This window comes from Agromyces sp. NPDC058484, assembly GCF_042720415.1.
In the GTDB taxonomy this organism is placed as follows: domain Bacteria; phylum Actinomycetota; class Actinomycetes; order Actinomycetales; family Microbacteriaceae; genus Agromyces.
Map to the genome: position 1 here is coordinate 133985 of NZ_JBHXMP010000002.1, position 56379 is coordinate 190363.

The window sequence follows — 56379 nt, forward strand, 5'->3', positions numbered from 1 at the left end:
CACCTACCGGCTCGGTCCGCACACGACCGCCGACGACCCCAAGCGGTATCGCACCGACACCGAGCTCGCAGAGTGGCGCGAGCGCGACCCGATCACGCGCGTGCTCGCCCTGCTCGAGGGCATGGGCGTCGACGTCGCCGGTCTCGAGCGAGAGGTCGCCGCCGAGGCCGATACGGCCGCCGCCGAGATGCGCGCCGCGATCACGACGATCACCGATCCCGAGCCGATGAGCGTGTTCGACCACGTGTACGCCGAGCGCAACAGCCACCTCGAACGGCAGCGCGAACGCTACGCACGGTACCTCGCGATGTTCGACGAGGCCGACGGTTCGACCGCAGGCACCGGCGCTGCGGCATCCGACCCCGACGGAGGCGCACGATGACCACGCTCACCCTCGCGAAGGCCCTGAACGCCGGACTCCGCCGTGCGCTCGCCGCCGACGACAAGGTCGTGCTCATGGGCGAGGACATCGGCTCGCTCGGCGGCGTGTTCCGCGTCACCGACGGACTCAAGGCCGAGTTCGGCGCGCACCGCGTGGTCGACACGCCCCTCTCCGAGTCCGGCATCGTCGGCACCGCGGTCGGGCTCGCCTACCGCGGGTTCCGGCCCGTCATCGAGATCCAGTTCGACGGATTCGTCTACCCGGCGTTCGACCAGATCGTCGCCCAGGTGGCGAAGCTCCACTACCGCTCCCGCGGCAACGTGCGGATGCCGATCACGATCCGCCTGCCGTTCGGTGGCGGCATCGGCGCGGCCGAGCACCACTCCGAGTCGCCCGAGGCGTACTTCGCGCACACCGCGGGCCTGCGTGTCGTCGCCTGCTCGAACCCGGCCGATGCCTACGTGATGGTCCAGCAGGCGATCGCGAGCGACGACCCGGTGCTCTTCCTCGAGCCGAAGCGCCGCTACCACGTGAAGGGCGACGTCGATGAGACCGGCAACCTCGCCGACGCGAAGCCGATGGGCCTCGCGACGTTCGTCGCCCCGGGCGACGACGTCACGCTCGTCACGTACGGCGCGCTCGTGCAGACGGCCCGCGACGCGGCCATCGCCGCCGCGGAGGACGGCATCTCGATCGAGGTCATCGACCTGCGATCGCTCGCGCCCGTGGACTACGAGTCGGTCGCGGCATCCGTGCGCCGCACCGGCCGGCTGGTCGTGGCGCACGAGGCGGGCGAGCAGGGCGGCGTGGGCGCCGAGATCGTCGCGGCCGTCACCGAGCGATGCTTCGAATACCTCGAGGCCGCCCCCGTGCGGATCACGGGACACGACATCCCGTACCCGCCGGCCAAGCTGGAACGGCACCACCTGCCCGACCTCGACCGCATCCTCGACGGGGTCGATCGTGCACTCGGCCGGCCGAACTCCCTGAGCGGCGTGGAGGCGTGAACCCGATGATCAAGGACTTCCCGCTCCCCGATCTCGGCGAGGGCCTCACCGAATCCGAGATCGTCGCCTGGCGCGTCGCGGTCGGCGATCGCGTCGAACTCAACCAGATCATCGCCGACGTCGAGACGGCGAAGGCCGTCGTCGAGCTGCCGTCGCCGTACACCGGCGTCATCACCGCGCTGTACGCGCAGGAGGGCGAGACGGTGAACGTCGGGGAGCCGCTCTTCTCGTGCGACACCGGCGACGGTGCCGCGGGTGCTCCGGGCGGCGCGGCGCCGGCAGCCGAAGCTCCTGCCGAAGCTCCGGTTGCGGCTCCGGCCACAGCTCCCGCTGCGAGCGGAGCGGACGCCGCGCCCGAACGTGATGCCGCGCCCGGCCCGAACCTCGTGGGATACGGCGCGCGAGACGAGGGTGGCCCGAAGCGGCGCGTCCGCCGTGCGGCGCTCGTCGCCGACCTCGTGCCGACCGCGCCGGATGCCGATCTGCCTGCCCCCGATTCGGCACCTGCGCGAACGTCCGTGGATCTCTCCACCGATGCGCCCGAGCGTCCGAGGTCCACCCCGCCCGTGCGCAAGCTCGCGCGCGACCTCGGCATCGACTTGGCAGGCGTCGAGGGCACGGGTGAGCGCGGGCTCATCACCCGCGCCGACGTGGAGGCGGCGGCATCCGCTTCCACGTCTCCTGGGCTCGTCGAAGGGAACGTCGCCGCCCTCGCTTCGGCGGGCTCGGCGACCGAGGGCCCGGCCGAGACCCGCATCCCCATCAGGGGCGTGCGCAAGCACACCGCCGCGGCCATGGTGCGGAGCGCGTTCACTGCGCCGCACGTCACCGAGTTCCTCACGGTCGACGTGACCGCGACGATGGAGCTCCTCCGGGGCATCCGTGAGAATCGGAGCTTCGCCGGACACAAGGTGACGCCTCTCACCGTCGCCGCGAAGGCGGTGTGCATTGCGTCCCGGCGCACCCCCGAGGTGAACTCGCGCTGGGACGAAGACGCGCAGGAGATCGTGCAGTTCGGCGGCGTCAACCTCGGCATCGCCGCGGCCACCGGTCGCGGCCTCGTGGTGCCGAACGTGAAGGGCGCCGAACGGATGACGCTCCTCGAGCTCGCCGACGCGATCGCCGCGCTCGCCGAGACCGCGCGCGCCGGCCGCACGCCGCCCGCCGACCTCGCCGGCGGCACGATCTCGATCACGAACATCGGCGTCTTCGGCATCGACGCCGGCACGCCGATCCTGAATCCCGGGGAGGCGGCGATCCTCGCCATGGGTGCCGTGCGCCGCCAGCCGTGGGAGCACCGAGGCGAGATCGCGCTCCGCGAGGTCATGACGCTGAGCCTGTCGTTCGACCACCGGCTCGTCGACGGCGAGCAGGGGTCCAGGTTCCTCGCCGACATCGGCGCGATCCTTCGCGAGCCGGGACTCGCGCTCACCATGGCGTGACGCGACGATCGGCGAGAAGATGGAGGGCATGGACGAACCCAGCATCCTCTCGCCGGCGGACTCCGAAGCCGAGCTCGAGGGCACGGCGTTCCGGCACGCCCAAGACCACCTCCACGCTGTCTACACGACTGAGGACTTCCGCAGCGCGGTGCGTCTGCTCGATGCCGTCGCGGTGATCGCCGACGAGCTGAACCATCACCCCGATGTGCGCCTCGGGTGGGGACGCATCGAGTTCGCGCTGAGATCGCACGATGCCGGAGGTGTCACGTCGCGCGACCTCGACCTGGCGCGGCGCATCGGCGTGGTGGCAGCGGAGCTGGGCGCCGAGCCGGGAGCACATCCCGGCGAGTGAGCCTAGTCGAGCAGGTAGATCCGCTCCTCGACCTCCGAGCCCCGGGCGTTCGCGAAGCTCACCTCGCTGCCCACAGGCCGGAAGCCGAGCTTCTCGAGCACCGCGATCGAGCCCGAGTTGTCGACGGCGACGCGAGCGCGCACGGGGCGCTCGTGGAGCACGTCGAGGAGCAGTCGCACCGCGCGCGTGGCGATGCCCTCGCCCCAGCGCGCCGGATCGATCCAGCAGGTGACCTCGGCCGTGTCGTCTTCGAACCAGCGCACGACGCTGCCCACGACGGCGCCATCGGCGCGGATCGTGCGGGTCTCGATGCGCGGATCGTCGAGAATGCGCCGCCAGTGCGCGTCGAACATCGCTCGGTCCGACGGATCGGGCGCGGTGAACGCGGCCATGCGCACCGCCTCCTCCTGCTGCCCGAACGTGAAGAGTGCGTCGAGATCGCCGGCGCGGGTCGCGCGCAGGGTCACGACATGAGGCTCGCCCATGTCATCTCCTCCAGGATGCCGCGGATGGTGCCGTCGGCCGGTCGGCGCCCGGGGATGCGGGCGCTGTGCGGAGTGGAGTTCAGGAGTCCGAAGGCGGCGTGTGCCCGGAACCTGAGCTCCGTCTCGGCCCGATCGGGCCGGAGTCGGGAGAGGGTGTCGACCCAGTGCTCGACGTAGCGCCGCTGCAGGAGGCGCACCTGGTGTCGTGCGTCGCGGTCGAGCCGTTCGAGCTCGCGATCCTGCACGGCGATGACGTCGGCGTCGCCGAGGGCGAACTCGACGTGGAACCTGATGAGCGAGCGCAGGGCGGATGCCGCGTCGGGCGCCTCGCCCAGCACGCGCTCGGCGCCGTCGAGGAGGGCTCGGCTCGCGCCCTCGAGGATCGCCGCGAGCACGGCGGACTTGCCGGAGAAGTGCCGGTACACGGCCGGCCCGCTCACTCCCACGGCGGCGCCCAGGTCTTCGATCGTGACCCCCGCGTAGCCGTGCTCGGCGAAGAGCGTCGCGGCCGCGGCGAGGATGGCGGCGCGGCGGTCGGCCTTCTGCCGGCCGCGTTCGGTGCGGGCGAGGCCTCGTGCGTCGACGACCGCGTCGTCGGTGTGGAGGGTGCTTGCCATTGCCGTGGGTGCTCGCTAACATCGGAAATCGAGTTAGTGAACACTAACCGAAATGGCGTGGCATCCACAAGGGGGCGCGCCGTCGATGGAGACAGGCGGAGCGGATGACCACCCTCACGACGGGTATCGACCTCGCGAGCGACTCGTCGCGGCGCAACGCCGAGGAGCACGCCGGACTCGTGCGGGAGCTCCGCGAGAAGCTCGCCGCCGCGGCGCTCGGCGGCCCCGAGAGCTCGCGCGACCGCCACGTCGCCCGCGGCAAGCTGCTCCCACGCGACCGCGTCGACAGGCTCCTCGACGAGGGCAGTCCGTTCCTCGAGCTCTCACCGCTCGCCGCCGACGGCCTCTACGGCGGCGACTCCCCGGGCGCCGGCATCATCACGGGCATCGGTCTCGTACACGGGCGGCCGGTGATGGTCGTCTGCAACGACGCCACCGTGAAGGGCGGCACGTACTACCCGATGACCGTGAAGAAGCACCTGCGCGCGCAGGAGGTCGCCCGCGAGCTGCGCCTCCCGTGCGTCTACCTGGTCGATTCGGGCGGCGCGTTCCTCCCGAAGCAGGACGAGGTGTTCCCCGACCGCGACCACTTCGGCCGCATCTTCTACAACCAGGCCCAGCTCTCCTCGATGCGCATCCCGCAGCTCGCGGCGGTGCTCGGGTCGTGCACCGCCGGCGGCGCCTACGTGCCCGCGATGAGCGACGAGTCCGTGATCGTGCGCGGCCAGGGCACGATCTTCCTCGGCGGGCCGCCCCTCGTGAAGGCGGCGATCGGCGAAGTCGTCACGCCCGAGGAACTCGGCGGCGGCGACCTGCACTCGCGCGTCTCGGGCGTCACCGACCACCTCGCCGACGACGATGAGCACGCCCTCGAACTCGTGCGCGACATGGTCGCGACCCTCGCACCGCCCGCGCCCCGCGCGTGGGCGGTACGGGAGTCCCGCCCACCCGCGGTCGACCCGGCGGGCCTTACCGCGGCCGTTCCCGTCGACGTGCAGCAGCCCTACGATGTGCGCGAGGTCATCGCGCGGCTCGTCGACGGCAGCGAGTTCTCCGAGTTCAAGCCCGAATACGGCGACACGCTGGTCACCGGGTTCGCGCACCTCGACGGGCATCCGATCGGCATCGTCGCGAACAACGGCGTGCTCTTCAGCGAGTCGGCGATGAAGGGCGCGCACTTCATCGAGCTCTGCGACCAGCGCGGCATCCCGCTGCTGTTCCTGCAGAACATCTCGGGTTTCATGGTCGGTCGCGACGCCGAGGCGGGCGGCATCGCGAAGCACGGCGCGAAGATGGTGACCGCCGTCGCCACCACTCGCGTGCCGAAGTTCACGGTCGTGATCGGCGGGTCGTTCGGCGCCGGCAACTACTCCATGTGCGGGCGGGCGTACTCGCCGCGGTTCCTCTGGATGTGGCCGAACGCACGCATCTCCGTCATGGGCGGTGAGCAGGCGGCATCCGTGCTCTCGACCGTGAAGCGCGACCAGCTCGCGGTGAAGGGCGAAGAGTGGCCGGATGCCGCGGAGCAGGCGTTCAAGGCGCCGATCCGCGAGCAGTATGAATCGCAGGGCAGCCCGTACCACTCGACGGCCCGACTCTGGGACGACGGCATCATCGATCCCGACGACACCCGCACGGTGCTCGCCCTCGCGCTCGAGCTCGCGAGCCGCACCCCGCTGTCCGAGCCGGCGTTCGGCCTGTTCCGGATGTAGCGCAGCCCGCAGCGGCCCGTCGGTCGCGTTGTCCGGCCGCGCCCGCGTTCTCGTTCGCCCGTGCCCGCGTCCCCGTTCGCCCGTGCCCGCGTTCCCGTTCGCCCGTGCCCGCGTTGTCCGGCCGTGCCCGCGTTCCCGTTCGCCCGCGCCCGTTCGCCTGTTCCTGTTCACCTGACCCCGCAAACCTGAGGAGATCTGCGATTGCGAGGGTGGGCGAGGTCTGCGGGCTCAACTGGTCAGCGCAACACCTTCACGTCAGAGGGGGTTGCGATGTCGAGGTTGGGTGCGCCGAGGTCTGTGCGTCGGCGGTTCCGGCGGGGGATCACGGCTGGCTTGTCGACGGTGGATGCGGATGCCGCGGCCGCGCGCTCGACGGCGCGTACGGCCTCGTCGACGCCGCGGTTCCACGGCGTGCCATGACCCGGCAGCACCCAGGTGACGCCGAGCCCGTCGAGTCGGCGGAGCGATGCGAGCGCCCCGGCGGGGTCGTCGGTGAACGGCGCGGGTTGCGGGCCGGTCTCGCCGGTGAGCACGTGCCGGGTGGTCAGGGCGTCGCCGACGAAGACGGCGTCGGCGATGGGCACATGGATCGCGATGCTGCCGGGCGAGTGACCCGGCATGCCGATCACGCGCGGAGCGCCGGGAAGGTCGAGGACGTCGCCGTCGCGCACCGTGACGACCTCGGTGAGCGGTGTGGTCTTCAGGCCGTTCTTCGTGAGGGCGTACCAGAGGAACCGGGCGGTGGCGCCGACGCTCACGCGACCCCACGCGGGCTTCGTGGCGACCTCGCCGCGTGCGCGGGCCCCGTCGGCCTCGTGCACGTACACCGGCACTCCGTGCTCGCGCCGCAGTCGCTCGGCGAACCCGATGTGGTCGGTATCGCCGTGCGTCAGCACGACGCCCTGCACGTCGGCGAGCGAACGCCCCATGGCGGCGAGCTCTCGTGTGAACTCGCGCCATTGGCCGGCGAGTCCGGCGTCGATCACGGTCACGCCATCGGGCGTGTCGACGAGGTAGACGGCGACGAGATCGTTGCCGATGCGGTGGAGGGAGTGGCCGAGTCTCATGGGGTCGCCTCACTTGGATGGGTGGATTGGAGTCGGTTGTGATGGCTATGATAAGTAGCTATCATGGCTAATGTCAATAGCTGAACCGCCCCGACGGATGGAGCCCCGATGCCGACCCCAGATCGCACGTCGCTCCCCGAGATCGTGGCGGCCGGGCGCGCGCTCCTCGAGTCCGAGGGGCTTGCGGGCCTCACGATGCAGGCGGTCGCAGCGCGCGTCGGCGTGCGGGCGCCATCGCTCTACAAGCGGGTGCGCAACCGCCGCGAGCTCGTCGCGCTCATCGCCGACGCGACCGTGCGCGACCTCGGCGACCGGCTCGACGCCGCGGCCGCACGCGGATCCGACCCGCGGCAGGTGCTCGCAGCGCTCGCACGGGCGGCGCGCTCCTTCGCGCGCGAGCGGCCGGTCGCGTTCGGGCTCGTGTTCGCTCCCGGCTCCGAGGTCGCCCTCGATCGCGAGTCGCTCGCCCGGGCGAGCGCGGCCGTCCTTCGGGTCTCGGCAGGGCTTGCGGGCGAGCCGCACGCGCTCGAGGCGGCGCGCACGCTGACCGCCTGGCTGAACGGGTTCGTTGCCATGGAGCTCTCGGGGGCCTTCCGCCTCGACGGCGACCTCGAGCGGGCGTTCGAGTTCGGCATCGACCGCATCGCGGACGCGCTCGGCCGGACGCGATGATGCTCGTGCTGCGCCGCGGGGTGGCGGCTCGTTGCGCGCGGCGAGCCGCTTGCCATTTCAGTTAGCGGCCACTAACATCAATTCAGTTAGTGCGCGCTAACTGTGAGCGCGCGGGCAACGTCGCAGAGAGGCGCGCATGGTCACGTTCATGAGCTCGCCCCATGGCGCATCGGAACGGATGCCGCTCACCGCCGCGCCCCTGGCGGCGCGCCCCTTCGAGCGAGTCCTCGTCGCCAACCGCGGCGAGATCGCCGTGCGCGTCATCCGCACCCTGCGTCGTCTCGGCATCCGCTCGATCGCCGTGTACTCCGACGCCGATGCGGATGCCCCGCACGTGCGTCTCGCCGACGAGGCCGTGCATATCGGGCCCGCGCCGGCCGCGCAGAGCTACCTCGACCCCGATCGCATCGTCGCGGCGGCGAGGGCCACGGGCGCGCAGGCCGTGCATCCCGGCTACGGATTCCTCTCCGAGCACGCGGGCTTCGCGCGTGCCTGTCGCGACGCGGGGATCGTGTTCATCGGCCCCGGCGACGAGGCGCTCGAGGTCATGGGCGACAAGATCCGGGCGAAGCTGCACGTCGCGGCATCCGGCGTCCCGATCGTGCCGGGCGTCGCCGACCCCGCCCTCGACGACGCGGCGCTCCTCGTCGCCGGTGAGGCCGTGGGATTCCCGCTGCTCGTGAAGCCGTCGGCCGGCGGCGGCGGCAAGGGAATGCAGGTCGCACGCGACGCAGCCGAGCTCGCGGCGGCCGTTCCGGCGGCCCGCCGGGTCGCGTCCGCCGCGTTCGGCGACGACACGCTGCTGCTCGAACGTCTCATCGAGCGCCCCCGGCACATCGAGGTGCAGGTGCTGGCGGATGCCTCGGGAGCCGTGATCCACCTCGGCGAGCGCGAGTGCTCGCTGCAGCGCCGCCACCAGAAGGTCATCGAGGAGGCGCCGTCGGCACTGCTCGACGATGCGACCCGCGCGCGCATCGGCGCCGCCGCCTGCGATGCGGCGCGCAGCGTCGGCTACCTCGGCGCCGGCACCGTCGAGTTCCTGGTGTCGGATGCCGCACCCGACGAGTTCTTCTTCATCGAGATGAACACCCGGCTGCAAGTGGAGCACCCGGTGACCGAGCTCGTGACGGGCGTCGACCTCGTCGAGCAGCAGCTGAGGATCGCGGCGGGGGAGCCGCTCGCGCTCGAGCAGGCCGACGTGCACCTCACCGGGCACGCGATCGAGGCGAGGCTCTACGCCGAGTCGCCGCACCGCGGCTTCCTCCCGTCGACGGGCGAGGTGCTCGCCTGGCGGGAGCCCGCGGGCGACGGCGTCCGCGTCGACGCCGGCGTGCACGAGGGCCTGGAGGTCACGGCGCACTACGACCCGATGCTCGCCAAGGTCATCGCGTACGGCGACGACCGCGCTCAGGCGATCGAACGGCTCGACCGGGCGCTCGCCGAGACGGTGGTGCTCGGCGTCGACACGAACATCGCCTTCCTCCGTCGGTTGCTCGCCGAACCCGCCGTGCAGGGCGGCCACCTCGACACGGGCCTCATCGACCGCATGCCCGAGACGAGCGTCGCCGACCCCTCGCCGGTGCTCCTCGACGCGGCCGCCCGCCGCCTCGCAGTCGACGAGACGCACGAACGGGTCGCAGCGGATGCCGCGGGCCCCACGGCGTGGCACGCCGCCACGGGTTGGCGCCCGGGCGTCGTGCGTCCGCCGGTCGTGCTGCTCGCCCCGCGCGATCACCCGCGCGACATCCGGCCGGTGGAGGCCCCGAGCCTCGTCGAGGACATCGACCCGCAGGCCGTCGTGCGCGTGGGTGACGACGGCGCCGTCTGGGTGCACCGCGGCGGCGAGGCCGCCGCGTTCGTTCACGTCGACCGGCGCGCGCACGCCGAGCTCCGGCGCGCGGCCGTCGAGCGCGGCGGGCTCGCGGCCGACCCCGATCTCCGCGCGCCGATGCCCGGCACCGTGACCGCCCTCTTCATCGACGACGGCCACCCCGTGGAAGCCGGCGACGCCGTGCTCGCGATCGAGGCGATGAAGATGGAGCACCGCGTCCTCGCGACGCTCGACGGCACCGTGCGCCTCACCGTGGTGATGGGCGACCTCGTCGCTCGCGACCAGGTCGTCGCGCGCATCGAACCGAGTACATCCCACCAGGAATGAGGAGCACCATGCAGCACGACCTGAGCCCCGAGGAGCGGGAGCTCTACGACATGGTCTGCGACTTCGCGGACACAGTGGTCGCCCCCCAGTCGTATGATGCCGACCGCACGCACGAATTGTCGATGGACGTCGTCGCGCAGATGGGCGAAGTGGGTCTGTTCGGCCTGCCGTTCCCCGAGGAGTTCGGCGGGCAGGGCGGCGACTACATGGCGCTGTGCCTCGCCATCGAGGCCCTCGCGCGGGTCGACCAGTCGATCGCGATCACCCTCGAGGCCGCCGTCGGACTCGGCGCGATGCCGATCTACCGGCACGGCACCGACGAGCACAAGGCGGAGTACCTGCCGGACCTCGTGGCGGGACGCGCGCTGGCCGGATTCGGACTCACCGAGTCCGAGGCGGGCTCCGACGCGGGCGCCACGCGCACGACGGCCGTGCTCGACGGCGACGAGTGGGTCATCAACGGCTCGAAGCAGTTCATCACGAACTCGGGCACGCCGATCACCCGGTTCGTCACGGCCACGGCGGTGACGGGTGAGCGCACTCGTGCCGACGGCGCTGTCGACAAGGAGCTGTCGACGATCATCGTGCCCAACGGCACAGCCGGGTTCACCGTCGGGCCCGGGTACGACAAGTCGGGCTGGCGCGCCTCCGACACGCACCCGCTGACCTTCGACGACGTGCGGGTGCCGGCCGCCAACCTGCTCGGCGAGCGCGGCCGGGGCTTCGCCAACTTCCTGCGCACGCTCGACGAGGGCCGCATCGCGATCGCGGCGCTGTCGACGGGTGCCGCGCAGGGATGCCTCGACGAGGCCGTGAGCTACGCGAAGACGCGAAACGTCTTCGGCGTGCCGATCGCCTCGCACCAGTACATCGCCTTCACCATCGCCCAGATGCAGACCCGCGTGCACACGTCGCGCCTCGCCTGGCACGATGCGGCCCGGCGGGTCGACGCCGGCCTTCCCTTCAAGAAGGAGGCCGCCATGGCGAAGCTCGTCTCGAGCGACGCCGCGATGCTCAACGCCCGCGACGCCACGCAGATCTTCGGCGGCATGGGCTTCATGAACGAGAGCCTCGTGGCCAGGCACTACCGTGACTCGAAGATCCTCGAGATCGGCGAGGGCACGAACGAGGTGCAGTACATGGTCATCGCGCGCGAACTCGGACTCGGCTAGGAGGCTCGGCATGTCGGATGTGCCCATGCGCGAGGTCGTGCAGCGCGGACTCTGGTTCGAGGAACTCGAGGAGGGCGTGCGGTACCTCCACCGCCCGGGTCGCACCGTGACCGAGGCAGACAACGTGCTCTTCACGACGCTCACGATGAACCCGCAGCCGCTCCACCTCGACGCGGCATGGTCGGCCGGGCAGCCGTTCGGGCAGCCGCTGGTGAACTCCCTGTTCACGCTGTCGACCCTCGTCGGGCAGTCGGTGGGCCAGCTCACCCAGGGCACCCTCGTGGCGAACCTGGGCTTCGGCGCGGTCGCGTTCCCGCATCCGGTCTTCGTCGGAGACACCCTCTACGGCGAGAGCGTCGTGGAGTCGAAGCGACTGTCGTCGTCGCGTCCCGGCGAGGGCGTCGTCACGCTCGCGCACACGGCCCGGAACCAGCACGGCGTGGTGGTCGCCACGGCGTCGCGCACGATGCTCGTGTGGACGCGCGAGGCAGGCGAGCGGGCCTCGGCCGCCGCCGAGGCATCCGATCACGGGACGGAGTCGAGCGGATGACGCATCCGCCGTTCCGCTTCGGCCCGGCCATGCTCTTCTGCCCGGCCGACCGACCCGACCGCTTCGAGAAGGCGTTCGAGCGCGCCGACGCGGTGATCCTCGACCTCGAGGACGCCGTCGCCGACGACGGGAAGCACGCGGCCCGTCTCGCCCTCATCGCCTCGTCGCTCGACCCCGACCGGGTGATCGTGCGGGTGAACCCGGCATCGACGCCGCACTTCGCCGAGGATGTCGCCGCGATCGCCGCGACCGGGTATCGCACGGTCATGCTCGCCAAGTGCGAGGGCACCGCCGACCTCATCGAGCTCGAGGACTTCGAGGTGGTCGCGCTCTGCGAGACGGCGCGGGGCGTGCTGGCCGCGGCCGAGATCGCGGCGATCCCGAACGTCTCGGGCCTGATGTGGGGCGCCGAGGATCTCGTGGCCTCGCTCGGCGGCTCTTCGAGCCGGCATCCCGACGGCCGCTACCGCGACGTCGCGACGCACGCCAGGTCCCGGGTGCTGCTCGCGGCGGCCGCGCACGACGTCGCCGCGATCGACGCGGTGCACCTCGAGATCGCGGACCTCGACGGGCTCCGCGCCGAGGCCGAGGACGCCGCGGCGCTCGGGTTCGCGGCGACCGCGTGCGTCCACCCTTCGCAGGTGCAGGTCGTGCGAGACGCCTACCGGCCGAGCGCCGAGCGACTCGAGTGGGCACGTGCCGTGCTGGAGTCGGCGGCGGGCGGACCGGGCGTCTTCGCGTTCCGCGGCGACATGGTCGATGCGCCCGTGCTTCGGCAGGCCGAGGCCATCGTACGGCGCGCGCACGGCTGAGCCGGGGTCGCGGCATCCGCTCGCTTCCACCCCATTCCGGGGGACACGCCCGCGCGTACGCAAACGATTCGGTAACGGTTCACCTCGCGTTCCGGGGTACAGGTGACCCAGGACGTACTCTCGGAACCATCCTGGGGAGGAGGAACGCGTGGCACGACGGCACAGCTACCGGGCGAGCGCGGGAGGCGTCGCGGGGGCGACGATCGCGGAGTTGGTCGCCGGCTCGATCGAGGTGAGGGCGACGGATGTCGCGACGCCGGACGCGCCGGCTCTGCGCGTCGAGACGGTGGAATCGAACACGCTGTCGGGTCCCATCACCGTGCCGAGGCGCACGAGCCTCGGCGAGACCGGGATCACGGCGCATCCGCTCGCGCTCGGCGGCAGCACCTTCGGATGGACGCTCGGCTCCGATGAGGCGTTCGCGGTGCTCGATCGCTTCGCAGGCACGGGCGGAGACCTCCTCGACACGGCCGACAGCTATGCGTCAGGCCGCAGCGAGTCGATCATCGGCTCGTGGATGGCCTCCCGCCGCACGCGTGATCGCATGCGGGTCATGACGAAGGTCGGGCGTCACTCCGACCGCCGCGGACTGGCGCCTCTCGACGTGCGGGCAGCCGTCGACGACTCGCTCCGGCGGCTGGGCACCGACCGCATCGACGTGCTGTTCCTGCACGGCGACGACCCCACTGTCCCGCTCGAAGAGAGCCTCGGCGCCGTCGGCACACTCGTCGCCGAGGGGAAGGTGCGCTCGGTCGGCGCTTCCGACTTCCCGCCCGAGCGTCTCATCGAGGCGCGGGTGCTCGCCGCGAACGGGCTCCCGCGGTTCGAGCTCCTCACCACGCGGTACAACCTCATGGAACGGCGGCCGTTCGAAGGCGCCACCGAACTGGTGGCACACGCCCAGGGCATCGGCGTGCTGCCGTACTTCGCGCTCGCGAACGGATTCCTCGGCGGCCGGGTGCGCCGGCGCTCCGAGATGCGGCACGACGCGCGCGGTGCACGGCTCGCCCGTCACCTCGGCCGGCGCGGACACCGGGTGCTCGCGGCGATCGACGAGATCGCGTTCGCCCACGGCGTCCAGCCCGCGACGATCGCCCTCGCGTGGCTGCTCGCAAAGCCGACCGTCGTGGCGCCCGTCGCGAGTGCGACCCGGCCCGAACAGGTCGAGGCGCTCCTCGCCGCGGCATCCGTCGAACTGCATCGATCCGAGCTCGTGGAACTCGATCGCGTGTCATCCTGAACGCCGCAAGGCCAGTTCCAGGTCGACCGCGGTCGCGCCGCCGTGACATAGGCTGGTCAGGATGAACGGCGCCGTCGACCTCCCACTCGGCCAGGCCGAGCTCTCCTTCACGGCAGCGGGCGACGCGCGAGTCCGGCGCAGCGTGCTCCCCTCCGGCGTCCGCGTCCTGAGCGAGCAGGTACCCGGCAGCCGCAGCGCGACGGTCGGGTTCTGGGTCGCGGTCGGCTCCCGCGACGAGCAGCATGCGGATGCCGCGCACCCCGCCACGTACGGCTCGACCCACTTCCTCGAGCACCTGCTCTTCAAGGGCACGTCCGCGCGCACCGCGCTCGACATCGCCATCTCCTTCGACGCGGTGGGCGGCGAGCACAACGCCCTCACGGCGAAGGAGTACACCTGCTACTACGCGAAGGTGCAGGACAGGGACCTGCCGATGGCGGTCGGCGTGCTCGCCGACATGTTCACGTCGTCGCTCCTCGACCCGGTCGAGTTCGACAACGAGCGCGGCGTCATCCTCGAGGAGCTCTCGATGGCCGGCGACGACCCGGCGGATGTCGCGAACGAGAGGTTCTTCGGGGCCGTGCTCGGGGAGCATCCGCTCGGCCGCCCCATCGGCGGCAGCCCCGAGACGATCCGCGCGGCGACACGCGAAGCCGTGTGGACGCACTACCGGGCGAACTACCGGCCGCAGGATCTCGTCGTCACCGTGGCGGGCGCCGTCGACCACGACCTCCTCGTACGCGAGCTCGAACGTGCGCTGGCGCTCGCCGAATGGGACCTCTCGATCGCGGCCGCTCCCGTCGAACGCCGCTCGACCGAATCCGCCGTGCTCGTGCCGGGGTCCGCGATCACGGTGGTGCAGCGCCCCACCGAGCAGGTCAACCTCCTCCTCGGCGTGCCCGGTCTCGTCGCCACCGACGAGCGTCGTTCGACGATGAGCGTGCTCAACGCGATCTTCGGCTCCGGGATGTCGTCGCGTCTCTTCCAGCAGGTGCGCGAGCGCCGCGGCCTCGCCTACGCCGTCTACTCGTTCGCGCCCGGCTACTCCGACGCGGGCCTCTTCGGCATGTACGCGGGATGCTCGCCTGCGAAGGCCGGTACGGTCGCTGCGCTCATGCGCACCGAGCTCGAGCGCGTCGCCGAGCACGGCGTCACCGTCGACGAGCTTCGGCGTGCGGCGGGTCAGCTCGGCGGCGCGTCGGCGCTCGCCCTCGAAGACTCCGACACCCGGATGTCCCGGCTCGGCCGTGCCGAGCTGACGCTCGGCGAGTTCGCCGACCTCGACGAAGCCCTCCGGCGCATCACGCTGGTCACCGTCGATGACGTGCAGGCGCTGGCCGGGGACCTCGTCTCCCGGCCGTTCTCGCTCGTCGCGGTCGGCGCAACCGACGAAGCGGCGTTCAAGGGTGCGATCGACGTGATCGTGCCGAGCACCGACGTCGCCTGACCGCGACTCCAGACGAACCAGCACAGGAACCGACGGGAACCGATACGCAGTGCCTCACCATCTCTACCTCGTACGCCACGGCGAGCAGCTCGACGCCGAGCACGGCATGCCCGACGGGCCCCTCTCTCCGCGCGGTCGGCGCCAGGCTGAGCTCCTGGCCGAACGGCTCGGCGGCGTGCCGTTCGACCACGCGTGGCACTCCCCGTTGCAGCGGGCTGCCGAGACGGCCGAGATCATCGCGGCGAAGATGCCGGCGGTGCAGCCCGAGCCCTCTGCGCTGCTGTTCGACTGCATTCCCTCCGGCCCTGCGCCCGAGACGCCGAAGGCGTACGACCCGTTCTTCGGCTCGGTCACCGAGGCCCAGATCGAGGCCGGCAGCGCGCAGATGGCCGACGCGGCCGCAGAGTTCCTGCGCTCCCACCGCGAGGACCGGCACGACCTGCTCATCACGCACAACTTCGTGATCGCCTGGTTCGTGCGCGAGGTGCTCGGAGCGCCCGACTGGCGCTGGGTGTCGATCAACCAGGCGAACTGCGGCCTCACCGTGCTCACGCAGAAGTCCGGCCGCCCGTGGAGCCTCGTGGTGCACAACGACATCGCGCACCTGCCGCCCGAGCTGCGCACCGGGCTGCCCGAGCCGTACTCGGTCTGAGTTCAGCGCACGACGCGCTTGCCGTACCAGTGGGTCGCGTTCGGGTTGGCGTTGTACGGTTCGATCTCGGTGAACCCGCTCGATCGGTAGAGACCGCCCGCGGCTTCGAGGCTCGCATTCGTGTCGAGCACGAGTTCCTCGGCGCCGAACTCCACCGCGCGACGTTCGAGTTCCTCGAGGAGCCGTCGCCCCGCGCCGCGACCGCGGGCGGCCGGCGCCAGCCACAGGTGCTTGACCTCGTACCGTGACTCGCGGGTATCGGGGTTCGGCTCGATGCGACGTACCCCGCCGCATCCGATCACGAGGTCGTCGTCCAGGACGACGAGGAACACGCCCGCGGGGGGAGCGAACGCCGCGGCGGTCGGGTAGGTGGGCCGGTACTCCCCCTGCGCGGCCGGGAAGCCGGCCGCGCGCTCGGCGAAGTAGGCGTCGAGCACTCCGACGGCTTCGGTGCTCGTGACGTCGACCTCCCGGAACCGCATGCGTCCAGCCTATTGCCGGGGATACGGCGGAATCGGCCGCTCGGACCGCCTTGGTAGGGTGAAGCACGTGACGATACGGGTCGCCGTGGCCGGGGCCACGGGCAAGATGGGGCGGTTGGCGCTCGAGCTCATCGAGGCATCCGACGACCTCGAACTGCATGCGGCGCTCGATTCGCGGTCGAGCCTCGACGAGATGCTCGGCGCGGATGTCGCGCTCGACGTCACCCATCCGGCCGCGAGCGCCGGCATCGTCGAGTTCGCGACCGGCGCCGGCATCCCGATCGTGGTCGGCACCTCCGGCTGGTCGCACGATCGCATCGCCGAGATCGCGGAGTTCATGCGCGGCCACGACGACGCGGGTGCCGTGCTCTTCATACCCAACTTCTCGGTCGGCAGCGTGCTCGGCACCGCCTTCGCCGCGCTGGCGGCACGATTCTTCGATGCCATCGAGATCGTCGAGGCGCATCACGCCGGCAAGGTCGACTCGCCCTCGGGCACGGCCGTGCGCACGGCCGAGCTCATCGGTGGGGCACGCGGCGACGCCGGACCGGTGTCGGCACCGCACGCCGACCAGCGGGCGCGCGGGCAGCTCGTGTCGGGCGTGCCCGTGCACAGCCTCCGGCTGGCGGGAGTCCTTGCCGAGCAACGGGTCATCCTCGGCGGCGACGGCGAGACGCTCACGATCTCGCACTCCACGGTGTCGGCGTCGGCCTACGAGCAGGGCATCCTCCTCGCGCTGCGTCGTGCCCCCGAGGCGTCGGGCGTCGTCGTCGGCCTCGACGCACTCCTCGACCTGGGGCTCCCCGGCACGACCGCATGACCGCGAAATCCGGTGCCATCCTCATGGCCGTGCTGCTCGCGATCTACCTCGCGCTCGTCGGTTGGCGCGCCGTGCAGTTCGTCGCCACCGGCGAGCCGGTCGCGGTGGCGATGGGCATCGCGCTCGTCGTGCTGCCGATCATCGCCGCGTGGGCGCTCTGGCGCGAGCTCGCGTTCGGCGTGCGCTCGCAGGCCCTCGTGCGGCGGCTGGAGGCCGAGGGCGGCGTCGACCTCGGCATTCCGCTGCTGCCGAGCGGTCGTCCTGAACGTGCGGCGGCGGATGCCGCGTTCGGCGCGTTCCGTGCGGCAGCGGAAGCCGAACCCGAGTCGTGGCGGGCGTGGTTGCGACTCGGCATGGCCTACGACGCAGCCGGTGATCGCCGCCGGGCGCGCAGCGCGGTGCGTCGGGCGATCACGCTCGAGCGCGCGGAGCGCTGAGCATCGCGTCGAGCGCCGACTCCACGGTGACATGGGCGAAGCGGAATCCGTCGTCGATGAGGCGTTGCGGGCGTACCTTCTGGCTCGAGAGCAGCAGTTCGTCGGCAGCGCGGCCGAGTGCGACCTCGAGCATCCGCTCGGGGACGGCGAGTGCGTAGGGGCGGTGCATCCGTTCGGCCATCGCGTTCATGACCCGATCGGCGATCGCGGGTGTCGGCCCGGCGAGGTTGACTGGACCCGAGACCTTCGAGCCGAGGAGGTGCACGAGGGCGCCGATCTCGTCATCGAGTGCGATCCACGGCCAGTGTTGTCCGCCGGTGCCGAGCCTGCCCGAGAGCCCGAGGCGGGTGAGGGTGCCGACGCGTTGCAGGGGACCGCCGTGCCCCACGACGATCCCGCTACGGAAGACCACTGTTCGTGTCGTGTCGGGCGCGAGCATGGCGGCGCTCTCCCAGCGCCCGACCGCCTCCGCGAGGAATCCGGAGCCCGGGCTGCAGAACTCGGTGAGCAGCTCGCCGGGGCGATCGCCGTAGTAGCCCGCGGCCGACGCGCTGAGGAAGACGGCGGGCGGGTGCCGGGCCTTGTTCATCGCGTCGGCGAGCGTGCGGGTGGCGGTCACGCGCGAGTCGACGATCTCGCCGCGGTAGGTCTTCGTCCAGGGCAGGCGGGTGAACGAGGCACCCGAGAGGTTCACGACCGCGTCGACGCGGTCCATGACCGTGGAATCGATGATGCCCGACGCCGGAGACCACGCGGTCTCGTCGGAGGTCTGCGCCCTGCGCCGCACGAGGCGCACGACCTCGTGGCCCTCGGCGGCCAGTCGCTCGACGAGCGCGGATCCGATGAAGCCGGATGCGCCGGCGATGAGCACGCGCACGGTCAGGCGAGCTCGGCTTCTATGGTGATCGGGATGCCGGTGAGCGCCTGGGAGATCGGACACGTGTTCTTCGCGTCTTCGGCGAACGCCTCGAACTCCTCCTCGGTGACGCCGGGTACGCGGGCGCTCACGAGCAGGTGGCTGCCGAGTACGCCGCGACCGGCCTCGAACGTGACGGCCGCGGTCGTCTGGATGCTCTCGGGAGGATTCCCCGCCTCCGCGAGCGCGAGTGAGAGCGCCATCGAGAAGCACGCCGAGTGAGCGGCGGCGAGAAGCTCCTCGGGATTCGTGGTGTTCGCCTCGCCCTCGGCACGTGCCTTCCAATTCACAGGGAACGTCGCGAGACCGGACGAGTCGAGCGCGACATCGCCGGACCCCTCGAACAACGTGCCGGTCCAGACGGTGGTCGCTTCACTCGTGACTGCCATGGGTTCTCCTCCTCGAGCCGGGATCCCAGCCTAGCCCGCCGTGCCGCCGGCGCCAGGCCCGTGACGACGGGTTAGCATCGACCCGATGGCCGAGTCGATTCCCACGCCCTACGAAGACCTCCTGAGCGATGTGCTCGAGCATGGCACGGTCAAGACCGATCGCACGGGCACCGGCACGCGCAGCGTGTTCGGGCGCCAGCTGCGGTTCGACCTGTCGCAGGGATTTCCGCTCGTCACCACCAAGCGCGTGCACTTCAAGTCGATCGCCTACGAGCTGCTCTGGTTCCTGCAGGGTTCGTCGAACGTCGGCTGGTTGCGCGAGCACGGGGTCACCATCTGGGACGAGTGGGCGGATGCCGCGGGCGAGCTCGGCCCCGTCTACGGCGTGCAGTGGCGCTCCTGGCCGACGCCCTCGGGGGAGACGATCGACCAGATCTCGCAGGTGATCGAGCAGATCCGCACGAACCCCGACTCGCGCCGGCTCATCGTCTCGGCATGGAATCCCGCCGACATCCCCGACATGGCACTCGCGCCGTGCCATGCGCTGTTCCAGTTCTACGTGGCCGACGGCCGGCTCTCGTGCCAGCTCTACCAGCGCAGCGCCGACCTCTTCCTCGGGGTGCCGTTCAATATCGCGTCGTACGCGCTGCTCACGCACATGATGGCCGCGCAGACCGGCCTCGATGTGGGCGACTTCGTGTGGACCGGCGGCGACTGCCATATCTACGACAACCACGTCGAGCAGGTGCGACTCCAGCTCGGACGCGAACCGTTCCCCGCGCCGACACTGCGGTTCGCGCGCACGCCCGCCTCGATCTTCGACTACGAGTACGACGATTTCATCGTCGAGGGCTACCGGCACCACCCGGCGATCCGAGCCGTCGTCGCAGTATGAGCAGTGGGAGACCGGATGCCGCGCCGCCCCCGTTCGGGCCGGCGATCGGGCTGGTCTGGGCCGAGGCGCGCGGCGGCGTGATCGGACGCGACGGCGGCATGCCGTGGCACGTGCCCGAAGATCTCGCGCACTTCAAGGCAGTGACACTTGAGGCGCCCGTGATCATGGGGCGTCGCACGTGGGAGTCGCTCCCGCCTCGCTCCCGCCCCCTTCCCGGGCGCGAGAACATCGTGGTGACGCGCAACGAGGCGTGGGCGGCCGCCGGCGCGGTGCGCGCGGCATCCGTCGACGAAGCGCTGGCGCTCGCCGCCGACGGCTTCGACGACCGGGTGTGGGTGATCGGCGGTGCCGAGCTCTTCGCCGCCGTCATCGATCGCGCCGACCGGCTCGAAGTGACCGAGCTCGACCTCGCGGTCGACGGCGACACGTACGCGCCCGAAGTCGACGGCTCGTGGCGGGTCGCGTCCGGCGACCCGGGCTGGCGCACATCTCGTGGTGGCATCCGCTACCGCTTCCGCCGCCTCGAGCGGCGCTGACCCTCGCGGGCCCGCGGCCTCGATCGGCGAGTCGGCACTGCAGCGAGTCGGCGGAGGTGCTGGGCGGCGCGCCGGTGTCACGCGGGCGTGTCGCGTGAATCATCCGCTGACTCGCAGGCGGCTGTGCGACTCCTCCTCCACAGGCGTTGGCAACGCCGCCTTCTCGCCGTTTCACACGAACTGCGCTCATGCAGGATCGAGGCGAGGAAGAGTCGCGACCATGCCCGTCGACCCGTTCCACGTCCAGCGGCTCTGCGCCGACCTCGGCGGAGTCGCACGCGCCAATGAGCTCGACGCAGGAGGTGTCTCCCGTCACGCCATCGCGACGGCGGTGCGCGCCCGCGCCATCATCCGTCTTCGTGAGGGCGTCTACGTGCACGCCGACACGTCTGCCGATGTGCGAACCGCCGTCATGCACGGGGGATCGGTGGGATGCCTGAGCCGCGCCAAGGAGGTAGGGCTCTGGATTCTCGAGAAGCCGACGACCCTGCACGCCGCACTGCCGACACACGGCCATCTTCGACAGGTCGCCCATGACCCGGGAGGCGATGAGGAGGACGATGCCGCCGACGACGCCTGCGCCTGCATCCTGCACTGGTGCAGGGGAGGAGCACGCGGCGGGCTGCAGGCGCTTCCGGACGCCCTTGCGGCGCTGCTCGTCTGCATGGGCGAAGAGCACTTCTTCGTCGCCCTCGAGTCGGCGATGCGCAAGCGACTCATCGATACAGCAGGATGTGCGCGGCTCCGCGCCGCGATCCCGAGGAAGGACCGTTGGCTCGTCGACTTCGCCCGCTGGAACGCCGACAGCGGACTCGAGTCGCTCCTCAGGCTTCGCCTGCGCCCACTCGGCATCTCCCTTGCATCGCAGGTGAAGATCCCCGGTGTCGGATCGGTGGACTTCGTACTCGGCGATCGGCTGATCATCGAGGTGGACGGCAAGCCGAATCACGACGGCCCCAACGAGCGACACAAGGACCTCGCGCGCGATGTCGCCGCCGCGGCGCAGGGCTTCGACACGCTGCGGTTCGACTCTGCGCTCGTGATCCACGACTGGGAGATGGTTGAAGCGGCGATCCTCACGAAGCTCGAACTCGGTCTGCACCGGCGCGTGCGAGTCGGCGGATGATGGCCGGCGGCACGCCGGTCAGCGGCGGCGAGTCTGTCGGATCATCCGCCGACTCGCACGTGCGTATTGCGGCCGATGTCGTGGTCGAGCCCAGCACGCGAGCGGTGCGGCATCCGCTCGACCCGATAGCCTTGGGAGCGTGACTGCAGACAATCCCTTCGGACAGGTGCTCGTCGCGCTCGTCACGCCCATGACGGCGGACGGCGAGGTGGATTGGCCGGGGGTCGAGCAGCATATCGACGATGTCATCTCGGCTGGCGCCGACGGCATCGTGGTGACGGGCACGACGGGGGAGACGTCGACGCTGACCGACCCGGAGAAGATCCGGCTGGTCGAGGTCGGCAAGGATGTCGCGGCGGGTCGGGCGAAGATCATCACGGGCGGCGGCTCGAACGAGACGGCGCACGCGATCGAGCTGTACCGGCACAGCGAGCAGGCCGGCGCCGACGGCATCATGATCGTCACGCCGTACTACAACAAGCCCACGCAGGCGGGCATCCTGACGCATTTCCGGCTGGTCGCCGATGCCACCGACCTGCCGGTGATCCTCTACGACATCCCCGGGCGCACGGGTGTGCCGATCAGGTACGAGACGATCCTGCGGCTGGCGAAGCATCCGAACATCCTGGCCGTGAAGGACGCCAAGGGCGACTTCTCCGAGGTCAGCCGGGTGCTGAACCAGACCGACCTGATGTACTTCTCCGGCGATGACGCGAACGTGCTGCCGCACCTCGCCATCGGGGCCACGGGGCTGATCGGCGTGACGTCGAACATCGCGCCGGCGCCGTACCGCACGATCGTCGATGCCGTGAACCGGGGCGACCTCGCCACCGCCACCGCGGCGCACCAGCAGCTCGAGCCGCTCGTGCGCGCGGTCGGAACCCACGTGCCCGGCACCGTTGCGGTGAAGTACATCCTGCACGGACTGGGCCGGATCGGCAGTCCGCGGGTGCGGTTGCCGCTCGTCGGCCCCGAGGAGTGGGAGGCCGCCCTCATCGAGGACGAGATCGACCTCGTGCAGGGCATCCCGGGCGTCGACTTCCACAACTTCCGTCCCGACCGCAACGCCGCCGCCGGCGGTGCGCTGCCCAAGGTCGCGGGCACCACCCGCTGACACGCGCGCCGCAGCATCCGCGGGGCACGAGCCTCGCAGAGAACTGAACACGCAACGTAAGGAAGACCCATGTCCGACGTCGTCATCGATCCTGCCCCGCTCGAGCCCGGAACCCTCCGCGTCATCCCCATCGGCGGTCTCGGCGAGGTCGGGCGCAACATGACGAGCTTCGAGATCGACGGCAAGATCCTCATCGTCGACTGCGGCGTGCTCTTCCCCGAGGAGCACCAGCCGGGCGTCGACCTGATCCTGCCCGACTTCGGGTTCCTGCGCGAGCGACTCGACGACATCGTCGGCGTCGTGCTCACGCACGGCCACGAGGACCACATCGGCTCCGTGCCCTACCTCCTTCGCCTGCGCGCCGACATCCCGCTGATCGGCTCGACCCTCACGCTCGCGCTCGTGGAGGCCAAGCTCAAGGAGCATCGCATCCAGCCGTACAGCCTCACGGTCAACGAGGGGCAGCGCGAGAAGATCGGCCCGTTCGACCTCGAGTTCGTCGCGGTCAACCATTCGATCCCCGACGCGCTCGCCGTGGCGATCAAGACGCGCGCCGGCGCCGTGCTCGCCACGGGCGACTTCAAGATGGACCAGCTCCCGCTCGACGGCCGCCTCACCGACCTCCGCGAGTTCGCGCGACTCGGCGAGGAGGGGGTCGACCTCTTCATGGTCGATTCCACCAACGCGGATGTCCCGGGCTTCACGCCGCTCGAGCGGTCGATCGGCCCCGTGCTCGACGAGGTGATCGCGCGCGCCCCGCGACGGGTGATCGTCGCGAGCTTCTCGAGCCATGTGCACCGCGTGCAGCAGGTGCTCGACGCCGCCCACCAGAACGGTCGTCGCGTCGCGCTCCTCGGCCGCAGCATGGTGCGCAACATGACGATCGCCGAGCAGCTCGGCTACCTCAAGGTGCCCGAGGGCGTGCTCGTCGACTACAAGAAGGCCGGCGACATCCCCGACGATCGCATCGTGTACATGTCGACGGGATCGCAGGGCGAGCCGATGGCCGTGCTCAGCCGCATGGCCAACCGCGACCACCAGATCGAGATCGGCGAGGGCGACACGGTCATCCTCGCGTCGAGCCTCATCCCGGGCAACGAGAACGCCGTGTACCGCGTGATCGACGGGCTCACGAAGCTCGGCGCGAACGTCGTGCACAAGGGCAACGCGAAGGTGCACGTCTCCGGCCATGCGGCGGCCGGCGAGTTGCTCTACTGCTACAACATCCTGAAGCCGCGCAACGTGCTGCCGATCCATGGCGAGTACCGGCACCTCTTCGCGAACGCGAAGCTCGCCCAGGCCACCGGCATCGCCGAGCAGAACACGTTCATCGGCGAGAACGGCACGGTCTACGACCTGCGCGACGGAGAGGTGCGTGTCACCGGCCAGCTCGACCTGGGCTTCGTCTACGTCGACGGGTCGACGGTCGGCGAGATCACCGACGCCGACCTGAAGGACCGCCGCATCCTCGGCGAGGAGGGCTTCATCTCGGTCATCGTCGTCGTGGATGCCTCAACGGGCCGGATCATCGTCGGGCCCGAGATCCACGCCCGCGGCTTCGCGGAGGACGACGCCGTGTTCGAGGACGTCAAGCCGAAGATCTCCGCCGCGCTGCTCGAAGCGGCGCAGCACGGCGTGCGCGACCAGCACGGGCTGCAGCAGATCGTGCGGCGCACGGTGGGCACCTGGGTGAACCGGCGCCTGCGTCGCCGCCCGATGCTCGTGCCGCTCGTCATCGAGGCGTAGCGCGGCGGGGACGCACCGCCCGAGGCGTCCCCCGATCGCGGACACTCGCCGCGTCCTGCCGGCGTGGGTCGGCGGTCGGCCGTAACGTTGGGAGCATGGCTACGAGCACCAGGTCGAACGGTCGTGCCTCCGGCGCGTCCGGGCGCGGCTCGAGTTCCAAGACGGCACCCACGAAGAAGCTGCCTGCGGCGAACAGCCGCGGCGGCGGGGCCGGCGTCCGAAGGTCGGGCAGCGCGGGCAAGTCCGCGGCATCCGAGCGCCCGCCCCTGCTCGCGCGCGCCTGGATGGGGCTCGCGCACCTCACGGGCGGCGCAGCCCGCGCGCTCGGCCCCGAGACGCTCCAGAAGGAGGAGCGCCGCGACGGCCTGCCGTTCTTCATCGTCGTGCTCGCCGTGATCGGCGCCGTGGTCGAGTGGTTCCTCATCAACGATCCGATCGCGCAGGCGCTCGACTCGTGGACGTTCGGAGGCCTCTTCGGGCGGGTCGCGTTCGCACTGCCCGTCGTGATGCTGATCTTCGCCGTGTGGCTCTTCCGTCATCCGAGTTCCGTGCACGACAACACGCGCATCGGCATCGGCGTCGGGCTCCTGCTGCTGACGGTCTCGGCGCTGTGCCACCTGTTCGGCGGCCAGCCCGAGCCGCGCGAGGGCATGGCCGTGCTCGCGCGCGCTGGCGGCATCCTCGGCTGGATGCTCGCCCAGCCCCTCACCGTCCTGGTCACCGAGGTCGGCGCGGCGGTCGTCGTGGTCGTGCTCCTCGTGCTCGCGCTGCTCATCATCACGAAGACGCCGCCGAACCGCGTCCCGTCGCGATTCCGCGAGCTCTACGCGTGGCTCTTCGGCACCCCCGAGCCGGCTGACGACCAGGCGACGGATGCCGCGCCCAAGCTCTCGCGCCGCCAGAAGCGCAGGGCGACGCAGACCGAGCTCGACGGCGTCGACGACCTCGGCGACGACGAGCCCGAGCGCACCGGGCTGCTGCCGTGGTGGCGGCGCAACGAATCCAACCGCGAGGAGGATCCCGCGTTCGAGGCGAGCGGGGTCGAGGGGATCACCGAGGTGTTCGGACCCGGCTCGGCCGCGGGCGGCTTCGACTCGCCGATCGAGGGCGCCGGCGGCGCCGGAGCCTACGGATCCGGGGTGATCGGCGACCTCGAGCGCGCCGAGTCGGCGCTGCAGCGCTTCACGGGCGATGTGCCGCGCGGCGGCACCGGGCTCCGCGGCGACGACGGCGCCGCCACGAACGTGCTGGCCGTATTCGACCCGCCGGGCGACGGCGAGTCGGGGCCGACGGATGCCGCGGCCGCCGCCTTCGCGGGCGACGCCGGCGCCGCGGCATCCCTTCAACAGGCTCAGGACGGCGCCGAACCGGTGCACCCGTACCACCTGCCGGCCGCGTCGACCCTCGCGGCGGGAGCGCCGGCGAAGGCGCGCTCCGCCGCGAACGACGACGTCGTGCGCCAGATCACCGGCGTGCTCGACCAGTTCCAGGTCGACGCGAAGGTCACCGGGTTCTCGCGCGGCCCGACCGTCACGCAGTACGAGATCGAGCTCGGCCCCGGCGTCAAGGTCGAGCGGGTCACCGCGCTCTCGAAGAACCTCGCGTACGCGGTCGCCTCGAACGAGGTGCGCATCCTGTCGCCGATCCCCGGCAAGAGCGCGATCGGCGTCGAGATCCCGAACGCCGACCGCGAGATCGTGACGCTCGGCGACGTGCTCCGGTCGGGCGCGGCCGTCAACGCGAAGCATCCGATGACGATCGGCGTCGGCAAAGACGTCGGGGGCGGCTACGTCGTCGCGAACCTCGCGAAGATGCCGCACCTGCTCGTCGCAGGCTCCACGGGTTCCGGCAAGTCGAGCTTCGTGAACTCGATGATCACGTCGCTGCTCATGCGGGCGAAGCCGGCCGACGTGCGCATGGTGCTCATCGACCCGAAGCGCGTCGAGCTCGCGCCCTACGCGGGCGTTCCGCACCTCATCACGCCCATCATCACGAACCCCAAGAAGGCAGCCGAGGCGCTGCAGTGGGTCGTGAAGGAGATGGACATGCGCTACGACGACCTCGCGTCGTTCGGCTTCCGGCACATCGACGACTTCAACGCGGCGGTCGTGAACGACGAGATCGTGCTGCCCGCCGGCAGCGAGCGCAAGCTCAAGCCGTACCCCTACCTCCTGGTCGTCGTCGACGAGCTCGCCGACCTCATGATGGTGGCCCCGCGCGACGTCGAGGACTCGATCGTGCGCATCACGCAGCTCGCGCGCGCCTCGGGCATCCACCTGGTGCTGGCGACGCAGCGGCCGTCGGTCGACGTGGTCACCGGCCTGATCAAGGCGAACGTGCCGTCGCGCCTCGCGTTCGCGGTCACGAGCGTCACCGACTCCCGGGTCATCCTCGACCAGCCGGGTGCCGACAAGCTCATCGGCCAGGGCGACGGCCTCTTCCTGCCGATGGGCGCGTCGAAGCCGATCCGCGTGCAGGGGGCGTGGGTGAGCGAGGCCGAGATCGAGAAGGTCGTCACCCACGTCACTCGCCAGGCCCGCCCCGAGTACCGGCAGGATGTCGCGGCCGCCGCCCAGCGCAAAGAGATCGACTCCGACATCGGCGACGACCTCGAGTTGCTCCTCGCGGCAGCCGAGCTGGTCGTCTCGACCCAGTTCGGCTCGACCTCGATGCTGCAGCGCAAGCTCCGCGTGGGCTTCGCGAAGGCCGGCCGGCTCATGGACCTCCTCGAGTCCCGCGAGATCGTCGGACCGTCCGAGGGGTCCAAGGCCCGCGACGTGCTCGTGACGGCCGAGCAGTTGCCGGGCGTGCTGGCCCGCCTGCGTGGCGAGGAGCCCGCCGATGCAGCCGACGCTCAGGCGGTGGCGCCGGGCGTGCTGGCCGCAACGCCGCCCGTCGATCCCTACCGGGCACCCGACGACCGCTACGACGACGACGCCGTCGCACGTGCGACGGCCGGACTCCCGGTGGTCGAAGGCGACGCCGACGAGGACGCGTGGGGGCTCACGGGTCGCGAGTGAACCGCGGGCGCGGCATCCGTCACCGCTATCCTTGGGCGTATGACCTCCTCCGCCGGAAGCCCCGCGCGATCGGCGAACTGGAATCTCCCGAATGCGATCACGCTCGCACGCATCCTGATCGCACCGCTGTTCTTCTGGATGCTCCTCGCCGACGGCGGCGCCGACGGGTGGCTCCGCTGGGTGGCCGCCGCCCTCTTCATCGTCGCCATCGCGACCGACGGCATCGACGGGCACATCGCGCGCTCGCGAGGACTCGTCACCGACCTCGGCAAGATCCTCGACCCGATCGCCGACAAGCTCCTCACGAGCGGCGCACTCGTGTGCCTCTCCATCCTCGGTGAGCTGCCGTGGTGGGTGACGGCGATCATCGTCGTACGCGAGGTCGGGATCACGGTGTGGCGTCTCGTCGAGCTGCGCCGCGGCAACGTCGTGCCCGCGTCATCCGGCGGAAAGCTGAAGACGGTGATGCAGTCCGTCGCCATCTCGTTCGCGCTGGTGCCGCTGTGGACGGTGCTGGGCGTTTGGATCCACTGGGTGAACGGCGTGCTGATGACCGTCGCGGTCCTCCTCACGTTGTGGTCGGGCCTGCTGTACGTGCGCGACGCCGTGCGGCTCGCGCGCGCCACGCCCGATGGACGCTGACAAGGGCGAGCGGATGCCGCACGCGGGCGACGACCCGACCGCCACGCTGATCGCCGAGCTCACGCGTCGCGGCCTGCGCATCGCCGTCGCCGAGTCCCTCACGGGGGGCCTCGTGATGGCGGAGCTCACGCGGATTCCCGGCGCGTCGGCCGTGGTGAGCGGCGGCATCGTGGCCTACGACACGGAGGTGAAGCACTCGCTCCTCGGCGTCGACGCCCGACTGCTCGCACGCGAGGGCGCCGTGCATCCCGAGGTCGCCCGGCAGATGGCCGACGGTGTGCGCCGCGCACTGGCAGTCGGCGGCAGGCCGGCCGATGTCGGCCTCGCGACCACTGGCGTGGCCGGCCCCGACGGCCAGGACGGCCAGGCGCCCGGCACGGTCTTCGTCGGCGTGGCGACGGGGAACGAGGTGGTCTCGATCTCCTTGGAGCTCTCGGGCGACCGCCATCGGATCCGTTCGTCGACGGTGCGAGCGGCGGTCGACGCGGTGCTCGCAAGACTCGCCCCGACCATGGAATAGGTTTCGTGAGCACCCTGTTACACGTGTCGAGTTCACACGAAAGCCACAGTGTGCCAGGCTAGATTCGGAAGCACAGAGAGTCAGGTAGACTGACGCTCCCGTTTCCGATTCCGGCGGAGTCGCAGGCAGAGAAGGAGGTTCCCCGATGGTTCTTGTTCGACAGGAGATCGGCGACGTGCTGAGGGACTTCCGCCTGCAGAAGGGCCGCACCCTCCGTCAGGTCGCGTCCAAGGCGAGCGTCGCGCTCGGGTACCTGAGCGAGGTGGAGCGCGGCCAGAAAGAGGCCTCATCCGAGATCCTCGCGTCGGTCGCCGACGCGCTCGACACTCCCATCTCCGTCATCATGCACGAGGTCGGCGACCGCATCGCGGTCATCGAAGGACTGTCGGTCGTTCCCGACAGCCTGCCCGACGAGCTCGTGGCGGAGTTCGATGCGGACATGATGGTCCGCTGATCCAGATCATCGCAGCCCATCGGCCGGTCTTCGGACCGGCCGATGCCATGTCCGGGAGACGATCCATGAAGCTGAGCGAGTTCCAGATCGCGGTCGACGAGGAGTTCGGGCGAGGCTACGGGGGCGTGGTGGTGAACGACCTCGTGCTCGCGGCCGTCGGCGGCCGCACGGCACGGGAGGCGTTGGCCGCGGGTGTCGCCCCCCGCGAAGTGTGGCTCGCGCTCTGCGAGGCGACGGATGTCCCGCCCGCACGCCGGCACGGCGTCGGCCGGAGGGAGCCGGGCGGTCGTTCCGCCCGGGCCTGAGCGCCCTGCGGGTTGTTCCGGCGCAGTCGAGGCGCCCGTCGTTCGCGCCGAAGACGTCTCCGCCGCGCGGGCGTGTCTTCGAACATGCGTTCGGATGCTCGGCTAGGCTCGTCCTCAACAGCAGGAGGAACGGCGCACCTGTCCCCATTCCCGCTCTCAGAGCGACGGATGTCGGTGGGCGGCCATACGGTCGAAGCGTCGGAACACACCGCAACCGCCTTGTCGGAGACGCCGCGGGTCACGGCCCGCAACGTGGAACGACAGCCTAGAGGCAGCAGCATCGAGCACAAGGGAGCCCAGCACATGCCATCACCTGCAGACCGCGAGAAAGCACTCGAGACCGCACTCGCCCAGATCGATCGCCAGTTCGGCAAGGGGTCGGTCATGCGCCTCGGCAGTGAGGAGCGCGCTCCCGTCGAGGTCATCCCCACCGGGTCCATCGCACTCGATGTCGCACTCGGCGTCGGCGGCCTCCCGCGCGGCCGCATCATCGAGATCTACGGTCCCGAGTCCTCCGGAAAGACCACGCTCACCCTGCACGCCATCGCCAACGCGCAACGGGCGGGGGGCATCGCCGCATTCGTCGACGCCGAGCACGCCCTCGACCCCGACTACGCGAAGAAGCTCGGCGTCGACATCGACTCGCTGCTCGTCTCGCAACCCGACACGGGCGAACAGGCGCTCGAGATCGCCGACATGCTGGTGCGTTCCGGTTCGATCGACCTCATCGTCATCGACTCGGTCGCCGCCCTCGTGCCGCGTGCCGAGATCGAGGGCGAGATGGGCGACTCGCACGTGGGTCTCCAGGCGCGCCTCATGTCGCAGGCGCTGCGCAAGCTCACGGGCGGCCTGAACCAGACGAACACCACGATGATCTTCATCAACCAGTTGCGTGAGAAGATCGGTGTCTTCTTCGGCAGCCCCGAGACCACCGCAGGCGGCAAGGCGCTGAAGTTCTACGCCTCGGTGCGACTCGACATCCGCCGTATCGAGACGCTGAAAGACGGCACCGACGCGGTCGGCAACCGCACGCGCGTCAAGGTCGTGAAGAACAAGATGGCCCCGCCGTTCAAGCAGGCCGAGTTCGACATCCTCTACGGCGTCGGCATCTCGCGCGAGGGCAGCCTCATCGACTACGGCGTCGACCAGGGCATCGTGAAGAAGTCGGGCGCCTGGTACACCTACGACGGCGACCAGCTGGGGCAGGGCAAAGAGAACGCTCGAAACTTCCTGCTCCAGAACCCCGACATCGCCGCCGACATCGAGCAGAAGATCCTCGTCAAGCTCGGCATCGGCAAGGCGGGTGCCGCTCCGGTGCCGTCGAACGTCGAGTCGATCGAAGGCAAGCTGGGCCGCAAGGGCGCCTGACCGCGTGCTGGGTGAGACCGGGGAGGGGAGCGATATGGGCAACGCATCGGAGCACCTCGCCCCGGTCTCCTACCTTCCGTGGGTGAAACCGGGCGCCGAAGGCAACGTACCCGGCAGATCACGTCGTCGTGGCCGGCTCGCCGTCATCGGCGATGGGAGCGCCGACGAGACGGGATCCGAGCGCGACGAACGCATCGACCGGCTCGTCGTCTCCCGCCTTCGGCGTTCCGCGCTCTCGATCGCGGAGGTGCGTTCGGTGCTCACTGAGCACGGCCTCGACGAGACCGAGGTCGACGAGTGGATCGAGCGGTACGAACGGCTCGGCTACCTCGACGACGCGCGTCTCGCCGAACAGCTCGTGCACGTGAACGGCTCCCGGCGCGGCCGCGGAAGCGGCGCCATCCTGCAGGAGCTCGTGCGACGCGGAGTCGACGACTCCGCTGCCCGCGCAGCGATCGAGGAGCTCGATCCCGCGGTCGAGCGCAGCAACGCGCTGGATGTCGCCGAACGCCGGGCGCGGCAGCTCGTCGGGCTCGACCGGCTGACTGCCGAGCGTCGGCTCTCGGCGTTCCTGCAGCGGCGCGGCTATCCCGGCGACGTGGTGCGTGAGGCGGTGGCGGCGGCGTTGCCCATCGAGGGCTCGTAAACTGGTGCGATCATGAGCACCCTCCACGAGGTCTCGTCTGCAGAGGCCAATGCCACGGCTCCCGCGCCGCGGACCTACGAGGTCCGCACCTTCGGGTGCCAGATGAACGTGCACGACTCCGAGCGTCTGAGCGGCTCGCTCGAGGCTGCCGGCTATGTGCCGGCCGACGGCGCCGAGCCCGACATCGTCGTCATCAACACCTGCGCGGTGCGTGAGAACGCCGACAACAAGCTCTACGGCAACCTCGGCCACCTCGCCGGGGTGAAACGCCGCCACGCCGGCATGCAGATCGCCGTCGGCGGGTGCCTCGCCCAGAAGGACAAGAACGTCATCCTCGAGAAAGCGCCCTGGGTCGACGTCGTGTTCGGCACCCACAACATGGGGTCGCTGCCGAGTCTGCTCGAACGCGCACGCCACAACGACGAGGCGCAGCTCGAGATCCTCGACGCACTCGAGGTCTTCCCCTCGACGCTCCCGACCAAGCGCGACTCGACCCACAGCGGGTGGGTGTCCATCTCGGTGGGCTGCAACAACACCTGCACGTTCTGCATCGTGCCCGCGCTTCGCGGCAAGGAGAAGGACCGTCGGCCCGGCGACATCCTCGCTGAGATCAAGGCGCTCGTCGACGACGGTGCCGTCGAGGTCACGCTTCTCGGCCAGAACGTCAACTCCTACGGAGTCGAGTTCGGCGATCGGCAGGCGTTCGGCAAGCTGCTCCGGGCTGCAGGCGAGATCGACGGGCTCGAGCGCATCCGCTTCACCAGTCCGCATCCCGCCGCGTTCACCGACGACGTCATCGACGCGATGGCCGAGACCCCCGCCGTCATGCCGCAGCTGCACATGCCGCTGCAATCGGGCTCCGATCGCATCCTCAAGGCGATGCGCCGCTCCTACCGCTCCGAGAGGTTCCTCGGCATCCTCGACCGCGTCCGCGCGAAGATCCCGAACGCGGCGATCTCCACCGACATCATCGTCGGCTTCCCCGGCGAGACCGAGGAGGACTTCCGCGAGACCCTGCGCGTCGTCGAGGCGGCGCGATTCTCCTCGGCGTTCACGTTCCAGTACTCGATCCGTCCCGGCACACCCGCCGCGACGATGGACGAGCAGGTGCCGAAGGAGGTCGTGCAGGACCGCTACGACCGCCTCATCGACCTGCAGGAGCGCATCTCGTGGGAGGAGAACCGGAAACTCGTCGGCCGCGCCGTCGAAGTGCTCGTCTCCACGGGTGAGGGCAAGAAGGACGCCGAGACGCACCGCCTGAGCGGGCGCGCAGAAGACAGCCGGCTCGTGCACTTCGAGGTGCCGGCGGGTTCCGAGGTGCCGCGGCCCGGCGATCTCGTGTCCGTGACGATCACCCGGGCGGCGCCCTTCCACCTGCTCGCCGATTCGCTCGGCGACGCGCCGCTGGTCATCCGCCGAACCCGTGCGGGCGACGCGTGGGATCGCGCCCAGGCCGAGAGCTGCGCCGTGCCGGGCGACCCCGGGGTATCCGTCGCCGGTCGAGTCTCGCTCGGACTGCCCACCCTCCGCGCGCGCGGCACCGAGCCGCGCGTCGCACACGGTGTCGGCACGATGCCGATCTACGACCCGAGCGACGCCCAGCGCTGACGTGACGCTCATCGCGATCGTCGGGGCGACCGGCACGGGCAAGTCCGCGTTCGCGCTCGACCTCGCCGAGGCGATCGCGCGCGCCGGGAGGGTCGCCGAGATCGTGAACGCCGATGCCATGCAGCTCTATCGAGGCATGGACATCGGCACGGCCAAGCTCGCGCCGACGGCGCGGCGCGGCGTGCCTCACCACCTCCTCGACGTGCTCGACGTCACCGAAGAGGCATCCGCCGCCGCTTACCAGCGCGACGCTCGGGCGGCGATCGACGGAATCCTCGCGCGTGGGGGTGTCGCGCTCCTCGTGGGCGGCTCGGGGCTCTACGTCTCCTCGGTGATCCACGACTTCCGGTTTCCGGGCACGGATGCCGCGATCCGTTCACGCCTCGAGGCGGAGCTCGCCGACCTCGGACCCGGGCTCCTGCACGCCCGACTCCGCTCCATCGACGCCGACACGGCAGCGAGCGTCGACGCGAGGAACGGTCGCCGGATCGTCCGCGCCCTCGAGGTCATCGAGCTGACCGGCGAGCCGAAGGCCGCCCGACTCCCCGACGAGCCGGTGCCGTGGCGTGAACACCGGGTCGTGCACCTGCGGAGCGAGCGGGCCCGGCTCGTCGAGCGCCTCGACGCGCGCGCGGCGGGCATGTGGGAGGCCGGCCTCGTCGACGAGGTGCGGTCCCTGGTGCCGCTGGGGTTGGAGCGCGGGGTCACCGCGCGCAAGGCCATCGGCTACGCGCAGGCGCTCGCGGAGGTGCAGGGCCGGATGCCGCGGCACGACGCCGTCGCCGAGACGCAGCAGCTCACGCGCACGTACGCGCGGCGTCAGGTCGGATGGTTCGGGAGGTACCGCACCGCCACCACGATCGACGCCGACGATGCAGCCGCCCGCGGCGCGGAGCTCGCCCGCCAGGCGGCCCTAGACTGAACGAATGTCCTTCGATCTGCGATTCACCAAGGGGCAGGGCACCGGCAACGACTTCGTGCTCTTCAGCGACCCCGAGGGCGACAGCGAGCTCACGCCCACGCAGATCGCTGCGGTGTGCGATCGACGGTTCGGGGTCGGGGCAGACGGCGTCATCCGCGCCGTGCGCTCCGCGAACCTCGACGACGGGGCTTCCGCACTCGCCGAGAACCCGAAGGCGACGTGGTTCATGGACTATTGGAACGCCGACGGCACCGTCTCCGAGATGTGCGGCAACGGCATCCGTGTCTTCACGAAGTACCTCCTCGACCAGGGTCTCGCCGATCTGCACCCGGGGGAGTCGATGGCGATCGGAACGCGTGCCGGCGTGCGCACCGTGAGCCGAAGCGCCGGCGGGTTCCAAGCCGATCTCGGCCCGTGGCGGCTCGCCGGCGGCGAGCCGCTCGTTCGCGCCAGGAGCCTGCCCGTCGCCCGGCCCGGACTCGGCATCGACGTGGGCAACCCGCACATCGTCGTCGCCCTCGCCGACGACGAGGAGCTCGACGGCCTCGACCTCGCGTTCCAGCCGATCGTCGACCCCGTGCCCGAGGCGGGCGCGAACATCGAGTTCGTCGTGCCCGCCGAGCCGCTCGTCGAAGACGGCGTCGGCCGCATCCGCATGCGCGTGCACGAGCGCGGATCGGGCGAGACGCTCTCGTGCGGCACCGGCGCGGTCGCCTCAGCGCTCGCGGTGCGGCACTGGGCAGGCGCGGGTGCACCGAACGACTGGCGGGTTCAGGTCCCGGGCGGCGTGCTCGGCGTTCGCGTCGTCGACGACGGCCGCGGCGAACGCGTGGTGCTCTCGGGCCCGGCGGAGCTCGTCTTCGACGGCGTGCTGAGCCTCGCCTAATCAGCCTCGTTCCGGCGCTCGGCGCGCGGAGAGCACGCGGAATCCCTTCGAGTTCGCGACGCGGTCGACGTCGAGGGTGAGCTCATCGGCGAGCCAGCGCTGCAGCGACTCGGCGCCGAGGTGCTTTGCCACGACGAGGCACGCGGAGGCATCAGCGTCGAGGCGGGGGAGCCAGTGCGCGAGCATGGCGTGCAGTTCCCGCTTGCCGACGCGGATCGGCGGGTTCGACCAGATGGCGGCGAATCGCACGCCGTCGGGAACATCGCCGGGCACGACGGCGTTGACATTGCCGATGCCGAGGCGTGCGGCGTTGCGTCGCGTGAGGTCGAGGGCGCGTTCGTTCACGTCGACGGCCCACACCGTGGCATCCGGTGACTGCAGCGCGAGGCTGAGCGCGATCGGCCCCCAGCCGGTCCCCAGATCGAGCAGGTGGCCCGACGGTGGCGGCGGCGGCACCGAATCCAGCAGGACACGAGTGCCCTGGTCGAGATGCTCGGGGCTGAAGACGCCGCTCGCGGTGACGAGTTCGAGCTCGCGGCCGGCGAGTCGGACACGGATGGTGCGGGTGCTGGAGTCGCTCCGAGGCGAGGAGGAGAAGTAGTGGTCGGAGCCCATGCAGGAAAGCTATCGCACGCGAAGAGAAGTAGGGTTGAGACGATGAACGAAGCCGACCAGAGCACTGCAGACGACGCTGTCGAGCGGGTGCTGCGCAGCGCCGAGTCCAAGGCTGGCGTGGCCCGATTCGGCGCCGGTGACGCCACCGCGATCCAACGGCACGAGACGGATGCCGCCGTCCCGTCCTCCACCGACGGTGAGCAGTACGACCGTGAGGAGCGCGCGGCGCTCCGCCGGGTGAGCGGCCTGTCGACGGAGCTCGAAGATGTCACCGAGGTCGAGTACCGGCAGCTGCGCCTCGAGAACGTCGTGCTGATCGGCGTGTACTCGCAGGGCTCGCAGGTCGACGCCGAGAACTCGCTGCGCGAGCTGGCCGCCCTCTCCGAGACTGCGGGCGCCCGGGTGCTCGACGGCCTGCTGCAGCGCCGGCCGAATCCCGATCCGAGCACCTACCTCGGCAGCGGCAAGGCCGAAGAACTCCGGCACGTCGTCGCAGCCCTCGGCTCCGACACCGTGATCGCCGACACCGAGCTCGCGCCCAGCCAGCGCCGCGCCCTCGAAGACGTGGTGAAGGTGAAGGTCATCGACCGCACGGCGGTCATCCTCGACATCTTCAGTCAGCACGCGAAGAGCCGCGAGGGCAAGGCGCAGGTCGAGCTCGCGCAGCTCGAGTACCTCCTCCCGCGGCTCCGCGGCTGGGGCGAGTCGATGTCCCGCCAGGCCGGTGGCCAGGTCGGCGGCGCCGGGGCGGGCATGGGTTCGCGTGGCCCGGGTGAGACGAAGATCGAACTCGATCGCCGCCGCATCCACTCGCGCATGGCGAAGCTGCGCCGGCAGATCGCGGGCATGAAGCCGGCTCGCGAAGCCAAGCGCGCGAACCGTCGACGCAACGCGGTGCCGTCGGTCGCGATCGCCGGCTACACGAACGCCGGCAAGTCGAGCCTGTTGAACCGCATCACGGGTGCGGGCGTGCTCGTCGAGAACGCCCTCTTCGCGACCCTCGACGCGACGGTGCGGCGCAACACGACCGCCGACGGCCGCGTCTACACGATCGCCGACACCGTCGGGTTCGTGCGCAACCTCCCGCACCAACTCGTGGAGGCGTTCCGCTCCACGCTCGAGGAGGTCGGCGAGTCCGATCTGATCGTGCACGTCGTCGACGCCGCGCATCCCGACCCTGCCGGGCAGATCGCCACCGTGCGCGACGTCGTCGGCGAGGTCGGCGCGCGCGACATCCCCGAGCTCGTCGTCTTCAACAAGGCCGACCTCATCTCGCCCGAGGATCGGCTCGTGCTGCGCGGTCTCGAGCCTGGCGCGATCTTCGCGTCCGCCCGAACGGGCGAGGGTGTGCCCGAGCTGCTCGATGCGATCGCCCGCATGCTCCCCGACCCCGCCGTCGAAGTCGACCTGCTGGTGCCGTACGACCGCGGCGACGTGGTCTCGTTGCTCCACGAGACCGGTCGCGTGCTCTCGGTCGGGTACGTCGAAGACGGCACGCGCATCCGCGCGCTCGCCTCGCCCGAGCAGGCCGCGCAGCTCGCCGAGTTCGCCGCGGCATCAGCGCACGCCTGACCTCCTGGCAACCGCTCGATGGAGTGTGCCCGAACGTCCCGATCGCCTGTCACAGCGCGTCACAGAGCGACGATCGGCCCGGTGAAGGCGTATCGTCGCTGGTGATCGTCGGTGCACGGCCGGATGCCGGGCACCTGGAGCGACAGCCGAGCCCGGCACCCGCCCGCGACATCCACCCGCCGATCGGGCCGGGGGAGCGCGGCTCGCGTGCCCCGCCGAACCGGCACGGTACGCCACGCAGGAGCACCATGGCCCAGACCGGAGCCCAGGCCGCAGGGGGCGCCGACTGTCCGTCCGTGTCGTTCGAGCTGTTCCCGCCTCGAACGGATGCCGCGGCGCTCGCCCTCGGGCGTACGATCGACCGCCTCGCCGAGGCCGACCCGGCGTTCATCTCGGTGACGTTCGGCGCGGGCGGCTCGTCACGCGACCGATCGCTCACGGTGCTCCGCTACATGCTCGATCACACGAACGTCGAGCCCATGGCGCACCTCACCTGCGTCGGCTCGTCGCACGCCGAGGCGAACCGGCTCGTGCGCGAGTTCCTCGACGCGGGCATCACGAGCTTCCTCGCGCTTCGCGGCGACCCGCCCGCCGGATCCGACCCCGACGCCGGCATCGGTGATCTCGGCAGCGCCGCCGAGCTCGTGCAGCTCATCCACCGGGTGCAGGAGGAGCGCGAGCCGTTCGGCCAGGTGGGCATCCCGGGTCTGCCCGGCGTCACGCAGATCGGCGAGCGACCACGGCCCGAACGCGTCGCGGTGGCTGCGTTCCCGACGGGGCATCCGCGCTCGCGTGGCATCGCGCAGGACGTCGACACCCTCCTTGCGAAGGAGATCGCCGGCGCGAACCTCGCGATCACCCAGCTGTTCTGGCGCGCAGACGACTACCTCGGGTTCGTCGAGCGGGCCCGCGCCGACGGCGTGACGATCCCGATCCTGCCCGGCATCATGCCCGTGACGACCCCGGCCCGTCTCGCGCGGCTCACCGAGCTCACCGGCGTCGAGCCGCCGGCCGAGCTCTCGATCGACCTCGAGATCGAGCCCGACGCCGACGCACAGGCCGAGCTCGGCATCGCGCATGCCACACGGCTCGCCGCCGCCGTGCTCGCCGGCGGAGCCCCGGGGCTGCACCTGTACACCTTCAACCGCCACGAAGCCGTGCTCGACGTCGTCGACCGGCTCGGAATCGGCTCCCAAGACCGACTCGTCAATGAGAGGAACACCACAGAACGATGACCGCACACGCCTTTCCCAACGGCACGATCCTCGGCTACCCGCGCATCGGGCGCCGCCGTGAGCTGAAGCGCGCCGTCGAGGCCTTCTGGGCCGGCACGATCGATGCCGCCGAGCTCGAGGCGCGCACGGCCGAGCTGCGCTCCGCGACCCGTGAACGGCTCGCCGCCCTCGGGCTCGGGCGCGACGACTCGTCGATTCCCGAGTCGTTCTCGTATTACGACCAGGTGCTCGACGCCGCGATCGCCGTGGGCGCCGTGCCTGAGCGGTTCCGCCGGCTGCAGGACGACTCGGGTCGTGTCGACCTCGCGGGGTACTTCACGATCGCCCGCGGCGAGGCCGAGGACGCGCCGCTCGAGATGACGAAGTGGTTCGACTCGAACTACCACTACCTCGTGCCCGAGATCGGTCCCGACACGGCGTTCGCGCTGCACGCCGAGCGCATCCTCGCCGAGTTCGCCGAGGCGAAGGCGGCCGGGTTCCTGACCCGGCCGGTCATCGTCGGCCCCGTCACGTTCCTGCTGCTGGCCAAGGCCGCCGACGGCGCCCCGGTGGGCTTCCGCCCGCTCGACCGCCTCGACGACCTCGTGCCCGTGTACGCGGCGCTCCTCGCCGAGCTCGAGGCGGCCGGCGCCGCCTGGGTGCAGCTCGACGAGCCCGCGCTCGTCAGCGAGAGCATCGACGAGCCGCGCGAGCGCGTCATCGAGTCGATCGGCCTCGCCTACGACGCCCTCGGCGCGTCCGAGCGCCGTCCCCGGATCTTCGTCGCGGCCCCCTACGCGGCTCTCGACGACGCGCTTCCCGCCCTCGCGGCGTCCCCCGTCGAGGCGATCGGCCTCGATCTCGTTCGGGGCGCCGCTCCCGAGCGCCTCGATCCGGCGACGAGCGAGTCGCTCGCGTCGAAGACCCTCGTAGCGGGTGTCGTCGACGGCCACAACATCTGGCGCGGCGACCTCGCCCGCGCCTTCGAGCGTGCCGACGCGCTCCGCTCGCTGTCGTCGGATGTCGCCGTGTCGACCTCGACCTCGCTGCTGCATGTGCCGCACGACGTCGACGACGAGACCGCGCTCGACGCCCGCCTCGCGAGCTGGCTCGCGTTCGCCGACCAGAAGGTCGCCCAGGTCGCGACCCTCGCCCGCGGCCTCGCCGACGGGCGCGCCGCGATCCAGGGCGAGCTCGATGCGGCATCCGATGCCCTCACCGACCGCGCCGGCGCCCCCGGCGTGCGAGTGCCCGAGGTGCGCGGACGCCTCGCCGCGCTCGCCGACCGCGACTTCACCCGCGCGGCCTACGACGAGCGCGTCGCGGCGCAGGAGGCGCTCGAGCTTCCCGAGCTGCCGACGACGACGATCGGCTCGTTCCCGCAGACGGCCGACATCCGCCGCGCCCGCGCCCGGGTGGTGAAGGGCGAGCTGACGGATGCCGAGTACCGCGCGCTCATGCGCGAGGAGATCGAGCGCGTCATCCGCCTGCAGGAGGAGCTGGGTCTCGACGTGCTCGTGCACGGCGAGCCCGAGCGCAACGACATGGTGCAGTACTTCGCCGAGCTCCTCGACGGCTTCGCGGTGACCCAGCACGGATGGGTGCAGTCGTACGGCTCGCGGTGCACGCGCCCCTCGATCCTGTGGGGCGACGTCTCGCGGCCGGCGGCGATGACCGTCGAGTGGTCGACCCACGCCCAGTCGCTGACCGAGAAGCCCGTGAAGGGAATGCTCACCGGCCCGGTGACGATCCTCGCGTGGTCATTCGTGCGCGACGACCAGCCGCTCGGCGACACCGCCCGCCAGGTGGCCCTCGCGCTGCGCGACGAGATCACCGATCTCGAGTCGGCGGGCATCCGGATCATCCAGGTCGACGAGCCCGCGCTTCGCGAGCTCCTGCCGTTGAAGCTCGCCGCCCAGCCCGCGTACCTCGACTGGTCGGTCGGGTCGTTCCGCCTCGCCACCGGCGGCGCGGCATCGGCGACGCAGGTGCACACCCACCTCTGCTACTCGGAGTTCGGCGTGGTCATCGACGCCATCCGCAACCTCGACGCCGACGTCACGTCGATCGAGGCGGCGCGCAGCCGCATGGAGGTCGTCGACGACATCGCGGGGAGCGGCTTCGACCACGGCATCGGCCCGGGCGTGTACGACATCCACTCGCCACGCGTGCCGAGTGCCGCAGAGGTGCAGGCGCTCCTCGAGCGCGCGGTCGCCGAGATCCCTGCGTCGAGGTTGTGGGTCAACCCCGACTGCGGCCTGAAGACCCGCGGGTACGACGAGACGGTCTCCTCCCTCGAGCACATCATCGAGGCGACGCGGGCCGTGCGTGCCGAGCTCTCGGAGCCGGTGCTCGCCGAGTAGGAACAGACAGGGGATGGGTGGATGTCGCGTGGCCCGCGGCATCCGCCCGCTGCCGTCTGCGGCATCCGCTCGCGGCGATTCCTCAGACACGTGACCTACCGTCGGTGCATGCAGCTCGCGGTACACGAATCCGGCGGTGGCGCGAAGACCGCGATCCTCATCCACGGCATCATGTCCGATTCGCGCGCGTGGCATCGAGTCACGGCGGAGCTCGAGGGCCGCGGATTCCGGGTGCTCGCGGTGGACCTGACGGGCCATGGGCGCAGCCCGCGGGCGCGTCGCTACTCTCCGGCCGTCTGGGCCGACGACGTGGTCGAGACGCTCGAACCGCTGCTCCACGGCCCGCCCGACGTCGTGATGGGGCATTCGCTGGGCGGGCTCGTGGCGAGCCTCGTGGCCGACCGCATGGCACCCCGGGCTGCGATCTACGTCGACCCGGCGTTCTCCTTCCCCGCGGGGATCCGGGGCTGGGCGTTCAAGGCCTTCTTCGCGATCGCACCGCGGCCGCGGCGTTCGGCGCTCGTGCGGATGAACCCGAAGTGGAGCGCGACCGACGTCGACATCGAGCTCGCGACACTGCGCGACTGGGACAAGCGCACCATCCTCGGCTTCGCCGACACCCGGCCACTCGTGCCGCCGGTACGGCTCGTCGCGCCCACGCTGGTCGTGCTCGCCGAGAAGAGCCTCCTCATCACCGAGCGGGTCGCGGCGCAGCTCCGCCATCAGGGCATGACGGTCGAGACGGTCGCCGGCACCGGCCATACGGTGTTCCGCGACGACCACGCGGGCTTCATGAACACGGTGATCGACTGGTTGCGTCAGCACGCGCGGGTGGGCGCCGAGCCGGCGAGCGCACGCGCAGCATGAGCGTGCGCGTGCGAGCTCAGACGGCCCGCATCACGGCGACGACCTTGCCGAGCACCTCGGCCTGATCGCCGACGATCGGCTCGAATGCGCTGTTCCGCGGGAGCAGCCAGGTGTGCCCGTCGCGCTGGCGGAACACCTTGACCGTCGCCTCGCCATCGAGCATGGCGGCGACGATCTCGCCATTCTCGGCCGTTCGCTGGGAGCGCACCACCACCCAGTCGCCGTCGCAGATCGCCGCGTCGATCATCGAGTCGCCCACGACCTTCAGGATGAACAGCTCGCCCTTGCCGACGAGCTGGCGGGGCAGCGGGAAGACCTCGTCGATCTGCTGCTCGGCGGTGATGGGGATGCCCGCGGCGATGCGCCCGACGAGCGGAACCATCGCCGCGTCGCCGACGGGGATGGCCTCGCCGGCCGATGGCGCTCGCTCGGCGGAGTCGGGCAGTTCGATGAGCACCTCGAGCGCGCGGGGGCGGTTCGGATCACGCCGCAGATAACCGGCGAGTTCGAGCTGGTTCAGCTGATGGGTGACGCTCGAAAGAGATGAGAGCCCCACGCCATCGCCGATCTCCCGCATGCTCGGCGGGTAGCCCCGACTCGAGACCGAGCGCTGGATGACCTCGAGGATGGCGACTTGTTTCGCGCTGAGGCTCTTGCGGCGGCGTACCCTGCCGCCTTCGCGCACGTCGTCGATGTCGGTGCTCACGGTCTCCGCCCCTCGTTGCGGCCGTCGCGGCCGGATGTCGGTGGTGTCTGATCGACTGTCTTCTGACATTCGAAACTGTATCCGCCCGATGTCGGTGCGGCAAACATTCATTCGAGTGTGTCGCGGGAATCTCGGCAGGAAATGCCGAACGGACCCTTGCAGCTTCGAAGAATCGAAGATACATTCGGAACAGAGCTTCGCATCCGGCCCTCCCGGCCGAGGGTCGGATGCGGCTCCCACAGGAGGTGTGAGAGATGAGTGCAGTGATCGCGTCAGACGGATTCGGCACGTCGAAGCATCCGCGCGGAGCCGCATCGACGCCTGCGCCCACGCCTGCGGCGACGCCGCTACCGACGTCTGCGCCGACGCGGCTCCGTCTCACGCGCCGCGGTCGCGCCGTTGTCACGAGCCTGTGCGCCGTGCCGCTCGTGGCCTGGGCGCTCGTCGCGGTGCTCGGGTCGGGCGGCGCCGCCGCCGATTCCGGCGCGAACCTCGGGGCTCGCACATTCGAGTACGTCACCGTGTACCAGGGCGACTCGCTCTGGGCCATCGCCGAGTCGATCGCGCCCAGTGGCGACCCTCGCGTGGTGATCGACGAGATCCTTCGACTCAACGGCCTCGACGACGTCGTCGTCCAACCGGGGCAGCGCCTGGCACTTCCGGTCGTTCCGTGAGACGCGCGCGCCAGAGCGGCACCCGGTGCGTGGCTAGCATGGACGGGTGACGAGCCTTGACGACCTGCCCATTCGTGATGACCTGCGGGGTCGTGCGCCCTACGGCGCCCCTCAGAAGTCCGTACCGGTCGCCCTGAACGTCAACGAGAACACGCACCCGATCCCCGAAGCCGTGGCGCACGACATCGTCGCCCGCGTCGCCGCGGCCATTCTCAGCCTCAACCGCTACCCCGACCGGGAGTTCACCGCCCTTCGCAATGCGCTCGCCGGCTACCTGGGCCATGGGCTCGAGGCGGAGCAGCTCTGGGCCGCGAATGGCTCGAACGAGGTGTTGCAGCACATCCTCCAGGCCTTCGGCGGCCCCGGCAGGAAGGTGATCGGGTTCGCGCCGACCTACTCGATGTACGGCCTCCTCGCGTCGGGCACCGGCACCGAGTGGGTCACGGCCGAACGCGACGCCGACTTCGAGCTCAGCACCGAGACGGCCGTCGCCGCAGTGCGCGAGCATGACCCCGACATCGTGCTGCTCTGCGCGCCGAACAATCCCACGGGCACTCCGCTGCCGCTGGACGTGATCACCTCGGTCACCGATGCCGCCCGCGGCATCGTCGTCGTCGACGAGGCGTACTTCGAGTTCGCCGACCCCGGCACGCCGAGCGCCCTCACGTTGCTGGAAGGTCGCCCTCGCCTGCTCGTCTCGCGCACGATGAGCAAGGCCTTCGCGTTCGCCGGCGCGCGAGTCGGCTACCTCGCCGGCGATCCGGCCGCCATCGACGCGCTCCGGCTCGTCCGGCTGCCCTACCACCTGTCGGCCCTCACGCAGTCGGCTGCGCTCGGCGCCCTCGCGCACTCCGGCGAGATGCTCGCGATGGTCGACGAGATCCGCGCCCAACGCGACCGGATCTCCGCTGAGCTCGCTCGCCTCGGCTTCCGTCCGTACCGGAGCGGCTCGAACTTCGTGCTCTTCGGAGGCGTCGACGACCCGAGCGCGGTCTTCGAGGCGCTCCTCGACCGCGGCATCCTGATCCGTGAGATCGGCCTGCCCGGATGCCTCAGGGTGACGGCCGGCACCGAGGCCGAGACCACCGCATTCCTCGAGGCGATCGCCGTGTTCGCTCCCGCGGCCGCCGAATAGGATTGACGTCATGACCTCACCCGGCGCACCGCGCACCGCCCGCGTGCAGCGCGAGACGAGCGAATCGAGCATCGATCTGTCGCTGAACCTCGACGGCTCGGGCGTGAGCGACATCGAGACATCCGTGCCGTTCTACGACCACCTGCTCACGGCGTTCGCCAAGCATTCGCTCACCGACCTGAGCGTGCGCGCCCGCGGCGACATCGAGATCGACGTGCACCACACCGTTGAAGACGTGGGTATCGTGCTCGGCCAGGCGATCCGCGAGGCGCTCGGCGACAAGCGCGGCATCTCCCGCTACGGCGACGCGCTCGTGCCCCTCGACGAGGCGCTCGCGCAGGCCGTCGTCGACATCTCGGGCCGCCCGTACCTCGTGCACTCCGGAGAGCCCGCGGGGTTCGAGTTCCACCTCATCGGCGGCCACTTCACCGGTTCGATGGTGCAGCACGTCTTCGAGGCGATCTCGTTGAACGCCGGACTCACGGTGCACGTCACCGTGCTCGGCGGGCGCGACCCGCATCACATCGCCGAGGCGGAGTTCAAGGCCTTCGCCCGCGCGTTCCGGCAGGCGAAGTCGCTCGACGCGCTTGTGTCGGGCATCCCGTCCACCAAGGGCGCCCTGTGACGAACCCCAGGCGCGTCGTGCTGCTCGACTACGGATCGGGAAACGTGCACTCCGCGGCGAAGGCGCTCGAACGCGCGGGCGCCGAGGTGGAGGTCACCGCCGATCGCGACGCAGCACTGGAGGCCGACGGACTCGTGGTGCCCGGCGTGGGCGCGTTCAAGGCCGTGATGGATCAGCTTCGGGGGGTACGCGGCGACGAGGTCATCGATCGCCGCCTCGCGGGCGGACGCCCGGTGCTCGGCATCTGCGTGGGCATGCAGGTGCTCTTCGATCGCGGTGTCGAACGCGGCGTCGACACCGAGGGCCTCGGCGAGTGGCCGGGCGTGGTCACCGAACTGCCGGCACCGGTGCTGCCGCACATGGGCTGGAACACGGTCGAACCCGACCCCGGCTCGGTGCTCTTCGACGGCATCGAAGACGAGCGATTCTACTTCGTGCACTCGTTCGCGGCACAGGAGTGGCTGCTCGACGTGCTGCCGCCGTTCCCCACTCCGAGGCTCACCTGGGCCGAGCACGGGGGCAGGTTCCTCGCCGCGGTCGAGAACGGCCCGCTGTCGGCGACCCAGTTCCACCCCGAGAAGTCGTCGGACGCCGGCATCCGGCTCCTCGCGAACTGGCTGGGATCGCTCGAGTGAACGAGGACCGCCCGGCAGAACGAGTGGCGTCGACCCCGAGCCGTCGGGGCTCGAGCGGACTAGGATGTTGTGACTGTGCCGACGTGGCGTATCGCAGCCACCGATTCAAGGACAGTGATGAGTGAGTTCAACAAGACCCCCCGTCTCGTGCTGCTTCCCGCAGTCGACGTCGCGGGCGGCAAGGCCGTTCGCCTGACCAAGGGCGAGGCCGGAACCGAGACGAACTACGGCGACCCCGTCGACGCCGCGGCCGATTGGGCCGACCAGGGCGCGGAATGGATCCACCTCGTCGACCTCGACGCGGCCTTCGGGCGCGGTTCGAATGCCGGCGTGCTGAAGAAGGTCATCCGCCAGGTGCGCGGCGTGAACGTCGAACTATCGGGCGGCATCCGCGACGACGCGTCGCTCGAGCACGCGCTCGAGATCGGTGCCAAGCGCATCAACCTCGGCACTGCGGCGCTGGAGAACCCCGAATGGGCGGCATCCGTCATCGCGCAATACGGCGAAGCGATCGCCGTCGGCCTCGACGTGCGTGGCACGACCCTCGCGGCGCGCGGCTGGACGCAGGACGGCGGCGATCTCTGGCAGGTCATGGACCGCCTCGAGGAGGCCGGCGCGGCGCGGTACGTCGTCACCGACGTCACGAAGGACGGAACGCTGCAGGGGCCGAACCTCGACCTCCTCCGGCAGGTCATGGACCGCACGCATCGCCCGGTGGTCGCCTCGGGCGGCGTCTCGAGCCTCGACGACATCGCGGCGCTCCGGGAACTCGTGCCGCTCGGCCTTGAAGGCACGATCGTCGGCAAGGCCCTCTACGCCGGCGCCTTCACGCTGGCCGAGGCGCTGGATGTCGCCGGGTACTGAGCAGGGCCGCGAAGCTTCGTCGGCGGATGCCGCATCCGCGCGTCGGGCTGCACCGGACGCTGCCGCCGACTCGGCGGGGGTCCCGTGGGCCGGTCGCTCGTTCGAGCCGAACCCGCACGCCGCCGATGACGGACGTGCGCCCGAAGCACTCATGGCGGCACTTGCGCGGTTCCGTTCCGGCGACGGTGGGCAGGGCGACGTCGTCGCCGCGTTCGCGCGGTCGCGCCTCCTGATCCCGCTCCTGGCCGATCTCGGCGACCCTTCGGCAGGCTCAGGGACCATCGCCGGCGCGCACGGCCTGGCCGTCGACAAGAGCCAGGAGTTGTCGATCGTCACGGTCGAGGGTCCCGACGGGCGTCGGGTACTGCCGGTCTTCGCATCGGTCGATGCGATGGCCCGGTGGAACCCGGTAGCCCGTCCGGTGCCGGCCGACGGCGTGCGGGTCGCGCTCGCGGCGGCCGACGACGGTACCGACCTCGTCGTGCTCGATCCGGGTTCGGACACTGAGTTCGTCGTGCGGCGGCCGGCGGTGTGGGCGATCGCACAGTCGCGGGCGTGGCATCCGCCGTTCGACTCTCCCGAGGTACGCGAAGCGTTCAGTCGCTCGATCGGCACTGAACTCGCAGTGCACGACGTCGAACTGGCGGCGGGTGATCCCGATGCCCGGCTCGCCGGTCCCGAGCTCGTCGTGAAGCTCTCCCTGGTGCGCGGCCTGACACGCCGCGAACTCGATGCGGTGCTCCAGCGGCTCGCCGCGAGATGGGCCGCGGATGACGCGATCGCAACGCTGGTCGACTCGCTCACGGTGCGGCTGGTCGCCACGGATCCGCACTGAGTTCGCCGCTGCACCCCTATCGCTCCCCCGATCTGGTGCGAGAGGCCCCTACGGACCCCGCGCCGACGTCGGGTTAGCCCCCGATGCCGGTGGTTGCATCCGGCTCGTACGGTGGGCCATGTAACCGACAGCAGGGCGCGAGAGCGTCCGGGATAGCGAAGGAACACCTCATGGCTTTCGATGACAACAACGTGTGGAATCGCGTTCGCGACTCCTTCAACACCAACGTGGCGATTCCGATCAGCGACAACAACGTCGACTCGCTGAACGACAACAACGTCCACTCGCTGAACGACAACAACGTCGACTCGCTGAACGGCAACAACGTCGACTCGTACAACGACAACTCCGACAACTCGGACAACTCGACGAACGACTCGAACAACGACAACTCCGACAACTCCGACAACTCCGACAACTCGACGAACGACTCGTACAACGACAACTCCGACAACTCCGACAACTCGGACAACTCGACGAACGACTCGTACAACGACAACTCCGACCACTCGGTGCACATCAGCGACTCGTTCAACGAGACCGACAACTCGGTCAACGCCGGCATCCGGCAGTACAACGTCGGCTTCGACGACCTCAACATCGTTGCTGGTGGCGGCGGCGCGGCTGCGGCCGGGTACGGCGGCCACGGCGGCCACGGCGGCAGCGACACCGAGGTGAACATCGACAACCGCTCGACGGTGGTCGACCAGTCCGTCAACCAGAACATCTCGACCAGCGGCGGCTACGGTGGCGGCAACGTGAACCAGGCGATCGGGAACGAGGCCAATGTCGCCTCGGGTGACGGCTCGGTCGCTGCAGGCCACGACGCCTGGGTCGACAACTCCAGCACCGACATCGAGGTGGGCGACGTCTCCATCGGCAACACGTGGGACTCGTACAACGAGGAGACCAACTGGGACGTCGAGGTGAACGACTCGTTCAACGACGACTACTCGACCGACATCGACGTCGACGTCGACAACGCCAACATCCTCAGCCCCGACGCCGTCGCCGTACAGGTCGACGACGTCACCCTGTAGGTTCATTCGAACATCGTGCCCGGCCGCCCCCTCGGGGGCTGCCGGGCACGCTACTGTCCGGGGCGGTTGTGGGCGGCGACGACAGCGGGGACGATCGATTTCCCGCTCATCTGCGAGCTGTGGCGCCCAGGGGAGGAGCGGCGCCACCACATCCCCTATCGTTCCCCGACCGGAGATCGGAGATCCCCACACCGTCCCCATGAACGCTCGGGATAGCCCCCGATGCCGACGAGGACGTCGGGCTCGTACGGTGGGATACACAACCAACAGCAGGGCGTGAATGCGTCCCGAAGAGTGAAGGAACACGCTCATGGCTTTCGATGGCAACAACGTGTGGAATCGCGTTCGCGACTCCTTCAACACCAACGTGGCGGTACCGATCACCGACAACAACGTCGGCTCGCTGAACGACAACAACGTCGGCTCGCTGAACGACAACAACGTCGGCTCGCTGAACGACAACAACGTCGGCTCGAACAACGACAACTCCGACAACTCGGACAACTCGACGAACGACTCGTACAACGACAACTCGGACAACTCCGACAACTCGGACAACTCGACGAACGACTCGTACAACGACAACTCGGACAACTCCGACAACTCGGACAACTCGACGAACGACTCGCACAACGACAACTCCGACCACTCGGTGCACATCAGCGACTCGTTCAACGAGACCGACAACTCGGTCAACGCCGGCATCCGGCAGTACAACGTCGGCTTCGACGACCTCAACATCGTCGGCGGCGGGGGCGGTCACGGCTATGGGGGCGGCGACACCGACGTGAGCATCGACAACCGCTCGACGGTGGTCGACCAGTCCGTCAACCAGAACATCTCGGCCAGCGGCGGCGGCGGTGGCTACCCTGAAGCCAGCAGCAGCGTTGGCTCCGGCGGCGGCAACGTCAACCAGGCGATCGGGAACGAGGCGAACGTCGCCTCGGGCGACGGCTCGGTCGCCGCGGGACACGACGCCTGGGTCGACAACTCCAGCACCGACATCGAGGTGGGCGACGTCTCCATCGGCAACACGTGGGACTCGTACAACACCGAGACCAACTGGGACGTCGAGGTGAACGACTCGTTCAACGACGACTACTCGACCGACATCGACATCGACGTCGACAACGCCAACATCCTCAGCCCCGACGCCGTCGCCGTACAGGTCGACGACATCACGCTGTAGGATCCTGCAGTCCCGCCCGGCCGCCCGTGAGGGGCGGCCGGGCACACCACCATCCAGATCCGGACAGCCGTGGCTGACGATGCATTCCCCCAACCTTGAAAGCGTCAGAAATGTCCAGTGACGAAGCCCCGAGCTGGCGAGATCCCGTGCCGATGCACGACTTGCCGGAGCAGCCGACCGAGCAGCCGGACGGCACCGACGAGGTGCTCGACGCCGGGTGGACCGACGGTCTCGCAGACGCGCTCTCCGACCCGACCGCGGGAGACCCGACCGCAGCGAATCTCTTCACCGCGGAGATCGAGAACGTCGACGCATCCGATTGGGATGTCGACACCGAACTCATCTGGGGTGAGGATGGCGGTGACGCGATCGTCGACGGCGGGAGCCTGGGACTCGACTTCCCTCTCTGAGATCGGCGCGTACACGGGGCGGGGGTGCACTCCGCCCCATCCTCTGCCACCATGGAACGAAAGTCGGGGGGTATCCGTGCCGGAAGCAGCAAACACCGAGAAGCCTGCAGTCGTCGTCGAGCGCGAGCGCGCCTCGACACCGGACAATACGCCGCACGCACCGGAGCCCCGGAGCGAGGCATCGGCCATGTTGGAGGTCGTCCGCGATGTCGAGCGGCTCGCCGCCTCATCCGGGCGAGCCGACTTGGCGAGGCGGCTGGAGCAGACGCAGGCGCGACTGCGCGACCCCGACATCCGGGTCATCGTGATCGGTGAGTTCAAGCAGGGCAAGAGCAAACTCATCAATGCGTTGGTGAACGCCCCGGTATGCCCCGTCGACGACGATGTCGCCACAAGCGTGCCGACATCGGTGGGGTACGCTGAGCAGCCCTCGGCGTGGGTGGTCGTGCAGCCCGAGGATGCCGCGACCATCGCGACCACCGCGAGTTCTCTCGAGCGCCGGCAGATCGACCTCGAAGAGATCGCCGACTTCGTGTCGGAGCGAGGCAACCCCGACAACGAACGTCGCATCATGTCAGCCGAGGTGCTGCTGCCGAGGGAGATCCTCAAGGGCGGGCTGAAGCTGGTCGACTCGCCTGGCGTCGGCGGCCTCGACTCGTCCAATGCGCTGGCGACGCTGTCGGCGCTTTCGACGGCGCATGCCGTGCTGCTGGTGTCGGATGCATCGCAGGAGTACACCGAACCCGAGGTGCGGTTCCTCAAGCACGCCATGCGCATCTCGCCGAACGTCGCCGCCGTGCTCGCCAAGACAGACCTCTATCCATCGTGGCGCGAGATCGAGCAGATCAACCGAGGACATCTCCAGGACGCCGGCGACGTGCCGATCTTCTCCGTCTCGAGCGACCTGCGCCTGCTTGCCGCCGAACTGCAGGATCGAGTGATCAACGACGAGTCGGGCTTTCCCGCGCTCGTCGCGCACCTGCGCCGCGAGGTGCTGGGCCGCGCCGAGGTGATTCACGAGCGAAGCGCCGTGCACGACCTCGTGTCGGTGGTCGAGCAACTCACGATCTCACTGCGCTCGGAGCTGAACGCGATCTTGCACCCTGAGGATACGCCACGCATGATCGCCGAGCTGGAGGTGGCCAAGGCGCGCGCCGATGAATTCCGGGGGCGCTCCGCGCGCTGGCAGGTGACCCTCACCGACGGCATCGCCGATCTCATCGCCGATATGGAGCACGACCTGCGAGACCGCCTGCGCAAGGTGCAGCGCGAGGCCGAGGTCGCCATTGATGAGGGCGACCCCGGACCCATCTGGGACCAGATCACCGAATGGATCGACCAGCGTGTGACCACCGCGGTATCGGAGACGTTCGTGTGGACCGATGAGCGCTCGCGATGGCTGTCGGAAGAGGTGGCCGAGCTCTTCAGCAAGGGGGAATCCGAGATTCCGGCGATCGATGTCAGAGACATCCAGGGCGTACTCGACCCTGTGGAGGACCTCTCCACGCTCGACTCGGGTCGTCTCGGCGCGGCGGAGAAGATCTACATCGGCGTCCGCGGGTCCTACGGCGGCGTGCTGATGGTGGGCCTTGCCACGGGACTGATCGGAATGACGCTGATCAATCCGCTGTCGCTGCTCGCCGGCGTGCTGGTCGGCAGACGAGCATACCGCGAAGACATGAGCCAACGGTTGACACGCCGGCAGCATGAGGCGAAGGGCAATGTGCGCCGCTACATCGACGAGGTCAACTTCCAGGTCGGCAAGCAGCTCAAAGACCGGCTGCGCCTGGTGCAGCGTGCCGCGCGCGACCACTTCGGCACCATGGCCGAAGAGATGCACCGCTCGTTGTCGGAGGCGCTCGCCACTGCGAAGCAGACAGCCACCACCTACACGTCCAAGCGAGACCACCGGGTGACCCAACTGAAGGCGCAGATCCACCAGCTCGAGACGCTTCGCGCCGAGATCCCCGAGCCGCCGCCGATGCGGATCCAGGCGGTGCAGCAGTGACGGCTGCGGTGCGGGAGGACGCAGCGGGTCTGCTGCGTACCGCCCGTGCCGTCTATGATGACGATCCTGCGGCGCAGGTGACGATCGACGAACTCGAGCGGCGCCTGAGCGAACCACTGCGGCTGGCCGTTGCAGGAATGGTGAAGGCGGGAAAATCGACCCTGCTGAACGCCCTGCTCGGCGAGCAGATCGCTCCGACCGACGCCGGGGAGTGCACCCGGGTCGTCACGTGGTACCGATACTCGGCGACCCCGACCGTCACGCTCCACCCCAAGGAGGGCGAGCCGCGGCGGATGCCGGTGCGACGCGATCGGGGACGACTCGTGCTCGATCTCGACGGCACATCTGCCGACGATGTGGCATGGATCGACGTCGGCTGGCCGCTGATCAGGCTGAAGTCGATGATCCTCATCGACACGCCGGGCATCGCCTCGCTGTCGGAGAGCACCTCGGAACGGACGACGAAGTTCCTCATGCCCGAGGACGCACCGTCGTCTGCGGATGCCGTCGTCTATCTCATGCGGCACCTGCACGCGTCGGACGTCAAGTTCCTCGAGGCCTTTCGCGATACTGCCGCCGGGGCCGCGCAGACCATCTGCGCGGTCGGGGTGCTCTCGCGCTCGGACGAGATCGGGTCCGGCCGCATCGATTCGCTCCTTTCGGCGCAGAAGGTGGCGAGGCGGTACGAGCTCGACGGCGACCTGGCCTCGCTGGTGCTGAGCGTCATCCCGGTTGCCGGGCTCGTCGCAGAGGGCGCCCGCACGCTTCGCGAGACCGAGTACGCGGCCTTCCGGGCGCTTGCTGGTCTCGAACGAGTCGACCGTGAGCGTCTGCTCATGTCGGCCGACCGGTTCACGAGGGATTCGGATGCCACGACGTTGAGCGCCGCCGAACGCCGGAACCTGCTCGGCCGGTTCGGGCTCTTCGGCGTCCGGCTGGCGACTGCCCTCATCCGGGGCGGGATCGTGAGTTCGTCCGAACTGTCGGAGCAGATGGTGCAGCAGAGCGGGCTGATCGAGCTGCAGCAGTTCGTGCGCAACCAGTTCCACACGCGCGCGTCGACGCTCAAGGTGCGCGGCGTGCTGCTGGGGCTCGAGCGACTCATGCGGCAGAGTCCGCGCGAGGGCACGGAACAGATCCGTGGCGGCATCGAGCGCATCGCCGCCGGCGCACATGCGCTGCGCGAGCTCTCGCTGTTGGCGACTGCACGCTCGGAAGGGCTGCCCCTGTCGGCGCAGGACGCCGCCGCCGCGCAGACGATCATCGGGGCGAATGGTACGCCGACCCACATACGTCTCGGACTTCCCGAGAGCGCCGACACCCGTACGCGCAGCGAACGCGTTGATGCACTCCTGGACTACTGGCGTCGGCTCAGCGAGTCTCCGCTGACCGACCGCGCCGCGGTCGGTGCCTGCAGGGTGGTGATCCGCAGCCTCGACGAGATGGCGTCAGACCTGGGGCCCGCGGCGAATGTCGTGCTGTCGGGCGGTCCACGCCATGGCGCCGGGCAGCACGCTCCACAGCAGAGCGAGGAGCACGAGGCCGCATTCAGCGGCCAATAGGAGCCGCAACTGCCGGCCCTGCTCGCCGATCGCGACGAGTTCGAGCGACAACAGCAGCACCGCGAGCTGCACCACGAGCGTCCCCAACTGCCACCAGCGTATGTTCGGACGGCGGCTCATGAACGACACCAGGAGCGTGATCTGCGTCAGCAGGACGGCCACGAGCAGCCCGAACACCACCCAGAAGACGATGTCGGCCGCGGTCTCGTAGGTCTCATCGCTGCGCCCCTCGCTGACGCCGCGCACGACGTCAGCGATCAGGGGCAACTGGTCTTGTCGGATGAGGAAGAAGTACACCGCGGTGAACCCGCCGACGGCGAAGCTGAGAATCCAGCAGAACTGGCTCATCCGCACCGAGAACGGCGGGGTCAGCTTCACGAGCACCGGGGCGGCGTTCGGGTTCGCCACCGGCGGACGTTCCGGCCGCTCTTTCTTACGGCCCGCGGCCGGATCCGTCTGCTCGGTCACGTGGGTCAGTTTACTGCTCCTCGGCCATCTCTTCGGGGTACGGTTCCGGCTCGGGAGCGGTGAGGGTTTCGCCGGTGTCGTACGAGTCCGCCGCGGTGAGGTCGGTCATCAGCGGCTCGGGCTCGGGTGCCGGTGCAGCCTGCTCCACGGTGCCGGTCGCGGCATCCGCTGCAGCGCTGGCCGCTTCGGTCCCGGCGGTGACCGCGTCGGTGGCGGGGTCGGTTCCGGTGCCCGCGGCCGGGTCGACCGGCGCCTCGGGCGGCGTGCCGGCGGCAACGTCGGGCGGCGTGCCCGTCGTGGTCGTGTTGTGCGAGCCGGTGGTGTTGCCTACCGAGACATCGCCGCCGACCGTGACCTCGTTGTCGGAATTGTCGACGTCGGCGTCGTTGCCCGCGGCGACGGAGCCGTCGCCCACGGCGACGTTCGCCTCCTGGTCGAAGATCTGCGTCACGTCGCCCTGAGCCCAGATGTTCTGGTTGGTCGACTGGTCGATGATCGTGGAACGATTGTCGATCGTCGTGAACTGATTGACGATGCGGCTGATCTCCTTGATCACCTCGTCGGGCGGCGAGGAGGGACCAGACGCAGGGGGGTCAGCGGGCCCGTCAGGTTTCGGGGTCACCGCGGGGTGGTCGATGATCACCGGGGCGACCGCCTTCACGTCAGCTGCGCAGGCCCCCTGCAAGCCATTGCTCGCCATCATCGCCTGCGGTTCGGCATTGAACTCCTCGACCGCCGCCGGGTCGCGAAGAAGGCTCAGGATGAATGCGATCAACGCGTCAGCGATTGTGGCCACCGGTGTGTTCATGGAAAGCTCCTCAGCGGTCGAAATGCAAGATCTACGCGTTCGCGAGATACTCGTCGGTTCTAGGGTATTCAGTTGAAGTTGGCCCAGCATCGGGGGTTACCCCGATGCCGCACGGGGGTGTTACGGGGATCCGTCCGATCTCCTGCCGCCGGCGGGCAGAACGTCTCCCGCGGCCGCGGATTCCTCGATCAGCAAGCGGAGCTTGGCGATCACATCGGAACGCGACGATGCACCCAGCCTGCGACGGATGTGTGCGATGTGGTGTTCCGCCGTGCGGGGAGAGATGTAGATCGCCTCGCCGATCTCGGCATACGTCTTGCCCTGCAGCACGAGCTTGGCCACTTCGAGCTCACGCTCGCTCAACACCTCGGTCGCCGCCGTCGAAGTCTGCGCCTGCGAATCCTCGCTTCCGGATGCCGCGGGCCGTCGCGCGGCGTCGTTGGGGTGCAGCTCGCGCGCGCAGGCCAACAGACGCGCCGCGACCTTGCGGTCGGAGGTACGGCCGGCGCCATGCCCGGCCAACCGTGCCGCGTCCCAGACGAGCCCCACCGATGCCAGGCCTCGTGCGGAGGTCTCAACGGTATCGGCGTCCACGGAGCCGGCCAGCACCGACGTCCACACTCTGCCGGCCTTGGCCATGATCGCGGCGATACGGCTCGCCGGGGCTGCCGACACCAGCGCGTGCGCGTGCGGAACGAGGTCTTCGGGCCGGTTCAGCAGTATGCCCTGCTGGATGCCCGCCCAGCGCAGTTGCGCCGACCAGAGCGCGGGAGATCCGAGCGCGTCGAGGATCTCGAGGCCGCGGTCGAAGTGCGGCTGGATGTGGTCGGTGTCGCCCACCTTCGCCGCCGAGCAGACGAGTTCGGCCAGCGGAAGCAGAAGGTACAGGTCCACCTCGGTTCGCAGGATGCTTGGCCGGGCCTGACGCCACGCGGCCTGCAGGCCCACCGCGTCTTCGTATCGGCGCGCAATCGCAACCTGGACGGCGCTGGCGAGCAGGGCATCGCGTCGGGAAGGGTTCGGTGAGCACTCCTGTGCACTGGCCAGTGACTCGCGCGCCTCGGTGGGGCGTGCCCGTTGCACCGCGATCCACGCGCGCCACAACAGCAGTCGCGCCATCGCCCACCCGCCGCCGTGCCCGCCGGCGATCGCATCGTCGATCACGGAATGCGCGGTAGCGAGGTCCCCGAGGTTGATTGCGACCGTCGCTGCGATCACGGCCGGCAGTTCGGGGATCGGCATGGACGTGCGTGAAGAGGTGTACATCTCCGAGGCACGTACCAGGTCGATGAGCATCGTCGGAGAGCCCTCGGGGGCAAGCGATGCCTCGAGCCCGCGACGCAGGAGCTGCATCGAGACACTCATCGCGGACGGCGCGCCGGCCCGTTCTGCAACGACCTTCTGAGCGTGCTCGGCTGCGTTGGCCGCGCCCACGCCGAACTCTGCGATCATCGCCCGTACTGCCGAGTCGGGGCTGTCTGGGGGTGCGGCCTGATAGACAGCAGCACCCTGTTCCAACATCCCGCGCGCGGCCCATGTGGCTGCCGCGACATCGGCCAGCCGGTCGCCGTCGACTTCGCGCGCACCGATCGGTATCGCATCGATCAGCGCAGCAGCTGCGTCGAGATCGTTTGCCGCCCATGCCGCCTGTGCCTGGCGCGCGGTGACCGTCGCCGGATCGATGCCGGATTCGATCGCGGCCCGATACAGCTCGGTCGCGCGTCGCGGGTGCGACGCCAGCATTCCATCGCCATGCCGCAACAGCGCTGCACCGACCTCTGGATCGCGGATGAGGCGCACCCACTCGTGGTCGTCGGAATCCCCGGTCTCGGCGGAGCGAGCGATGACCTCCGCCAGTCCGCTGCTCACGTCGATGAGGCGGCGCACGGGGATGGTCGCCCTGACGGCGGCGCGCACGAGCGGCACCGGTCGGCCGTTGCGCATCAGCAGACCTTCGGCGTACCCCTGCATGATGCTGTCGTCGCTGTGTTCGGGCGTGCCGAGAGACGGCCGCGCGTGGCCGGGCGCGACGCAGAGCACCTCGATCGTGCGGCGGAGATCGGAGTCGAGGGTGTCGAGCCGGTGCGCGATCCGCTCCTCGAGCACGCGGGCAAGTTCGCCGTGGGCGTCATCGTCGAGGCAGTCCCGTTCGTCGTGGGCCATCAGCGCCTCGGACACCAACCAGGACAC

At 70.1% G+C, this 56379-nt stretch carries 56 protein-coding genes (2 of these 56 only partly in view); 45 read left to right on the top strand and 11 right to left on the bottom strand.

What is annotated here, in order from left to right; genetic code table 11:
- The 4 genes in view from pdhA to ACFWN7_RS03145 are tightly spaced (at most 28 nt apart) and all read left to right on the top strand, a layout consistent with a single transcriptional unit that may run on beyond the window.
- On the top strand, window positions 1–382 hold the 3' end of the coding sequence (gene pdhA / locus ACFWN7_RS03130) for a pyruvate dehydrogenase (acetyl-transferring) E1 component subunit alpha (protein ID WP_376937228.1). 788 nt of this gene lie to the left of the window's left edge; 382 of the gene's 1170 nt are visible here — the last part of the coding sequence; the start codon falls outside the window, past its left edge; the stop codon is at window positions 380–382.
- Window positions 379–1389, top strand: a complete 1011-nt coding sequence (locus ACFWN7_RS03135; RefSeq protein WP_376937229.1) for an alpha-ketoacid dehydrogenase subunit beta — start codon at window positions 379–381, stop codon at window positions 1387–1389. The genes pdhA and ACFWN7_RS03135 overlap by 4 nt, the downstream gene beginning before the upstream one ends.
- Window positions 1390–1394: 5 nt before the next feature.
- On the top strand, window positions 1395–2831 hold the full coding sequence (locus ACFWN7_RS03140; protein ID WP_376937230.1) for a dihydrolipoamide acetyltransferase family protein: 1437 nt from the start codon (window positions 1395–1397) through the stop codon (window positions 2829–2831).
- 28 nt (window positions 2832–2859) lie between these two features.
- Entirely contained in the window at window positions 2860–3183 is a 324-nt protein-coding gene (locus tag ACFWN7_RS03145) for a 4a-hydroxytetrahydrobiopterin dehydratase (protein WP_376937232.1), read from the top strand.
- Window positions 3184–3185: 2 nt separating this feature from the next.
- Here ACFWN7_RS03145 and ACFWN7_RS03150 read toward each other — a convergent pair whose 3' ends face one another.
- Together ACFWN7_RS03150 and ACFWN7_RS03155 are read right to left on the bottom strand one after the other, a co-directional pair.
- Window positions 3186–3668, bottom strand: coding sequence for a GNAT family N-acetyltransferase (locus tag ACFWN7_RS03150; protein WP_376937233.1), 483 nt, complete (start codon window positions 3666–3668; stop codon window positions 3186–3188).
- Window positions 3647–4285, bottom strand: a complete 639-nt coding sequence (locus ACFWN7_RS03155) for a TetR/AcrR family transcriptional regulator (protein ID WP_376937234.1) — start codon at window positions 4283–4285, stop codon at window positions 3647–3649. Before ACFWN7_RS03155 ends, ACFWN7_RS03150 begins: the two co-directional genes overlap by 22 nt.
- Before the next feature lie 104 nt (window positions 4286–4389).
- Here ACFWN7_RS03155 and ACFWN7_RS03160 point away from each other — a divergent pair, with 104 nt between their 5' ends.
- A complete protein-coding gene (locus ACFWN7_RS03160; RefSeq protein WP_376937235.1) occupies window positions 4390–5997 on the top strand; it encodes a carboxyl transferase domain-containing protein in 1608 nt (535 codons plus the stop codon).
- Between the two features lie 236 nt (window positions 5998–6233).
- Here the strand turns inward: ACFWN7_RS03160 and ACFWN7_RS03165 are convergent, their stop codons facing one another.
- Window positions 6234–7064, bottom strand: coding sequence for an MBL fold metallo-hydrolase (locus ACFWN7_RS03165; protein ID WP_376937236.1), 831 nt, complete (start codon window positions 7062–7064; stop codon window positions 6234–6236).
- 108 nt (window positions 7065–7172) lie between these two features.
- Between ACFWN7_RS03165 and ACFWN7_RS03170 the strand changes: the two genes are divergently transcribed.
- The 8 genes from ACFWN7_RS03170 to ACFWN7_RS03205 all read left to right on the top strand — a co-directional run bounded on the left by ACFWN7_RS03170 (window position 7173) and on the right by ACFWN7_RS03205 (window position 15767).
- A complete protein-coding gene (locus ACFWN7_RS03170) occupies window positions 7173–7736 on the top strand; it encodes a TetR/AcrR family transcriptional regulator (protein WP_376937237.1) in 564 nt (187 codons plus the stop codon).
- Window positions 7737–7884: 148 nt separating this feature from the next.
- A complete protein-coding gene (locus tag ACFWN7_RS03175; RefSeq protein ID WP_376937238.1) occupies window positions 7885–9894 on the top strand; it encodes an acetyl-CoA carboxylase biotin carboxylase subunit in 2010 nt (669 codons plus the stop codon).
- A gap of 8 nt (window positions 9895–9902) precedes the next feature.
- Window positions 9903–11066 carry an acyl-CoA dehydrogenase family protein gene (locus ACFWN7_RS03180; RefSeq protein WP_376937239.1) on the top strand — a complete coding sequence of 388 codons (1164 nt, stop codon included), beginning with the start codon at window positions 9903–9905 and terminating at the stop codon, window positions 11064–11066.
- 10 nt (window positions 11067–11076) lie between these two features.
- Window positions 11077–11616, top strand: coding sequence for a MaoC family dehydratase (locus tag ACFWN7_RS03185; protein WP_376937241.1), 540 nt, complete (start codon window positions 11077–11079; stop codon window positions 11614–11616).
- On the top strand, window positions 11613–12428 hold the full coding sequence (locus ACFWN7_RS03190; protein ID WP_376937243.1) for an HpcH/HpaI aldolase/citrate lyase family protein: 816 nt from the start codon (window positions 11613–11615) through the stop codon (window positions 12426–12428). The genes ACFWN7_RS03185 and ACFWN7_RS03190 overlap by 4 nt, the downstream gene beginning before the upstream one ends.
- Before the next feature lie 148 nt (window positions 12429–12576).
- Window positions 12577–13668 (top strand): aldo/keto reductase, encoded by a 1092-nt coding sequence (locus ACFWN7_RS03195; RefSeq protein WP_376937244.1) that lies wholly within the window; start codon window positions 12577–12579, stop codon window positions 13666–13668.
- A 61-nt stretch (window positions 13669–13729) separates the two neighbouring features.
- Window positions 13730–15115, top strand: coding sequence for a M16 family metallopeptidase (locus ACFWN7_RS03200; protein WP_376937246.1), 1386 nt, complete (start codon window positions 13730–13732; stop codon window positions 15113–15115).
- A gap of 49 nt (window positions 15116–15164) precedes the next feature.
- On the top strand, window positions 15165–15767 hold the full coding sequence (locus ACFWN7_RS03205; RefSeq protein ID WP_376937247.1) for a histidine phosphatase family protein: 603 nt from the start codon (window positions 15165–15167) through the stop codon (window positions 15765–15767).
- Window positions 15768–15769: 2 nt separating this feature from the next.
- On the opposite strand, the gene ACFWN7_RS03210 is transcribed toward ACFWN7_RS03205, so the two are convergent.
- Window positions 15770–16249, bottom strand: a complete 480-nt coding sequence (locus tag ACFWN7_RS03210) for a GNAT family N-acetyltransferase (protein WP_376937248.1) — start codon at window positions 16247–16249, stop codon at window positions 15770–15772.
- Between the two features lie 67 nt (window positions 16250–16316).
- On the opposite strand from ACFWN7_RS03210, the gene dapB reads away from it, so the two are divergent.
- Both dapB and ACFWN7_RS03220 read left to right on the top strand, forming a co-directional pair.
- Window positions 16317–17069: a 4-hydroxy-tetrahydrodipicolinate reductase gene (dapB, locus tag ACFWN7_RS03215; RefSeq protein WP_376937250.1), complete on the top strand. Its 753-nt coding sequence runs from the start codon at window positions 16317–16319 to the stop codon at window positions 17067–17069.
- The gene (locus ACFWN7_RS03220; RefSeq protein ID WP_376937252.1) at window positions 17066–17506 is read left to right on the top strand and encodes a hypothetical protein; all 441 of its coding nucleotides are present in this window, start codon (window positions 17066–17068) and stop codon (window positions 17504–17506) included. The genes dapB and ACFWN7_RS03220 overlap by 4 nt, the downstream gene beginning before the upstream one ends.
- Here the strand turns inward: ACFWN7_RS03220 and ACFWN7_RS03225 are convergent.
- Together ACFWN7_RS03225 and ACFWN7_RS03230 are read right to left on the bottom strand one after the other, a co-directional pair.
- On the bottom strand, window positions 17481–18377 hold the full coding sequence (locus ACFWN7_RS03225) for a TIGR01777 family oxidoreductase (protein WP_376937254.1): 897 nt from the start codon (window positions 18375–18377) through the stop codon (window positions 17481–17483). The genes ACFWN7_RS03220 and ACFWN7_RS03225 overlap by 26 nt on opposite strands.
- 8 nt (window positions 18378–18385) lie before the next feature.
- Window positions 18386–18811: an OsmC family peroxiredoxin gene (locus tag ACFWN7_RS03230; RefSeq protein WP_376937255.1), complete on the bottom strand. Its 426-nt coding sequence runs from the start codon at window positions 18809–18811 to the stop codon at window positions 18386–18388.
- 85 nt (window positions 18812–18896) lie between these two features.
- Between ACFWN7_RS03230 and ACFWN7_RS03235 the strand changes: the two genes are divergently transcribed.
- The 15 genes from ACFWN7_RS03235 to dapF all read left to right on the top strand — a co-directional run bounded on the left by ACFWN7_RS03235 (window position 18897) and on the right by dapF (window position 34599).
- Window positions 18897–19706, top strand: a complete 810-nt coding sequence (locus ACFWN7_RS03235; protein WP_376937256.1) for a thymidylate synthase — start codon at window positions 18897–18899, stop codon at window positions 19704–19706.
- The gene (locus ACFWN7_RS03240) at window positions 19703–20242 is read left to right on the top strand and encodes a dihydrofolate reductase (protein WP_376937257.1); all 540 of its coding nucleotides are present in this window, start codon (window positions 19703–19705) and stop codon (window positions 20240–20242) included. The genes ACFWN7_RS03235 and ACFWN7_RS03240 overlap by 4 nt, the downstream gene beginning before the upstream one ends.
- A 220-nt stretch (window positions 20243–20462) precedes the next feature.
- Window positions 20463–21368, top strand: coding sequence for a DUF559 domain-containing protein (locus tag ACFWN7_RS03245; protein WP_376937258.1), 906 nt, complete (start codon window positions 20463–20465; stop codon window positions 21366–21368).
- Window positions 21369–21507: 139 nt separating this feature from the next.
- Entirely contained in the window at window positions 21508–22482 is a 975-nt protein-coding gene (gene dapA / locus ACFWN7_RS03250) for a 4-hydroxy-tetrahydrodipicolinate synthase (RefSeq protein ID WP_376937260.1), read from the top strand.
- Between the two features lie 69 nt (window positions 22483–22551).
- Window positions 22552–24228 (top strand): ribonuclease J, encoded by a 1677-nt coding sequence (locus tag ACFWN7_RS03255; RefSeq protein ID WP_376937261.1) that lies wholly within the window; start codon window positions 22552–22554, stop codon window positions 24226–24228.
- Window positions 24229–24323: 95 nt separating this feature from the next.
- Window positions 24324–27248: a DNA translocase FtsK 4TM domain-containing protein gene (locus tag ACFWN7_RS03260; protein ID WP_376937262.1), complete on the top strand. Its 2925-nt coding sequence runs from the start codon at window positions 24324–24326 to the stop codon at window positions 27246–27248.
- Between the two features lie 39 nt (window positions 27249–27287).
- Window positions 27288–27890, top strand: coding sequence for a CDP-diacylglycerol--glycerol-3-phosphate 3-phosphatidyltransferase (gene pgsA / locus ACFWN7_RS03265; RefSeq protein ID WP_376937264.1), 603 nt, complete (start codon window positions 27288–27290; stop codon window positions 27888–27890).
- Entirely contained in the window at window positions 27880–28410 is a 531-nt protein-coding gene (locus tag ACFWN7_RS03270) for a CinA family protein (RefSeq protein ID WP_376937266.1), read from the top strand. Before pgsA ends, ACFWN7_RS03270 begins: the two co-directional genes overlap by 11 nt.
- Before the next feature lie 145 nt (window positions 28411–28555).
- Window positions 28556–28864, top strand: a complete 309-nt coding sequence (locus ACFWN7_RS03275; protein ID WP_344293510.1) for a helix-turn-helix transcriptional regulator — start codon at window positions 28556–28558, stop codon at window positions 28862–28864.
- Window positions 28865–28929: 65 nt separating this feature from the next.
- The gene (locus ACFWN7_RS03280; RefSeq protein ID WP_376937267.1) at window positions 28930–29169 is read left to right on the top strand and encodes a DUF3046 domain-containing protein; all 240 of its coding nucleotides are present in this window, start codon (window positions 28930–28932) and stop codon (window positions 29167–29169) included.
- 303 nt (window positions 29170–29472) lie between these two features.
- Window positions 29473–30537: a recombinase RecA gene (recA, locus tag ACFWN7_RS03285; protein WP_376937268.1), complete on the top strand. Its 1065-nt coding sequence runs from the start codon at window positions 29473–29475 to the stop codon at window positions 30535–30537.
- Between the two features lie 34 nt (window positions 30538–30571).
- Window positions 30572–31183, top strand: a complete 612-nt coding sequence (locus ACFWN7_RS03290; RefSeq protein WP_376937269.1) for a regulatory protein RecX — start codon at window positions 30572–30574, stop codon at window positions 31181–31183.
- A 12-nt stretch (window positions 31184–31195) separates the two neighbouring features.
- Complete coding sequence (miaB, locus tag ACFWN7_RS03295; RefSeq protein WP_376937270.1) at window positions 31196–32791, top strand: tRNA (N6-isopentenyl adenosine(37)-C2)-methylthiotransferase MiaB; 1596 nt, start codon at window positions 31196–31198, stop codon at window positions 32789–32791.
- Between the two features lies 1 nt (window position 32792).
- Entirely contained in the window at window positions 32793–33713 is a 921-nt protein-coding gene (gene miaA / locus ACFWN7_RS03300) for a tRNA (adenosine(37)-N6)-dimethylallyltransferase MiaA (RefSeq protein WP_376937271.1), read from the top strand.
- Window positions 33714–33717: 4 nt separating this feature from the next.
- Window positions 33718–34599, top strand: a complete 882-nt coding sequence (gene dapF / locus ACFWN7_RS03305) for a diaminopimelate epimerase (RefSeq protein WP_376937272.1) — start codon at window positions 33718–33720, stop codon at window positions 34597–34599.
- Here dapF and ACFWN7_RS03310 read toward each other — a convergent pair whose 3' ends face one another.
- Window positions 34600–35214: a class I SAM-dependent methyltransferase gene (locus tag ACFWN7_RS03310; RefSeq protein WP_376937273.1), complete on the bottom strand. Its 615-nt coding sequence runs from the start codon at window positions 35212–35214 to the stop codon at window positions 34600–34602.
- Window positions 35215–35256: 42 nt separating this feature from the next.
- On the opposite strand from ACFWN7_RS03310, the gene hflX reads away from it, so the two are divergent.
- The 4 genes from hflX to ACFWN7_RS03330 all read left to right on the top strand — a co-directional run bounded on the left by hflX (window position 35257) and on the right by ACFWN7_RS03330 (window position 41230).
- Window positions 35257–36786, top strand: coding sequence for a GTPase HflX (gene hflX, locus ACFWN7_RS03315; RefSeq protein ID WP_376937274.1), 1530 nt, complete (start codon window positions 35257–35259; stop codon window positions 36784–36786).
- Between the two features lie 248 nt (window positions 36787–37034).
- The gene (locus tag ACFWN7_RS03320) at window positions 37035–38021 is read left to right on the top strand and encodes a methylenetetrahydrofolate reductase (protein ID WP_376937275.1); all 987 of its coding nucleotides are present in this window, start codon (window positions 37035–37037) and stop codon (window positions 38019–38021) included.
- Window positions 38018–40363 (top strand): 5-methyltetrahydropteroyltriglutamate--homocysteine S-methyltransferase, encoded by a 2346-nt coding sequence (metE, locus tag ACFWN7_RS03325; RefSeq protein ID WP_376937276.1) that lies wholly within the window; start codon window positions 38018–38020, stop codon window positions 40361–40363. Before ACFWN7_RS03320 ends, metE begins: the two co-directional genes overlap by 4 nt.
- A 108-nt stretch (window positions 40364–40471) precedes the next feature.
- The gene (locus ACFWN7_RS03330) at window positions 40472–41230 is read left to right on the top strand and encodes an alpha/beta fold hydrolase (protein WP_376937277.1); all 759 of its coding nucleotides are present in this window, start codon (window positions 40472–40474) and stop codon (window positions 41228–41230) included.
- 16 nt (window positions 41231–41246) lie between these two features.
- On the opposite strand, the gene lexA is transcribed toward ACFWN7_RS03330, so the two are convergent.
- On the bottom strand, window positions 41247–41936 hold the full coding sequence (gene lexA, locus ACFWN7_RS03335; protein ID WP_376937278.1) for a transcriptional repressor LexA: 690 nt from the start codon (window positions 41934–41936) through the stop codon (window positions 41247–41249).
- Between the two features lie 254 nt (window positions 41937–42190).
- Here lexA and ACFWN7_RS03340 point away from each other — a divergent pair, with 254 nt between their 5' ends.
- From ACFWN7_RS03340 to ACFWN7_RS03390, 11 genes are all read left to right on the top strand, one after another.
- Window positions 42191–42610: a LysM peptidoglycan-binding domain-containing protein gene (locus ACFWN7_RS03340; RefSeq protein WP_376937279.1), complete on the top strand. Its 420-nt coding sequence runs from the start codon at window positions 42191–42193 to the stop codon at window positions 42608–42610.
- Window positions 42611–42656: 46 nt separating this feature from the next.
- Window positions 42657–43745 carry a histidinol-phosphate transaminase gene (locus ACFWN7_RS03345; protein WP_376937282.1) on the top strand — a complete coding sequence of 363 codons (1089 nt, stop codon included), beginning with the start codon at window positions 42657–42659 and terminating at the stop codon, window positions 43743–43745.
- A gap of 10 nt (window positions 43746–43755) precedes the next feature.
- On the top strand, window positions 43756–44370 hold the full coding sequence (gene hisB / locus ACFWN7_RS03350) for an imidazoleglycerol-phosphate dehydratase HisB (protein ID WP_376937284.1): 615 nt from the start codon (window positions 43756–43758) through the stop codon (window positions 44368–44370).
- The gene (hisH, locus tag ACFWN7_RS03355; protein ID WP_376937286.1) at window positions 44367–45005 is read left to right on the top strand and encodes an imidazole glycerol phosphate synthase subunit HisH; all 639 of its coding nucleotides are present in this window, start codon (window positions 44367–44369) and stop codon (window positions 45003–45005) included. The genes hisB and hisH overlap by 4 nt, the downstream gene beginning before the upstream one ends.
- A 117-nt stretch (window positions 45006–45122) precedes the next feature.
- On the top strand, window positions 45123–45869 hold the full coding sequence (priA, locus tag ACFWN7_RS03360; protein ID WP_376937288.1) for a bifunctional 1-(5-phosphoribosyl)-5-((5-phosphoribosylamino)methylideneamino)imidazole-4-carboxamide isomerase/phosphoribosylanthranilate isomerase PriA: 747 nt from the start codon (window positions 45123–45125) through the stop codon (window positions 45867–45869).
- The gene (locus tag ACFWN7_RS03365; RefSeq protein ID WP_376937290.1) at window positions 45853–46704 is read left to right on the top strand and encodes an SseB family protein; all 852 of its coding nucleotides are present in this window, start codon (window positions 45853–45855) and stop codon (window positions 46702–46704) included. Before priA ends, ACFWN7_RS03365 begins: the two co-directional genes overlap by 17 nt.
- Before the next feature lie 170 nt (window positions 46705–46874).
- Window positions 46875–47744, top strand: a complete 870-nt coding sequence (locus ACFWN7_RS03370) for a hypothetical protein (RefSeq protein ID WP_376937292.1) — start codon at window positions 46875–46877, stop codon at window positions 47742–47744.
- Window positions 47745–48054: 310 nt separating this feature from the next.
- A complete protein-coding gene (locus ACFWN7_RS03375) occupies window positions 48055–48933 on the top strand; it encodes a hypothetical protein (protein ID WP_376937294.1) in 879 nt (292 codons plus the stop codon).
- Window positions 48934–49043: 110 nt separating this feature from the next.
- The gene (locus ACFWN7_RS03380; RefSeq protein WP_376937295.1) at window positions 49044–49343 is read left to right on the top strand and encodes a hypothetical protein; all 300 of its coding nucleotides are present in this window, start codon (window positions 49044–49046) and stop codon (window positions 49341–49343) included.
- A gap of 76 nt (window positions 49344–49419) precedes the next feature.
- The gene (locus ACFWN7_RS03385; RefSeq protein WP_376937297.1) at window positions 49420–51351 is read left to right on the top strand and encodes a dynamin family protein; all 1932 of its coding nucleotides are present in this window, start codon (window positions 49420–49422) and stop codon (window positions 51349–51351) included.
- Window positions 51348–52913: a dynamin family protein gene (locus ACFWN7_RS03390; protein ID WP_376937299.1), complete on the top strand. Its 1566-nt coding sequence runs from the start codon at window positions 51348–51350 to the stop codon at window positions 52911–52913. The genes ACFWN7_RS03385 and ACFWN7_RS03390 overlap by 4 nt, the downstream gene beginning before the upstream one ends.
- Here the strand turns inward: ACFWN7_RS03390 and ACFWN7_RS03395 are convergent.
- From ACFWN7_RS03395 to ACFWN7_RS03405, 3 genes are all read right to left on the bottom strand, one after another.
- Window positions 52800–53381 (bottom strand): hypothetical protein, encoded by a 582-nt coding sequence (locus ACFWN7_RS03395; protein WP_376937301.1) that lies wholly within the window; start codon window positions 53379–53381, stop codon window positions 52800–52802. The genes ACFWN7_RS03390 and ACFWN7_RS03395 overlap by 114 nt on opposite strands.
- 10 nt (window positions 53382–53391) lie before the next feature.
- The gene (locus ACFWN7_RS03400; protein WP_376937302.1) at window positions 53392–54189 is read right to left on the bottom strand and encodes an IniB N-terminal domain-containing protein; all 798 of its coding nucleotides are present in this window, start codon (window positions 54187–54189) and stop codon (window positions 53392–53394) included.
- Between the two features lie 120 nt (window positions 54190–54309).
- Window positions 54310–56379, bottom strand: the 3' portion of a protein-coding gene (locus ACFWN7_RS03405) for a LuxR C-terminal-related transcriptional regulator (RefSeq protein ID WP_376937303.1). Its footprint extends 531 nt past the window's final position; the window shows 2070 of its 2601 coding nt (coding positions 532–2601); its start codon lies off the right edge, out of view; the stop codon is at window positions 54310–54312.

Bases quoted from the DNA above. Each gene is read 5' to 3' on its own strand.
- priA (WP_376937288.1), top strand. From the start codon at position 45,123: ATGAGTGAGTTCAACAAGACCCCCCGTCTCGTGCTGCTTCCCGCAGTC.
- hisB (WP_376937284.1), top strand. From the start codon at position 43,756: ATGACCTCACCCGGCGCACCGCGCACCGCCCGCGTGCAGCGCGAGACG.
- pgsA (WP_376937264.1), top strand. From the start codon at position 27,288: ATGACCTCCTCCGCCGGAAGCCCCGCGCGATCGGCGAACTGGAATCTC.
- ACFWN7_RS03240 (WP_376937257.1), top strand. From the start codon at position 19,703: ATGAGCAGTGGGAGACCGGATGCCGCGCCGCCCCCGTTCGGGCCGGCG.
- ACFWN7_RS03365 (WP_376937290.1), top strand. From the start codon at position 45,853: ATGTCGCCGGGTACTGAGCAGGGCCGCGAAGCTTCGTCGGCGGATGCC.
- ACFWN7_RS03160 (WP_376937235.1), top strand. From the start codon at position 4,390: ATGACCACCCTCACGACGGGTATCGACCTCGCGAGCGACTCGTCGCGG.
- miaB (WP_376937270.1), top strand. From the start codon at position 31,196: ATGAGCACCCTCCACGAGGTCTCGTCTGCAGAGGCCAATGCCACGGCT.
- ACFWN7_RS03170 (WP_376937237.1), top strand. From the start codon at position 7,173: ATGCCGACCCCAGATCGCACGTCGCTCCCCGAGATCGTGGCGGCCGGG.
- ACFWN7_RS03380 (WP_376937295.1), top strand. From the start codon at position 49,044: ATGTCCAGTGACGAAGCCCCGAGCTGGCGAGATCCCGTGCCGATGCAC.
- metE (WP_376937276.1), top strand. From the start codon at position 38,018: ATGACCGCACACGCCTTTCCCAACGGCACGATCCTCGGCTACCCGCGC.
- ACFWN7_RS03310 (WP_376937273.1), bottom strand. From the start codon at position 35,214: ATGGGCTCCGACCACTACTTCTCCTCCTCGCCTCGGAGCGACTCCAGC.
- hflX (WP_376937274.1), top strand. From the start codon at position 35,257: ATGAACGAAGCCGACCAGAGCACTGCAGACGACGCTGTCGAGCGGGTG.
- ACFWN7_RS03260 (WP_376937262.1), top strand. From the start codon at position 24,324: ATGGCTACGAGCACCAGGTCGAACGGTCGTGCCTCCGGCGCGTCCGGG.
- ACFWN7_RS03270 (WP_376937266.1), top strand. From the start codon at position 27,880: ATGGACGCTGACAAGGGCGAGCGGATGCCGCACGCGGGCGACGACCCG.
- ACFWN7_RS03220 (WP_376937252.1), top strand. From the start codon at position 17,066: ATGACCGCGAAATCCGGTGCCATCCTCATGGCCGTGCTGCTCGCGATC.
- ACFWN7_RS03185 (WP_376937241.1), top strand. From the start codon at position 11,077: ATGTCGGATGTGCCCATGCGCGAGGTCGTGCAGCGCGGACTCTGGTTC.
- ACFWN7_RS03190 (WP_376937243.1), top strand. From the start codon at position 11,613: ATGACGCATCCGCCGTTCCGCTTCGGCCCGGCCATGCTCTTCTGCCCG.
- ACFWN7_RS03245 (WP_376937258.1), top strand. From the start codon at position 20,463: ATGCCCGTCGACCCGTTCCACGTCCAGCGGCTCTGCGCCGACCTCGGC.
- ACFWN7_RS03235 (WP_376937256.1), top strand. From the start codon at position 18,897: ATGGCCGAGTCGATTCCCACGCCCTACGAAGACCTCCTGAGCGATGTG.
- ACFWN7_RS03175 (WP_376937238.1), top strand. From the start codon at position 7,885: ATGAGCTCGCCCCATGGCGCATCGGAACGGATGCCGCTCACCGCCGCG.
- ACFWN7_RS03140 (WP_376937230.1), top strand. From the start codon at position 1,395: ATGATCAAGGACTTCCCGCTCCCCGATCTCGGCGAGGGCCTCACCGAA.
- ACFWN7_RS03155 (WP_376937234.1), bottom strand. From the start codon at position 4,285: ATGGCAAGCACCCTCCACACCGACGACGCGGTCGTCGACGCACGAGGC.
- recA (WP_376937268.1), top strand. From the start codon at position 29,473: ATGCCATCACCTGCAGACCGCGAGAAAGCACTCGAGACCGCACTCGCC.
- ACFWN7_RS03180 (WP_376937239.1), top strand. From the start codon at position 9,903: ATGCAGCACGACCTGAGCCCCGAGGAGCGGGAGCTCTACGACATGGTC.
- dapF (WP_376937272.1), top strand. From the start codon at position 33,718: ATGTCCTTCGATCTGCGATTCACCAAGGGGCAGGGCACCGGCAACGAC.
- ACFWN7_RS03330 (WP_376937277.1), top strand. From the start codon at position 40,472: ATGCAGCTCGCGGTACACGAATCCGGCGGTGGCGCGAAGACCGCGATC.
- ACFWN7_RS03320 (WP_376937275.1), top strand. From the start codon at position 37,035: ATGGCCCAGACCGGAGCCCAGGCCGCAGGGGGCGCCGACTGTCCGTCC.
- ACFWN7_RS03370 (WP_376937292.1), top strand. From the start codon at position 46,875: ATGGCTTTCGATGACAACAACGTGTGGAATCGCGTTCGCGACTCCTTC.
- ACFWN7_RS03255 (WP_376937261.1), top strand. From the start codon at position 22,552: ATGTCCGACGTCGTCATCGATCCTGCCCCGCTCGAGCCCGGAACCCTC.
- ACFWN7_RS03210 (WP_376937248.1), bottom strand. From the start codon at position 16,249: ATGCGGTTCCGGGAGGTCGACGTCACGAGCACCGAAGCCGTCGGAGTG.
- ACFWN7_RS03230 (WP_376937255.1), bottom strand. From the start codon at position 18,811: ATGGCAGTCACGAGTGAAGCGACCACCGTCTGGACCGGCACGTTGTTC.
- ACFWN7_RS03375 (WP_376937294.1), top strand. From the start codon at position 48,055: ATGGCTTTCGATGGCAACAACGTGTGGAATCGCGTTCGCGACTCCTTC.
- ACFWN7_RS03135 (WP_376937229.1), top strand. From the start codon at position 379: ATGACCACGCTCACCCTCGCGAAGGCCCTGAACGCCGGACTCCGCCGT.
- ACFWN7_RS03275 (WP_344293510.1), top strand. From the start codon at position 28,556: ATGGTTCTTGTTCGACAGGAGATCGGCGACGTGCTGAGGGACTTCCGC.
- ACFWN7_RS03150 (WP_376937233.1), bottom strand. From the start codon at position 3,668: ATGGGCGAGCCTCATGTCGTGACCCTGCGCGCGACCCGCGCCGGCGAT.
- ACFWN7_RS03200 (WP_376937246.1), top strand. From the start codon at position 13,730: ATGAACGGCGCCGTCGACCTCCCACTCGGCCAGGCCGAGCTCTCCTTC.
- ACFWN7_RS03165 (WP_376937236.1), bottom strand. From the start codon at position 7,064: ATGAGACTCGGCCACTCCCTCCACCGCATCGGCAACGATCTCGTCGCC.
- ACFWN7_RS03340 (WP_376937279.1), top strand. From the start codon at position 42,191: ATGAGTGCAGTGATCGCGTCAGACGGATTCGGCACGTCGAAGCATCCG.
- ACFWN7_RS03290 (WP_376937269.1), top strand. From the start codon at position 30,572: ATGGGCAACGCATCGGAGCACCTCGCCCCGGTCTCCTACCTTCCGTGG.
- ACFWN7_RS03400 (WP_376937302.1), bottom strand. From the start codon at position 54,189: ATGAACACACCGGTGGCCACAATCGCTGACGCGTTGATCGCATTCATC.
- ACFWN7_RS03145 (WP_376937232.1), top strand. From the start codon at position 2,860: ATGGACGAACCCAGCATCCTCTCGCCGGCGGACTCCGAAGCCGAGCTC.
- ACFWN7_RS03280 (WP_376937267.1), top strand. From the start codon at position 28,930: ATGAAGCTGAGCGAGTTCCAGATCGCGGTCGACGAGGAGTTCGGGCGA.